Annotated in this window: 56 protein-coding genes (1 of these 56 only partly in view); 21 read left to right on the top strand and 35 right to left on the bottom strand. The window is 62.5% G+C overall.

The annotated features are described in order from the left end of the window. The 3 genes in view from HNP33_RS16265 to HNP33_RS16255 are tightly spaced (at most 10 nt apart) and all read left to right on the top strand, a layout consistent with a single transcriptional unit that may run on beyond the window. Positions 1-94 carry the 3' end of a LacI family DNA-binding transcriptional regulator gene (locus tag HNP33_RS16265; protein ID WP_221452099.1) on the top strand. It extends 1025 nt beyond the left edge of the window, so only the last 94 of its 1119 coding nucleotides appear in the window; its start codon lies off the left edge, out of view; it ends in the stop codon at positions 92-94. Positions 95-104: 10 nt separating this feature from the next. After that, entirely contained in the window at positions 105-737 is a 633-nt protein-coding gene (locus HNP33_RS16260; protein ID WP_184710248.1) for a chromate transporter, read from the top strand. Next, the gene (locus tag HNP33_RS16255; protein ID WP_184710250.1) at positions 734-1336 is read left to right on the top strand and encodes a chromate transporter; all 603 of its coding nucleotides are present in this window, start codon (positions 734-736) and stop codon (positions 1334-1336) included. Before HNP33_RS16260 ends, HNP33_RS16255 begins: the two co-directional genes overlap by 4 nt. A gap of 118 nt (positions 1337-1454) precedes the next feature. Here HNP33_RS16255 and HNP33_RS16250 read toward each other — a convergent pair whose 3' ends face one another. From HNP33_RS16250 to scpA, 9 genes are all read right to left on the bottom strand, one after another. Beyond that, positions 1455-2234: a YdcF family protein gene (locus tag HNP33_RS16250; protein ID WP_184710252.1), complete on the bottom strand. Its 780-nt coding sequence runs from the start codon at positions 2232-2234 to the stop codon at positions 1455-1457. A gap of 148 nt (positions 2235-2382) precedes the next feature. Further along, positions 2383-4431, bottom strand: coding sequence for an acetyl-CoA carboxylase biotin carboxylase subunit (locus HNP33_RS16245; RefSeq protein WP_184710254.1), 2049 nt, complete (start codon positions 4429-4431; stop codon positions 2383-2385). Positions 4432-4628: 197 nt separating this feature from the next. Further along, complete coding sequence (locus HNP33_RS16240) at positions 4629-5603, bottom strand: hypothetical protein (protein ID WP_184710256.1); 975 nt, start codon at positions 5601-5603, stop codon at positions 4629-4631. A gap of 24 nt (positions 5604-5627) precedes the next feature. Continuing rightward, positions 5628-6284, bottom strand: a complete 657-nt coding sequence (locus tag HNP33_RS16235) for a hypothetical protein (protein ID WP_184710258.1) — start codon at positions 6282-6284, stop codon at positions 5628-5630. Positions 6285-6302: 18 nt separating this feature from the next. Next, positions 6303-7835: an acyl-CoA carboxylase subunit beta gene (locus HNP33_RS16230; RefSeq protein WP_184710260.1), complete on the bottom strand. Its 1533-nt coding sequence runs from the start codon at positions 7833-7835 to the stop codon at positions 6303-6305. Positions 7836-7909: 74 nt separating this feature from the next. Beyond that, positions 7910-8947: a methylmalonyl Co-A mutase-associated GTPase MeaB gene (gene meaB / locus HNP33_RS16225; protein WP_184710262.1), complete on the bottom strand. Its 1038-nt coding sequence runs from the start codon at positions 8945-8947 to the stop codon at positions 7910-7912. 92 nt (positions 8948-9039) lie between these two features. Further along, positions 9040-9498: a GNAT family N-acetyltransferase gene (locus HNP33_RS16220; protein ID WP_184710264.1), complete on the bottom strand. Its 459-nt coding sequence runs from the start codon at positions 9496-9498 to the stop codon at positions 9040-9042. After that, positions 9495-9722, bottom strand: a complete 228-nt coding sequence (locus HNP33_RS16215; RefSeq protein ID WP_184710266.1) for a hypothetical protein — start codon at positions 9720-9722, stop codon at positions 9495-9497. The genes HNP33_RS16220 and HNP33_RS16215 overlap by 4 nt, the downstream gene beginning before the upstream one ends. Before the next feature lie 6 nt (positions 9723-9728). Further along, positions 9729-11903, bottom strand: coding sequence for a methylmalonyl-CoA mutase (gene scpA / locus HNP33_RS16210; protein WP_184710268.1), 2175 nt, complete (start codon positions 11901-11903; stop codon positions 9729-9731). A 203-nt stretch (positions 11904-12106) separates the two neighbouring features. On the opposite strand from scpA, the gene HNP33_RS16205 reads away from it, so the two are divergent. After that, on the top strand, positions 12107-12742 hold the full coding sequence (locus HNP33_RS16205) for a GntR family transcriptional regulator (RefSeq protein WP_184710269.1): 636 nt from the start codon (positions 12107-12109) through the stop codon (positions 12740-12742). 108 nt (positions 12743-12850) lie between these two features. On the opposite strand, the gene HNP33_RS16200 is transcribed toward HNP33_RS16205, so the two are convergent. The 4 genes from HNP33_RS16200 to HNP33_RS16185 all read right to left on the bottom strand — a co-directional run bounded on the left by HNP33_RS16200 (position 12851) and on the right by HNP33_RS16185 (position 15687). Then, complete coding sequence (locus HNP33_RS16200; protein WP_184710272.1) at positions 12851-13315, bottom strand: acetyltransferase; 465 nt, start codon at positions 13313-13315, stop codon at positions 12851-12853. 2 nt (positions 13316-13317) lie between these two features. Beyond that, positions 13318-14601, bottom strand: coding sequence for a TIGR03862 family flavoprotein (locus HNP33_RS16195; protein WP_221452098.1), 1284 nt, complete (start codon positions 14599-14601; stop codon positions 13318-13320). Between the two features lie 141 nt (positions 14602-14742). Beyond that, positions 14743-15246, bottom strand: coding sequence for an MgtC/SapB family protein (locus HNP33_RS16190; RefSeq protein ID WP_184710276.1), 504 nt, complete (start codon positions 15244-15246; stop codon positions 14743-14745). Between the two features lie 144 nt (positions 15247-15390). Then, complete coding sequence (locus HNP33_RS16185) at positions 15391-15687, bottom strand: hypothetical protein (protein ID WP_184710278.1); 297 nt, start codon at positions 15685-15687, stop codon at positions 15391-15393. Positions 15688-15981: 294 nt separating this feature from the next. Here HNP33_RS16185 and HNP33_RS16180 point away from each other — a divergent pair, with 294 nt between their 5' ends. The 5 genes from HNP33_RS16180 (at position 15982) to HNP33_RS16160 (ending at position 19682) form a co-directional block, all read left to right on the top strand. Beyond that, on the top strand, positions 15982-16356 hold the full coding sequence (locus HNP33_RS16180) for a hypothetical protein (RefSeq protein ID WP_184710280.1): 375 nt from the start codon (positions 15982-15984) through the stop codon (positions 16354-16356). 47 nt (positions 16357-16403) lie between these two features. Next, positions 16404-16940, top strand: a complete 537-nt coding sequence (locus HNP33_RS16175; RefSeq protein WP_184710282.1) for an RNA polymerase sigma factor — start codon at positions 16404-16406, stop codon at positions 16938-16940. 2 nt (positions 16941-16942) lie between these two features. Then, positions 16943-17782 (top strand): anti-sigma factor family protein, encoded by an 840-nt coding sequence (locus tag HNP33_RS16170; protein WP_184710284.1) that lies wholly within the window; start codon positions 16943-16945, stop codon positions 17780-17782. A gap of 285 nt (positions 17783-18067) precedes the next feature. Beyond that, positions 18068-18871 carry a substrate-binding domain-containing protein gene (locus HNP33_RS16165; RefSeq protein WP_184710286.1) on the top strand — a complete coding sequence of 268 codons (804 nt, stop codon included), beginning with the start codon at positions 18068-18070 and terminating at the stop codon, positions 18869-18871. A gap of 583 nt (positions 18872-19454) precedes the next feature. Continuing rightward, positions 19455-19682, top strand: a complete 228-nt coding sequence (locus HNP33_RS16160; RefSeq protein ID WP_184710288.1) for a hypothetical protein — start codon at positions 19455-19457, stop codon at positions 19680-19682. A gap of 129 nt (positions 19683-19811) precedes the next feature. Here HNP33_RS16160 and HNP33_RS16155 read toward each other — a convergent pair whose 3' ends face one another. Beyond that, positions 19812-20855 carry a DMT family transporter gene (locus tag HNP33_RS16155; RefSeq protein WP_184710290.1) on the bottom strand — a complete coding sequence of 348 codons (1044 nt, stop codon included), beginning with the start codon at positions 20853-20855 and terminating at the stop codon, positions 19812-19814. Between the two features lie 300 nt (positions 20856-21155). Here HNP33_RS16155 and HNP33_RS16150 point away from each other — a divergent pair, with 300 nt between their 5' ends. Next, the gene (locus HNP33_RS16150) at positions 21156-22271 is read left to right on the top strand and encodes a chromate transporter (protein ID WP_184710357.1); all 1116 of its coding nucleotides are present in this window, start codon (positions 21156-21158) and stop codon (positions 22269-22271) included. Positions 22272-22427: 156 nt separating this feature from the next. Here HNP33_RS16150 and HNP33_RS16145 read toward each other — a convergent pair whose 3' ends face one another. The 10 genes from HNP33_RS16145 to ppa form a co-directional block, all read right to left on the bottom strand. Continuing rightward, complete coding sequence (locus HNP33_RS16145) at positions 22428-23702, bottom strand: amidohydrolase family protein (RefSeq protein WP_184710292.1); 1275 nt, start codon at positions 23700-23702, stop codon at positions 22428-22430. 83 nt (positions 23703-23785) lie between these two features. After that, on the bottom strand, positions 23786-24709 hold the full coding sequence (locus tag HNP33_RS16140; RefSeq protein ID WP_184710294.1) for an ABC transporter permease: 924 nt from the start codon (positions 24707-24709) through the stop codon (positions 23786-23788). 94 nt (positions 24710-24803) lie between these two features. Continuing rightward, positions 24804-25865, bottom strand: a complete 1062-nt coding sequence (locus HNP33_RS16135) for an ABC transporter permease (RefSeq protein WP_184710296.1) — start codon at positions 25863-25865, stop codon at positions 24804-24806. A 9-nt stretch (positions 25866-25874) separates the two neighbouring features. Beyond that, on the bottom strand, positions 25875-27473 hold the full coding sequence (locus tag HNP33_RS16130) for an ABC transporter ATP-binding protein (RefSeq protein WP_184710359.1): 1599 nt from the start codon (positions 27471-27473) through the stop codon (positions 25875-25877). A 253-nt stretch (positions 27474-27726) separates the two neighbouring features. Beyond that, complete coding sequence (locus HNP33_RS16125) at positions 27727-28731, bottom strand: BMP family protein (RefSeq protein ID WP_184710298.1); 1005 nt, start codon at positions 28729-28731, stop codon at positions 27727-27729. Between the two features lie 470 nt (positions 28732-29201). After that, a complete protein-coding gene (locus HNP33_RS16120) occupies positions 29202-29528 on the bottom strand; it encodes a hypothetical protein (protein ID WP_184710300.1) in 327 nt (108 codons plus the stop codon). Between the two features lie 116 nt (positions 29529-29644). After that, positions 29645-30040 (bottom strand): phage holin family protein, encoded by a 396-nt coding sequence (locus HNP33_RS16115; RefSeq protein WP_184710302.1) that lies wholly within the window; start codon positions 30038-30040, stop codon positions 29645-29647. Positions 30041-30161: 121 nt separating this feature from the next. Next, complete coding sequence (locus HNP33_RS16110; protein WP_184710304.1) at positions 30162-30479, bottom strand: DUF883 family protein; 318 nt, start codon at positions 30477-30479, stop codon at positions 30162-30164. A gap of 259 nt (positions 30480-30738) precedes the next feature. Next, positions 30739-31854 (bottom strand): NAD(P)/FAD-dependent oxidoreductase, encoded by a 1116-nt coding sequence (locus tag HNP33_RS16105; protein WP_184710305.1) that lies wholly within the window; start codon positions 31852-31854, stop codon positions 30739-30741. Between the two features lie 231 nt (positions 31855-32085). After that, complete coding sequence (gene ppa, locus HNP33_RS16100; protein WP_184710307.1) at positions 32086-32616, bottom strand: inorganic diphosphatase; 531 nt, start codon at positions 32614-32616, stop codon at positions 32086-32088. A gap of 295 nt (positions 32617-32911) precedes the next feature. Between ppa and HNP33_RS16095 the strand changes: the two genes are divergently transcribed. The 3 genes from HNP33_RS16095 to moaA all read left to right on the top strand — a co-directional run bounded on the left by HNP33_RS16095 (position 32912) and on the right by moaA (position 36560). Continuing rightward, positions 32912-34345 (top strand): aldehyde dehydrogenase family protein, encoded by a 1434-nt coding sequence (locus HNP33_RS16095; protein ID WP_184710309.1) that lies wholly within the window; start codon positions 32912-32914, stop codon positions 34343-34345. A 307-nt stretch (positions 34346-34652) separates the two neighbouring features. Next, positions 34653-35285, top strand: coding sequence for a DUF2889 domain-containing protein (locus tag HNP33_RS16090; RefSeq protein ID WP_184710311.1), 633 nt, complete (start codon positions 34653-34655; stop codon positions 35283-35285). 120 nt (positions 35286-35405) lie between these two features. Next, positions 35406-36560: a GTP 3',8-cyclase MoaA gene (moaA, locus tag HNP33_RS16085; RefSeq protein WP_184710313.1), complete on the top strand. Its 1155-nt coding sequence runs from the start codon at positions 35406-35408 to the stop codon at positions 36558-36560. A gap of 27 nt (positions 36561-36587) precedes the next feature. Here the strand turns inward: moaA and ppk2 are convergent, their stop codons facing one another. Beyond that, positions 36588-37796, bottom strand: coding sequence for a polyphosphate kinase 2 (gene ppk2, locus HNP33_RS16080; protein ID WP_184710315.1), 1209 nt, complete (start codon positions 37794-37796; stop codon positions 36588-36590). A 520-nt stretch (positions 37797-38316) separates the two neighbouring features. On the opposite strand from ppk2, the gene mobA reads away from it, so the two are divergent. Together mobA and HNP33_RS16065 are read left to right on the top strand one after the other, a co-directional pair. Continuing rightward, positions 38317-38991, top strand: coding sequence for a molybdenum cofactor guanylyltransferase MobA (mobA, locus tag HNP33_RS16070; RefSeq protein ID WP_184710317.1), 675 nt, complete (start codon positions 38317-38319; stop codon positions 38989-38991). A gap of 75 nt (positions 38992-39066) precedes the next feature. Beyond that, complete coding sequence (locus tag HNP33_RS16065; RefSeq protein ID WP_184710319.1) at positions 39067-39399, top strand: thioredoxin family protein; 333 nt, start codon at positions 39067-39069, stop codon at positions 39397-39399. A 60-nt stretch (positions 39400-39459) separates the two neighbouring features. Here the strand turns inward: HNP33_RS16065 and HNP33_RS16060 are convergent, their stop codons facing one another. The 3 genes from HNP33_RS16060 to HNP33_RS16050 all read right to left on the bottom strand — a co-directional run bounded on the left by HNP33_RS16060 (position 39460) and on the right by HNP33_RS16050 (position 42407). After that, complete coding sequence (locus tag HNP33_RS16060; protein ID WP_184710321.1) at positions 39460-40365, bottom strand: adenylate/guanylate cyclase domain-containing protein; 906 nt, start codon at positions 40363-40365, stop codon at positions 39460-39462. Positions 40366-40573: 208 nt separating this feature from the next. Further along, positions 40574-41590, bottom strand: coding sequence for an LD-carboxypeptidase (locus HNP33_RS16055; protein ID WP_184710323.1), 1017 nt, complete (start codon positions 41588-41590; stop codon positions 40574-40576). 430 nt (positions 41591-42020) lie between these two features. Further along, the gene (locus tag HNP33_RS16050) at positions 42021-42407 is read right to left on the bottom strand and encodes a BON domain-containing protein (protein ID WP_184710325.1); all 387 of its coding nucleotides are present in this window, start codon (positions 42405-42407) and stop codon (positions 42021-42023) included. A 642-nt stretch (positions 42408-43049) separates the two neighbouring features. Here HNP33_RS16050 and HNP33_RS16045 point away from each other — a divergent pair. Together HNP33_RS16045 and HNP33_RS16040 are read left to right on the top strand one after the other, a co-directional pair. Then, positions 43050-44744: a SulP family inorganic anion transporter gene (locus tag HNP33_RS16045; protein ID WP_184710327.1), complete on the top strand. Its 1695-nt coding sequence runs from the start codon at positions 43050-43052 to the stop codon at positions 44742-44744. 65 nt (positions 44745-44809) lie between these two features. Next, on the top strand, positions 44810-45559 hold the full coding sequence (locus HNP33_RS16040) for a sulfurtransferase (RefSeq protein ID WP_184710329.1): 750 nt from the start codon (positions 44810-44812) through the stop codon (positions 45557-45559). 113 nt (positions 45560-45672) lie between these two features. Here HNP33_RS16040 and HNP33_RS16035 read toward each other — a convergent pair whose 3' ends face one another. Both HNP33_RS16035 and HNP33_RS16030 read right to left on the bottom strand, forming a co-directional pair. Continuing rightward, positions 45673-46083, bottom strand: a complete 411-nt coding sequence (locus HNP33_RS16035; RefSeq protein ID WP_184710331.1) for a DoxX family protein — start codon at positions 46081-46083, stop codon at positions 45673-45675. A gap of 73 nt (positions 46084-46156) precedes the next feature. Beyond that, complete coding sequence (locus tag HNP33_RS16030) at positions 46157-46858, bottom strand: pirin family protein (RefSeq protein ID WP_184710333.1); 702 nt, start codon at positions 46856-46858, stop codon at positions 46157-46159. Between the two features lie 167 nt (positions 46859-47025). Between HNP33_RS16030 and HNP33_RS16025 the strand changes: the two genes are divergently transcribed. Then, the gene (locus tag HNP33_RS16025; RefSeq protein WP_184710335.1) at positions 47026-47964 is read left to right on the top strand and encodes a LysR family transcriptional regulator; all 939 of its coding nucleotides are present in this window, start codon (positions 47026-47028) and stop codon (positions 47962-47964) included. Positions 47965-48097: 133 nt separating this feature from the next. Then, positions 48098-49225, top strand: a complete 1128-nt coding sequence (locus HNP33_RS16020; RefSeq protein WP_184710337.1) for an NAD(P)/FAD-dependent oxidoreductase — start codon at positions 48098-48100, stop codon at positions 49223-49225. Positions 49226-49364: 139 nt separating this feature from the next. Here the strand turns inward: HNP33_RS16020 and HNP33_RS16015 are convergent, their stop codons facing one another. The 4 genes from HNP33_RS16015 to HNP33_RS16000 form a co-directional block, all read right to left on the bottom strand. Continuing rightward, the gene (locus HNP33_RS16015) at positions 49365-49991 is read right to left on the bottom strand and encodes a 2'-5' RNA ligase family protein (protein WP_184710339.1); all 627 of its coding nucleotides are present in this window, start codon (positions 49989-49991) and stop codon (positions 49365-49367) included. 219 nt (positions 49992-50210) lie between these two features. Then, entirely contained in the window at positions 50211-51107 is an 897-nt protein-coding gene (locus HNP33_RS16010) for an ABC transporter permease (RefSeq protein WP_184710342.1), read from the bottom strand. Positions 51108-51127: 20 nt separating this feature from the next. Continuing rightward, entirely contained in the window at positions 51128-51988 is an 861-nt protein-coding gene (locus HNP33_RS16005; RefSeq protein ID WP_184710344.1) for an ABC transporter ATP-binding protein, read from the bottom strand. Between the two features lie 77 nt (positions 51989-52065). Then, complete coding sequence (locus HNP33_RS16000; RefSeq protein WP_184710346.1) at positions 52066-53091, bottom strand: ABC transporter substrate-binding protein; 1026 nt, start codon at positions 53089-53091, stop codon at positions 52066-52068. Between the two features lie 195 nt (positions 53092-53286). Here HNP33_RS16000 and HNP33_RS15995 point away from each other — a divergent pair, with 195 nt between their 5' ends. Both HNP33_RS15995 and HNP33_RS15990 read left to right on the top strand, forming a co-directional pair. Beyond that, positions 53287-53967: a response regulator transcription factor gene (locus HNP33_RS15995; protein WP_184710348.1), complete on the top strand. Its 681-nt coding sequence runs from the start codon at positions 53287-53289 to the stop codon at positions 53965-53967. Further along, on the top strand, positions 53968-55470 hold the full coding sequence (locus HNP33_RS15990) for a sensor histidine kinase (RefSeq protein ID WP_184710350.1): 1503 nt from the start codon (positions 53968-53970) through the stop codon (positions 55468-55470). Here HNP33_RS15990 and HNP33_RS15985 read toward each other — a convergent pair. Continuing rightward, positions 55430-55998, bottom strand: a 569-nt coding sequence (locus tag HNP33_RS15985; protein WP_221452097.1) for a hypothetical protein, incomplete at its 5' end; no start/stop codon positions are given. The two genes, HNP33_RS15990 and HNP33_RS15985, sit on opposite strands and share 41 nt — an antisense overlap.

The following is a 55998-nucleotide window of genomic DNA, read 5'->3' as shown; positions in this document are numbered from 1 at the left end:
CGCTATCATGCTGCTGCAACTGATACGCGGGCAGACCGTACCCCAGCCCCGGCTGGACCTGGGCTATACCCTTGTGCAGCGGCAAAGCAGCTGATCCCATCGCCATGCCAACCTCCCCCCAGACCGCGTCGCCCGCCACGCCGCAGCGCCATGCGCCACGCAACCTGTGGCATTTGTTTACCACCTTCACGGTCATTGCACTGCAGGGCTTTGGCGGGGTACTGGCCATCGTGCAGCGCGAGCTCGTCGAAAAGCGTGGCTGGCTCACCAACCAGGAATTCATCGAAGACTGGTCGGTCGCGCAGATCATGCCCGGCCCCAATGTCGTCAACCTCTCCATCACACTGGGCGACCGCTACTTTGGCTGGCGTGGTGCACTGGCCGCCTCGCTGGGCATGCTGCTGGTGCCCATGCTGCTGGTGATTGCACTGGCGGTGCTCTACAACCACTGGTCGGCCTCGCCTGCCGTGGCCGGTGCCGTGCGCGGCATGGCAGCGGTGGCAGCCGGGCTAGTGGCGGGCACGGCCTGCAAGCTGGCCGCATCGCTGCGCAGCAACCCTCTGGGGCTGTGGGCGGGCCTGGCCTTTGCCGCAGCCGCCATGCTGGCCCTGGCCTGGCTGCACTGGCCGCTGGCCTGGGTGCTGCTGGGCCTGGGGGGCGCCAGCTATGCACTGGTGTATGCGCGCCTGGCCCCCGCTCGCGCAGCGGCTGCGCCTGTGCACAAGGAGGAGGCATGAACCCGTCATTGGCTGCCATGCATGCCGCCGACTGGCTGCACCTGCTTGGTTATTTCCTGTCGGTGTCGCTGCTGACGGTGGGCGGCGCGATTGCCACCTCGCCCGACATGTACCGCGTGCTGGTGGGCCAGCAAGCCTGGCTGACACCCGCGCAGTTCAACAACTCGGTGGCCATTGCGCAGGCAGCGCCCGGCCCCAATGTGCTGTTCATTGCACTGCTGGGCCTGCAGATCGGCATCAACGCCAGTGCGGGCCAGCCCGCATGGGTGGTGTGGGCGCATTGCACGCTGGCCGTGGCCTGCACCATGCTGGGCGTGCTGCTGCCCAGCTCGCTGCTGATGCTGGGTACTGCGCGCTGGATCTTCAAGCGCCGGGATCACCGTGCGCTCCGGGCGTTCAAGCAAGGCCTCGCACCCATTGTGATCGGCATGATGCTGGCCACCGCCCTGGTGCTAGCCAGCAACCATGGCAGCCCGACGCAGGCCCCCGGCCTGTGGCTGCTAAGCGTGGCGACAATGCTGCTCGTATGGCGCACCCGTTGGCACCTGCTGTGGTGGCTGGGGATTGGCGCAGTGCTTGGGGCGCTGGGCTGGGTGTAGGCCAGTTTTTTCAATATTTCTGGCCTGCAGCGCCTTCAGGCAAAGTGCCAAAAGCTATTCAAACAATAGCATTTGATGAGTATCAAGTAGCGAGTCGCAAGTGGCAAGCGCCGTTGCGCTACCACTCCGCAAGTGCCCAACTGCTGGCCATGGCAAAGTACTCTCGCAGCCACACATTGAATCGGGTGAGCGGCGGCGTAGGAGCTGCCACGCCCAGCGGCTGCGCAAAGCCCTGGCGGTGGGCAATCCGCAGCGCGCGCCGCAGGTGGAAATCGCTGCTGACGATGGCGATCGGCTGGCTCAGATCCACACCGCGCGCCTGCAGCAAGGGTTTGGTCAGCGCCAGGTTCAGCTCGGTGCTGGTGCTGACCTCTTCTATCACCAAGGCGGTCAGGGGCATGCCGTGCTGGGCGGCGAGGTAGCGTGCCATGACGATGCCTTCGCTCTCGGTCTCGCCAAAATCCACCCCGCCAGTGACCGCCACCACGGCCTGTGGTTGCAGCCGTGCGAGCTCGGCAGCGGTATCGAGCCGCATGGCCAGCGCCGGGCGCGGTTGCCCGTCCTGCGTGCCGCTGCCCAGCACCACGATGGCCGCCACGGGCGGCACCGCCTGGGGGGCGAGCCCCACGCCAGCCAGCAGGCTCCAGAGCCAGCCCACGCTCACCACCCAGACTGCCAGCCCAATCCAGCCCAGCCGCCACACCGTGGCATGCCAGGGCCGGGCCACGCGCCAGCGTTGCACCGCCAACCACCGCCAGGCCAGCAGCAAGCCGGCTGCGCCCAGCAATACCGGCACCACCACCCCCAGGTGAAAATGCCCCGACACCAGCGGCACTACGCCCAGTGCCAGCAGCACCGTGGCCACGACGGCCATCACCGCCCTTGGTAAGAAAGTCATCGCATCCTTCGTCAAAAACAGGCCATCAACGCTCGTCCACTGTGCGCCAATGCACCAAAAATCATAGCATCAAGGTGCAATGGAGCATGGCAAAAAACACCCGCTGGCGTGCAGCGGGTGTTGTCTTTAGTCGGAGGGTAGATGCGGATTATTCAAATTCCAGAATGATGTCGTCCACCGCCAGCGAATCGCCCTTGCCTACGCTGATCTTGCTGACCACGCCATCCTGCGTGGCAAACAGAATGTTCTCCATCTTCATCGCTTCGATGACGGCCAGCTTCTCGCCCGCCTGCACCTTCTGGCCGGGCTGCACCGCCACATCGACCAAGAGGCCCGGCATGGGCGAGAGCAGGAACTTGGACAGATCGGGCGGCGCCTTGTAGGGCATGAGCTTGTACAGATCAGCGCCCAGCTCGGACAGCACGAGAATGTCGAGCTGGGTGCCGTTGTGGATCACCCGCAGCGCCAGCGGGTTCTTGGGCGTGCCGCGCTCGATCTGGCAGGTGAAGGGCTGGCCGTTGCAACTGCCGCGCACCACCAGATCGCGGATTTCGGCATTGCTGCGCATTTCATAGGTCTTGCCGTCGATGACCACCTTGCACACGCGAGCCTCGGCGTCAAAATCGGTCACCTCGCCGCTCAAATAGCGGTGCTGCCCCTCCGCGCCCAGCACTACGGCCGTGTAACGGTGCCCCACCTGTACGTTGTGGCCCTGCATCTGACCCGAGATGGTGGAGGCACGCGCACGGTAGCGGCGGTTGCGGAACATGGCCAGCGCCACCAGGAAATTGGGGTCGTCATGCGGCACGTCTTCGGCATGGAAGCCATGGCTATAGTGCTCGGCAATGAAGCCGGTGTTGAACTGGCCCGAAACGAATTTGGGGTGCGCCAGCAGTGCGGCCTGGAACGGGATGTTGCTGCTGATGCCGCGGATGGCAAAGCCATTGAGGGCCTCGCGCATCTTGGCGATGGCGTCGTTGCGATCCTTGCCGTGCACGATGAGCTTGGCGATCATCGAGTCATAGAACATCGGGATCTCGCCGCCTTCGTACACGCCCGTATCCACGCGCACGCCGTGCAGATGCTCAGTGTCTGCCTGCCACATGGATTGCTCGGGCGGCGCAAAGCGCACGAGGCGCCCGGTAGACGGCAAAAAGTTGCGGAACGGGTCTTCGGCATTGATGCGGCACTCGATGGCCCAGCCGTCGCGCTTCACATCCGCCTGGGTGACGGCGAGCTTTTCGCCCGCTGCCACGCGGATCATCTGCTCGACCAGATCGAGCCCGGTGATGCACTCGGTCACTGGATGCTCCACCTGCAGGCGGGTGTTCATCTCCAGAAAGTAGAAATCCTGGTCTTTTCCGACGACAAACTCCACCGTGCCGGCCGACTGGTACTTGACCGCCTTGGCCAGCGCCACGGCCTGCTCGCCCATGGCCTTGCGGGTGGCGTCGCTGATGAAGGGCGATGGCGCCTCTTCGATCACCTTCTGGTGGCGGCGCTGGATGGAGCACTCGCGCTCGTTCAGGTACACCACATTGCCATGGCTGTCGCCCAGAATCTGGATTTCGATATGGCGCGGCTCCTGCACAAACTTCTCGATGAAGATGCGGTCATCGCCAAAGCTGTTGCGCGCTTCGTTCTGGCACGCGGTAAAGCCTTCGAGCGCCTCCTTGTCGTTGTAGGCCACACGCAGGCCCTTGCCGCCGCCACCGGCAGAGGCCTTGATCATCACCGGGTAGCCGATGCCCTTGGCGATTTCTACCGCGTGCTCGGCGGTGTCGATGGCGTCGTTGTAGCCGGGAATGGTGTTGACCTGGGCCTCGCCCGCCAGCTTCTTGGAGGCGATCTTGTCGCCCATGGCGGCAATCGAATGCGCCTTGGGGCCGATGAAGGCAATGCCTTCATCCTCGCAGCGCTTGGCAAAGGCCTCGTTCTCGCTCAGAAAGCCGTAGCCCGGGTGCACGGCCTGCGCGCCGGTCTGCTTGCAGGCTGCAATGATGCGGTCCGCCACCAGGTACGACTCGCGGCTGGGCGCTGCGCCAATGTGAACGGCCTCGTCGGCCAGCTTCACATGGCGGGCATCCTTGTCGGCATCGGAGTAGACGGCAACCGTCTTGATACCCATTTTGCGAGCCGTCGCAATGACTCGGCACGCAATCTCTCCGCGATTCGCGATCAGGATTTTTGTAAACATGCTTGTATTCCTTTAAACCTTTAAACGATAGGGCGTGCAGAAGCCAGCTTCGCTGGCTGCGTCAAGCAATTTACACAAACGTCTTTTGCTGAAACGTCTGCTGCGCAGCCGTTTTCACCGCAGTTGGCAATGAGGATTTTGGTAAACATGGTGCTTCGTCTCTCTGATGAATTTGGAATCAATGTCTTCTGCCCGTCTCAGGGCAGCGCCTTGTCGTGTGCCCATTGCCCGCCGGGCATGAGCAGATAGTCTTCACAATCCAGATCGCTGCAGACCTGGCTGCCCAGCACCTGCAGAATCACGCGGTCCTGCGTGCGCACATCGGTAGAGCGGCCCTTGACCTTGACGGCCAGCATGCGGCTGTCCTTGCCCCACTTGGCAATCTCGGCGCCTTCGGCCAGCGCTTCGGTCACATCCCAGCCCTCACGGTGCGCCGAGCGCACGGTGGCAGCTCTGCGCGAGAGCACGCGCTCGGGCCGCACCCCCACCAGCAACACATGGCCCAGCCAGCGCGTGCCGCTCTTGTCAATGGCCTGCAGATCTGCCACGCGCCGCGCGTCGTACTTGCGCACCATGGCCTGCAGGCGAGCCGCGTTGGCGCTGTATTCCTTGCGCTGGTCGGGCTGGCCCGCGTTTTGCCGCTGCAGGCTGGTGGCATTGTTGCTGTACTGCTGGAACAGCAGTTCCCTGCCCTGCAGCGATGCCGTGGCGCGCACCGTGGGCACAGGCAGATTGCCATCGGCATCCGGCACCAGCTCAAAGCCCTGGTACACCATCAGTCGCACCAGGCCCACACCCTGCGCTGCGGGGCACAGCTTTTGCCAATGGTGGTGTGCAGCCTGAAGCCATTGCCGGGCAACCACTTCCGACGCCAGCGACTCGTGCACATCCACCAGCACATGCAAGGCCTTGGGGCGGCAGGCGTTGGCGGCCTGGTTGCCCTGCGCGGCGGCCTCCGCCCACAACCGCCCGCCCTTGCCTTCGTTGTTGGCAAGCGGCCCCAGATCCAGCAGCACGCCCTCTGCCAAAGGCTGGCTGCGCAGGGCTCCTGGCCGCGGCTGTGCATGCGCAAGCAGGCCCCCAAAGGCCAGCGCGCATACCAGCAGTGCAGGTGCAAGGCTGCATCTGAAGCTGCATTTGCGTACGGTATGGGAACGTTGGAGATATGGCATGGTGGCGGTGCGGGCTTGCTGGCGTCAGTGCTGCGCGGCGGTTGGCTGTGCGTTCATTGATGGCCAGGCGCCGCTCAGGCACTGCTCCTTGGCGCCGCCGCTGATGCGTGTGGCGCCTTGCGGCTGTGCATAGGCATCAACCGGGAACTGGTAGAAATAATCCACCAATTCTCTCGCCAGCGCTTCGCCGACAGGCGCCACCTTCTGCGCGGTCTGCAAGGCCTGCGCGGGCACCATGTCACGCCGCCGGCTGTTGGCAACCGCAGCACCGGCGAGATTGGCCTTGGCACAGGCCTCCACCCGCGGCGCACTCGCATCGGCAAACCATGCCTGTGCGCAGGCGCGCAAGGCACGGTCCACGTACAAGCCCACAGCGGCTGTATAGGCCTCGGCCCCGTTGTCGTAGGCATCGCTGCCCCGGTAGCCCTTGGCCAGCGATTCGTACAGGCGCAAGGTTTCGGGCTGCATGGCAGCGCGCAGCCGCTGTGCGCTTTGCACGGAGAGCGAATTGGGCCCATCCCGTGGGCCGATCTGCGCCAGCGCAAACAAGGCCTCTTCCACCAGCTGGCACTGCACGCCGCGCCCTGCCATGTCCGGCAAGGCAGGCGCTTGCGCATGGCTGAGCCCCTGGCCCAAAGCCAGAGCGGCAGCCACAGTGACAGGGGCCCAGGAAATATGCATGCTCGCCCGCCCAGTGCCTTACAGCGGGATATTGCCGTGCTTGCGCCACGGATTTTCGAGCTGCTTGTTCTTGAGCATCTCCAGGCTGCGGCAGATGCGCTTGCGCGTCTCGTGCGGCTGGATCACATCGTCGATGAAGCCACGCGCACCCGCCACGAACGGGTTGGCAAAGCGGGCCTTGTACTCGGCTTCGCGGGCAGCCAGTTTTGCCGGGTCGTTCTTGTCTTCGCGGAAGATGATCTCCACCGCCCCCTTGGCCCCCATCACGGCGATCTCGGCGTGCGGCCAGGCCAGGTTCACGTCGCCGCGCAGGTGCTTGGAGGCCATCACGTCGTAGGCGCCGCCATAGGCCTTGCGGGTGATCACGGTGATCTTGGGCACCGTGCACTCGGCATAGGCATACAGCAGCTTGGCACCGTGTTTGATGATGCCGCCGTATTCCTGCGAGGTGCCGGGCATGAAGCCGGGCACGTCCACAAAGGTGACGACCGGGATGTTGAAGGCATCGCAGAAGCGCACAAAGCGCGCCGCCTTGATGGAGCTCTTGATGTCCAGGCAGCCCGCCAGCACCAGCGGCTGGTTGGCGACGATGCCCACGGTCTGCCCTGCCATGCGGGCAAAGCCGATCAGGATGTTCTTGGCGTATTCGGGCTGCAGCTCAAAGAAGTCGCCATCGTCCACGGTCTTGAGGATCAGCTCCTTCATGTCGTAGGGCTTGTTCGGGTTCTCGGGCACCAGGGTGTCGAGCGACATCTCGGCGCGGCCCACCGGATCGGTGCTGGCACGCACCGGCGCCTTTTCGCGGTTGTTGAGCGGCAGGTAGTTGTAGAGGCGCCGCAGCATCATCAGCGCTTCCACGTCGTTGTCGAACGCCATGTCGGCCACGCCACTCTTGGTGGTATGGGTGATGGCGCCGCCCAACTCCTCGGCGGTCACCTCTTCGTGCGTCACGGTCTTGACCACTTCGGGGCCGGTCACGAACATGTAGGAGCTGTCCTTGACCATGAAGATGAAGTCCGTCATGGCGGGCGAGTACACCGCACCACCCGCGCTGGGGCCCATGATCATGCTGATCTGCGGCACCACGCCCGAGGCCAGCACATTCTTCTGGAACACATCCGCATAGCCGCCCAGCGATGCCACGCCTTCCTGAATGCGCGCACCGCCCGAATCGTTGAGACCGATCACCGGCGCGCCCACCTTCATGGCCTGGTCCATCACCTTGCAGATCTTCTCCGCATGGGTTTCAGACAGCGCGCCGCCGAACACCGTGAAATCCTGGCTGAAAACGAAGACCAAGCGGCCATTGATCATGCCGTAGCCGGTGACCACGCCATCGCCGGGGATCTTCTGCTCGGCCATGCCGAAGTCGGTGCAGCGGTGCTCCACAAACATGTCCCACTCTTCAAAGGTGCCGTCGTCCAGCAGCAGCTCGATGCGCTCACGCGCCGTGAGCTTGCCTTTCTTGTGCTGCGCGTCGATGCGCTTCTGGCCCCCGCCCAGGCGGGCGAGTTCGCGCTTTTTCTCCAGTTGTACCAAGATGTCTTGCATGTTCAATCCTCTGAAGCTTGCTGGGTTGTCTCTGTGTCTTGATGAAGGCCTGGGCCTCGTTCAATCGGTTTTACTCATGTTTTGATAGCCTCCTGCGCAATACCACTCTGCGCAGAAAGCAGATTTCTTGCCGCAGTCGAAGCGGCCAGCCGCCCCTGCGCCACCTCCTGCTGCACCTGGGGCAGCATATCTCGCACGGCAGGGTGTTCGCGGAAGGCGAGCTTGAGCCCATGGTCGATGCGCTCCCACATCCAGGCCAAGGCCTGCTTTTCGCGGCGCAGTTGCAGGCGGCCGTTGCCGGTCTGCAGGCTGCGGTAGGTTTCGACGGCCTCCCAGAAGCCTTCCACGCCCTGGCCCAGCAAGGCGCTGATCTGCACCACGCGGGGCTGCCACAGCGCGCCGCTGTTGGCATGGTCCGGATTGCCATGCATCCCCAGAAGGCGCAGGCTGGAGGTAATCTGAGCCTGCGCGCGCGTTGCGGCATTCGGGTCGATATCGGCCTTGTTGATGACCACCAGGTCCGCCAGCTCCATCACGCCTTTCTTGATGGCCTGCAGATCGTCGCCCGCATTGGGCAATTGCAGCACGCAGAACATATCCGTCATGCCGTGCACGGCAATCTCGCTCTGGCCCACACCCACGGTCTCGACAATCACCACGTCATAGCCCGCTGCCTCGCACACCAGCATGGCTTCGCGCGTCTTCTCGGCCACACCGCCCAGGGTGCCGCTCGACGGGCTGGGGCGAATATAGGCTTCGGGTCGCATCGACAGCTGCTCCATGCGCGTCTTGTCACCCAGAATGGAGCCGCCCGATACCGTGGATGACGGATCGATGGCCAGCACGGCCACGCGCAGCCCTTTGCCGATGAGGTACAGCCCCAGGGTTTCGATGAAGGTGGATTTGCCCACACCCGGCACGCCGCTGATGCCCAGGCGGAACGACTGGCCCGTAAAGGGCAGCAAGGCCGTCAGCAGCTCATCGCCCTGCGCGCGGTGGTCGGCGCGTGTCGATTCCAGCAAGGTGATCGCCTTGGCCATGGCGCGGCGCTGCAGCGCAGGGTTGGCGCCTTGCGTGATGGCGGCGACGCGCTCGGTCACGTCCGCGCTCATGCGGTCACCTTTGTGCAAATTTGGCCATCAGCGCTTACCTGCAAAGCGCAATCAGCGATCATTTTTATAGCAAACACCATGTTCAACTGTCCCTACACCGGGCTCCACTGGTACAGCAGATCGATGGAATCGCCCCCCGTCTGCACAAAGCCATGGCGCTCGTAAAACCGGACGGCGTCGCTTTGGTTCAGCACTTCCAGCCACACGGTTTTTCCTGCATGGCGCGCCTGGCTTTGCACCTGCTGCATCGCCCAATCGCCAATCCTGCGGTTTTGATAGGCGGGCAGCAAATACAGATGCTGGAGCTTGGTGCGGCCATCGTCACAGGGAACCACCGTCAGCAGGCCAGCACGCTGCGGGCCTTGACCATCGTCATCATCTGCGCAGATATGCTGCATGTACTGCGGATCAAACTGGCCGGCAAAGCGCTTGCGGGCATTGTCCAGATTGAAGATACCCAACCGCTCCAGGCTCTCGCGCATGGCGGCAATGCGCAGGTCAAACAGCGCTTCGAAATCGTCTGCGGAGACGGGAGCGAGAGTGAGATTCATGGCTTTTCCAGGCCTTTTTTCATCTTTTGATGCAGTCGGTAACCGCCATAGCCCAGCGCAGTCCAAACCACCAGTCCGGCAGCTACCTGACCCCAGGCTGGCAAGATCAAGACCCGATACAGCGCATACATAAACAGGATGCCTACTACTGGCTCCACAAACACCATGACCAAAGTCAGCAGGAAGCTCTTCCCAAAGGGCTGCCGCTTACTCGCTTTCGTCATACTAATTTATGCCGCTACCGCTTTCTTGATCTGCTCCAGCACATCCTTGGCGCTGGCCGGGATGGGGGTGCCGGGGCCGTAGACGCCCTTGACGCCCGCGTTGTACAGGTAGTCGTAATCCTGCGCAGGGATCACGCCGCCGACGAAGACGATGATGTCGTCTGCGCCCTGCTTTCTCAACTCTTCGATGATGGCGGGCACCAGCGTCTTGTGACCCGCAGCCAGGGTCGAGACACCCACGGCGTGCACATCGTTCTCGATGGCCTGGCGCGCGCACTCTTCGGGAGTCTGGAACAGCGGGCCCATGTCCACGTCGTAACCCAGGTCGGCAAAGGCGGTGGCTACCACCTTGGCGCCACGGTCGTGGCCGTCCTGGCCGAGCTTGGCGATCATGACGCGCGGGCGGCGGCCTTCGGCCTCGGCAAAGGCGGCGATTTCGCCCTTGAGCTTGTCCCAGCCTTCTGCGGAGTCGTAGGCGGCGGCGTACACACCCGTCACCTTTTGCGTGTCGGCGCGGTGGCGGCCAAAGGATTTTTCCATCGCGTCAGATACTTCACCCACCGTAGCGCGCAGGCGCACGGCCTCAATGGCCAGGCCCAGCAGGTTGCCCTGGCCGGATTCGGCTGCTGCGCTCAGTGCATCCAGCGCCTGCTGCACGGCGGCGGCATCGCGCTTTTCCTTGATGCTTTTGAGGCGCGCGATCTGGCTGTCGCGCACCTTGACGTTGTCCACTTCCAGGATGTCGACCGGGTCTTCCTTGGCCAGCTTGTACTTGTTGACGCCCACGATGATTTCCTTGCCCGAATCGATGCGCGCCTGCTTTTCGGCGGCTGCCGCCTCGATCTTGAGCTTGGCCCAGCCGCTGTCCACGGCCTGGGTCATGCCGCCCATGGCGTCCACTTCTTCGATGATCTTCCAGGCGGCATCTGCCATCTCCTGGGTCAGCTTCTCCATCATGTAGCTGCCAGCCCAGGGGTCGATCACATTGGTGATGTGGGTCTCTTCCTGGATGATGAGCTGGGTGTTGCGCGCGATGCGGGCGCTGAACTCGGTGGGCAGCGCAATGGCTTCGTCCAGCGCATTGGTGTGCAGCGACTGCGTGCCGCCAAACACGGCAGCCATGGCCTCGATGGTGGTGCGCACCACGTTGTTGTACGGGTCCTGCTCGGTCAGGCTCCAGCCGCTGGTCTGGCTGTGCGTGCGCAGCATCAGGCTCTTGGGGTTCTTGGCGTCAAAGCCCTTCATGATGCGGCACCACAGAAGGCGCGCGGCACGCATCTTGGCGATTTCCAGGTAGAAGTTCATGCCCACCGCCCAGAAGAACGAGAGGCGGCCCGCGAAGGCGTCCACATCCATGCCCTTGGCAATGGCGGTCTTCACATATTCCTTGCCGTCTGCCAGCGTGAAAGCCAGCTCAAGCGCCTGGTTGGCGCCCGCTTCCTGCATGTGGTAGCCGCTGATCGAGATCGAGTTGAACTTGGGCATGTTCTGGCTCGTGTACTCGATGATGTCGCCGATGATGCGCATGCTCGGCTTGGGCGGGTAGATGTAGGTGTTGCGCACCATGAACTCTTTCAGAATGTCGTTCTGAATGGTTCCGGAGAGTTGGTCCTGCGGCACGCCCTGCTCCTCGGCAGCCACCACGTAGCCTGCCAGCACCGGCAGCACGGCGCCGTTCATGGTCATCGAGACGGAGACCTTGTCGAGCGGAATGCCATCGAACAGGATCTTCATGTCTTCCACGCTGTCGATCGCAACGCCTGCCTTGCCCACATCGCCGGTCACGCGCGGGTGGTCGCTGTCGTAGCCGCGGTGCGTGGCCAGATCAAACGCCACCGATACACCCTGCCCGCCAGCGGCCAGCGCCTTGCGGTAGAACGCGTTGGATTCCTCGGCCGTAGAGAAGCCCGCGTACTGGCGGATCGTCCAGGGACGCACGGCGTACATCGTGGCCTGCGGGCCGCGCATGTAGGGCGCAAAGCCGGGCAAGGTGTCGGCAAAGGGCAAATCGGCGGTATCGGCCGCCGTGTAAAGCGGCTTGACGGTGATTCCATCCGGCGTCACCCAGTTGAGCGCTCCCACGTCGCCCCCCGGGGCAGATTTGGCGGCCGCCTTTTCCCAGGCGGCAAGGTCGGCCTGGGCAAACTCGGATGCGGTGTTTTGCTTTGCGGAATCAGTCATGTCTCAAGCTTTGTATCCGTTGTTCAATCAATTCAGACCTGCAAGCAAGGCCCGTAACGGGATTCGCTGCTGCTGCACTCTTGTCTGCGCAAGTCTCGCCCGAAATGGTGGCCCATCCCGCGCCATCCTGCAAGTGTACATTATTCATAATTATGAATGCAGAATTTTGAATTTCGGAGACCTTCTGTACAATCCTCGTACCGATGAACACCCCCACCTTTGCGCCCCGCGCCCTGTACCAAGACGTTGCCGAGCTCCTGCGGCAGCGCATTTTCGCCAACCAGCTCCCGCCGGGCAGCTGGATTGACGAGCTGAAGATTGCCGAGGAAATCGGCATCAGCCGCACCCCTTTGCGCGAAGCTTTGAAGGTATTGGCGACGGAAGGCCTGGTCACGATGAAGCTGCGCCGTGGCGCCTATGTGACTGAGGTCTCGCAAAAGGACCTGCTGCAGGTCTACCACCTGCTGGCTTTGCTGGAGAGCGACGCCTCCGCCGAACTGGCCCGGAACGCGAGCGATGCCCAGATTGCAGAGCTGCAAGCCCTGCACGACGCGCTGGAAGCGGCGGTGAATGACCGCGATGGGTTCTTCAACGCCAACGAGCGCTTTCACATGCGCGTGCTGGAGATGCTCGACAACAAGTGGCTCAGCCAGATGGTGGCCGACTTGCGCAAGGTGATGAAGCTCAACCGCCACAACTCGCTGTTCAAGTCAGGCCGCATTGAGGAATCGCTGCAAGAGCACCGGGAACTGATGCAGGCGCTGGCCGCACGCGACCCCGGCGCCGCCCAGGCCTGTGTGAAGCTGCATTTCAAGAATGGGTTGGCGGCAGCGGTGTAACTGCAGGCGCTTTCGCTATCATTCAATGAGCATTCAGCGCTTGCCCATCGCGCGCAAAAGGCTGATTCTTTCCCCAATCGCTGTCGCTGTGGCTGCCAAATCCCCTGGCTAGCCCTGGTAGCGCAGGTGCACCAAGGGATAGGCCCGGCCCTGGCCATCCAGCGGGGAACGGCCCGTTTCCACAAAACCCAGCGCGCGGTAAAAGGCCATGGCCCGCGGATTTTGCGCGTTCACATCGGTCGTCAGCCGCGGATGCACACCCAGCGCCCAGCGCACCAGGAGCGTGCCAACGCCCTGCCCCTTGCTGGCAGGATCGACGAACAATGCTTCCATATGGCCCCCGGTAGGGCCGCTGGACAGCAGCATGAAGCCAAGCGGCCAGTCTGCCGCGTCCACCGCCAGTACGAGCGGCGCCTGCGGCAGAAAACCCGCCACCTCCCGCGCGATGGCCTCGCGGTCTGCCTGTGCCAGAAAATCGTGGCTGTCATCCACCGCGCGCTGCCAGATCTGTAGCGCACGGGCGCCCTCGGCAGCGGTAGAGGCGCGTATCTTCAGTACGGGGTTGCCTGCCATGTTCAACGCCCTTCCAGGAACCGCTCCACGCCCTGCGCGGCACGCACGCCGCTGGCAAGCGCTGCCGTCAGCAGATAGCCGCCCGTGGGCGCTTCCCAGTCCAGCATCTCACCTGCGCAGAACAGGCCCGGCATGGCGCGGCACATCAGATCGGGCGTCAAACCCGCAAACGCCACGCCACCTGCGGTACTGATGGCCTCGTCCATGGGGCGCGTGGCAACCACGGTGATGGGCGCAGCCTTGATGGTAGCGGCCAGGCGCTCGGCATCCTGCATCCCATCCTTGCCCAGCACCTCGAACAAGAGCGCTGCCTTGATGCCGTCCAGGCCCAGACGGCCTTTCAAGTGGCTGGCGAGGCTGCGCGAGCCGCGCGGGTGGCGCACTTCGGCCAGCACACGTTCGGTGCTGTGGTCCGGCAGCAGATCGACAGTGAACGTGGCGCCGCCATTGCCCTTGATGGCTTCGCGCAGCGCACTGGAGACCGCGTACACCAGGCTGCCTTCAACCCCATGCTCCGTGGCCACAAACTCGCCTTTTCGCACGAACGGTCTACCGCTTCCGCTATCAAATGTGATAGCCACCGACTTGAAAGGCTGGCCCGCATACTTGTCGCTGAAAAATGGCGACCACCCGGCCTGAGCTGAGCCATCCGCGCCGCGCTGCATGCGCACCTCGAATCCACAGTTGGCCGCCTGCAGTGGCGCCACCTCAATACCCGCCTGCTGCAGCACCGGCGCCCAGGCACCGTCCGAGCCCAGGCGTGCCCAGCTGCCGCCGCCCAGGGCCAGCACCGTGGCGCGGGCCTGCATCGTCACCTCCCCTTGCGGCGTGGCAAAGCGCAGTGCGTTGTTCTCGCCAAAGCCCAGCCATCGGTGCCGCATCGCAAAGCGCACGCCTGCTGCGCGCATCGCCACCAGCCAGCTGCGAAGCAGTGGGGCCGCTTTCATATCGGTGGGAAAGACGCGGCCCGACGTGCCCACAAAGGTCTCGATACCCAGGCCATGTGCCCAGTCCTGCACGTGCTGCGGGCCAAAATCGTGGAGCCAGTCACCCACCACGCCCTGCTGCGGGCCGTAGCGGCCGACAAAGGGCTCGGCGGGTTCCGAGTGGGTCAAGTTGAGTCCTCCGCGCCCCGCCAGCAGGAATTTACGACCCACCGATGCACTGCCATCAAACAGCGTCACCTGCCAGCCCTGCAGTGCCAGCCGGTGCGCCGCCATCAACCCCGCAGGCCCGCCACCGATGACGGCCACATCCGGGGAGGCAGAGGAAGAAGGGTCGGACATGGGCACAGTCATGGCAAGGCACAATCAAAAACAGCAAGGGGGCGAACCTTACACCAACTGCAATGCCCTCGGAGCGAAATTCAGTACGAAGTGCATGGCGCGGTGTTCAGAGCCACCGACCCTCCACCCACATAGCGGGCCCTATTTTTTCGACCAACGGTCCTTGGTCAGCCAAGGTCCCACCATCAGCACGACAAGCGCAATCACCGTGCAGAAGATGGCTGCGGACTCCTCGCCCACGCCCACGGCTACGCCAATGGCTGCAGTGAACCAGATGCCGGCAGCGGTAGTCAGCCCCTTGATGTCTTCCTCACCATCTTTGGAAGATTTCAGAATGGCGCCAGCCCCGAGAAAGCCCACACCCGCAATCACCCCCTGGATCACCCGGCTGGATTCCTGCGCACTCACGCCCAGCAGCTGGGCAATTGCCAGGAACATTGCAGCCCCCATGGCCACCAGCATGTGCGTACGCAGACCTGCGGCTTTTCCGCTGGCTTCGCGCTCAAAGCCAAGCAAGCCACCCAGCAGCGCGGCAAGCACCAGCTTGAAAACAATGCGCGTGGCCTGCTCCAGATCGGGCAGATCGGATAGTTCCTGGGCAATGGTGTTCCAGATAATGGCGACGGCTGAATCGGATGGGTTCATGGTACAGCGCTCTCCAGTGTGAGATCCCCCCCATCCTAGCGTTGAGCCCGCGGCGCCCACGTAGGACACCCAAGCACTTTCGCCCCGCGCCGCTGTAGATGACAACGCGCGCAGCCGCAGCGCGCCGGCCGGTCACCCGGATCGCTATTCCTGCCGAACCAGCTGAAAGTATTTCAGGCATCCCCAGACCGCACCCACGACCAGGCCGATGCCGATTCCCCAGGCCACTGGCACATTGAAGGCAAAAATCAAGACAAACATCAGGCCGACACTGACCAATGCAATCCATACCAGCGTCACATAGTCGAAGTGCGCAACTGCCATGGCGTCATCGGCCACGCTGCGAGGTGCATGGCCTGCCTTGCCACGCAGGTGTCTGAGCAACAGGACATCCACGATGAAATCAAAAATACCGAGTATCAGATCGATCACGAAGCCCATAGCAAAATATCCTCCTCGTTCTGCAAAGCCCAGCTCGTTATTTTTTGAAAAGGCTGGCTGGTGCGCTTGCCCCAACGCCCGAATGTACTGCAGCGAAGCATACCTGCAGCCATGGACAGGCCAATTTTCCCGATTGCATACGGCTTGCACACTCCAACCCCCAAAGTCCGCAAATCCGGAGTGCCGAGGCACGTCTGTGAAGGCTCAAAAAAATAAATGCAGGCGCTTGGGAATATAGAAAGCCTGGCTTGCGTCTACCTCAGTACCTTCACTTCAACTTGAAAGACATACGCCATGAAATTCCCTTATCTGCCGGTCCTCGCCTTCTCCTTTGCTGCTGCCTTGACCTCTTTGGCGCAGGCTGAACCCGTTGCCAAGATGGCTGGCGGCATGCTTGTCAACGCCAGCGGAATGACGCTCTACACCTTCGACAAGGATGTGGCTGGCAGCAACAAAAGCATGTGCAACGGCCCCTGCATCGAGTTGTGGCCCGCAGTCTCTGCCTCGGCCGATGCCAAGCCCGAAGGCGATTTCACGGTGATCACCCGTGACGATGGCAGCAAGCAGTGGGCCCACAAAGGCAAGCCGCTGTATACCTATGCTGCCGACAAGAAAGCGGGCGATGCCACAGGCGACAATTTCAAGGGCGTGTGGCACGTCATCAAATAAGCGGCAGCGCTTGCTGCCCATAGCGACCCAGACCTTCTAGAACTTGTATGCGCGCACAGGACGAAGCTGAAATCGTGGCCTGCATTCCCAGCCTGCGGCGGTACGCACGCGGGCTGATGTCCGACCCCGATCGCGCTGATGATCTGGTGCAAGACACCCTGGAGCGCGCCTGGTCGCGCTTTTCGATGTGGCAGAAGCGCAGCGAGCTGCGGGCCTGGATGTTCGGCATCATGCACAATCACTTCATCGATCGCATCCGCGCCCAGCGCAGTCGGCCGGAAGACAGTGCGGGTGACGAGCTTCCAGAACTCCCCCAGCGGCCGCAGCAGGCCGATGCGCTGGAACTGCGCGACCTTGATCGCCTGCTGCAGCGGCTACCGCCCGAGCAGCGCGAAGTGCTGCTGCTGGTCGGCGTTGAAGAACTCAGCTACCAGGAGGTAGCCTCTGTGACCGGCGTGCCGATTGGCACGGTCATGTCTCGCCTCTCCCGTGCCCGGGCCCGTTTGCGCGATGAGATGGCTGGCAGCGGCAAAAGCCAGGACAAGGTCACCGCCGCAACCCAAAGAATTCAACGTGTGAAGTGATCATGGACACCCCACAGACCAAGGCCATCGACTCCCACTCTGTGCCCCCCGTCACAGAAGCCGATCTGCATGCCTATGTGGACCGGCAATTGGCGAGCGCGCGGCACGCCCAGGTAGAGCAATACCTGGCCGAGCACCCGGAGGAGCAGGCGCGTGTTCAGGCCTGGCAGCAGCAAAATGCGCGCCTGCGCGAAATGCTGGCACCCGTGATGGATGAACCCTTGCCCCTGGGTCTGCCATTGCGGCCAGCGGCTGCAGGGTTTCCGTGGCGCAGCCTGGCCGCAGCGGTGTTGATTGCGGTGGTGAGCGCAGGGTCGGCATGGTCGATCCGAGGAGCCGTGGATGCCCAGGCGGCACGGCTTGCCGCGGCCCAACGCTCCCAGACCGTGGCTACCAGCCATGGCGCCTTGGCCGGGTTTGCGCAACGCGCCGCCATTGCGCACGTCGTGTACAGCCCGGATGTGCGGCGGCCCGTGGAAATTGGTGCCGACCAGGAACAGGCACTTGTCACCTGGCTTACCAAGCGCATGGGAACGGAGGTGCGCCCTCCCCAACTGGCGGGTCTTGGCTACGAACTGATCGGAGGCCGCCTGCTGCCAGGAGGCGATGGCCCGGTGGCGCAGTTCATGTACGGCACGGCTGGCGGGCAGCGCCTGACGCTCTATGTGACGCGAGAAGTCCCCGGCCAAGGCGATGCCCAGTTCAAGTTTGGCCAGGATGGCCCGGTGAACGTGTTCTATTGGGTGGAAGACCATCTCGGCTATGCCATATCGGCCGGGGCCGACAAGGCGGAGCTGATGCGGGTGTCCCAGGAAGTCTATCGTCAACTCAAGCACGGTTGAATGGGCCCGGCGCGCGCCCTCAAAAAAGGGGGCTCTTTGCCCAACACGGCTGGTGTAATCGCCAAGCCCGCCCACCGCCCGAAGATGGAATAAACGGCATCGCTCAAACGTCCATCGGCTGTGACACATCCCCTCCTTTCCTTCCGTCCATGGCCAGACTGCGCATTCGTGCGCAGTGCCAAACCATCCATGGCCTCGTTCGGCCCCCTTCGGCCCCCTTCTGCCCTCCTCCTGTCCTCTTTCCTGCCTACGCTCTCGCCACCTTCCTTTGATGGAATCCACACCATGAAAAAACTCCGAGATTTCCGCCACTCTCTCCAGCCACTGCTCGCCTCGCTGCGTTCATTGACAGCTTGCGTTTGCCTGGTCGTTTCCAGCAGCGCCCAGGCTGCTCCCGTGATCAACGTGTATGGCCCTGGTGGCCCCGCCCCCGCCATGAAACAGGCTGCCAAGGAGTTTGGCGACGCCAGGCAGGTCACGGTCAACGTCGTCGCCGGGCCCACGCCGCAGTGGATCGACAAGGCCAAAAATGACGCCCACGTCGTATTCAGCGGAGCCGAAAACATGATGAGCGACTTTGCCAAGGCCATGCCCGGCATCTTCGATCTGCGCGACGCAGAGCCCATGTACCTGCGCCCCGTGGCCATCCTGGTGAGGCCCGGAAATCCCAAGGGAATCAAAGGCTTCCGCGATGTGCTCGCCCCTGGCACCAAGGTTCTTGCGGTAGCAGGCGCGGGCCAGAACGGCCTGTGGGAAGACGTTGCCGGCCGAACCGGCGATATCCAAATGCTGCGCGCATTCAGAAAGAATCTGCTCCTGCCCGAAGCTGCCAACAGCGCCGAAGCTCGCAAACGCTGGATCGAGCAACCAGACATCGATGTCTGGCTCATCTGGAACATCTGGCAAGTCGCCAACCCGGAACTGGCAGAACTCGTTGAAATGGATGAACCTTTCCGCATCTACCGCGACACCGGTGTTGTGCTCACCCACCGAGGCGAAGAGGTTTCCGAGGCAAAGGAATTTGTCAAATACCTGCAGTCGCCCGCAGGGCAAGCCATTTTTGCCAAATGGGGCTGGAAGACGCCCTAAGAACCTGTTCAAGGTCTCCTCGCGCCGCGACAGTACCTTGGCGCGATGAGATGCAAGGGGTGCGCCAGGCGACCCAGTACCGCAGCAATAGCACTGCTATTGCGAGGATCTGCAAAGACGTAGATCGTCCCTAGCCGGGCGTCCCTAACCGGGCATCCGCCAAGGTGTTGTCCCTGGGGGTTGGCAAAACGCTTCAAAGCCCGGCTCAAGAGCCAATCCTTACGGCAAACTTACATTTGTTAAAACAATCGAATTCATTTATTGATTTATTTGATCTATGATTAAGGCACTCCAGAGAGGGAGTGAAGAGAAGCACATAAGAGCTAGCCCAAGCTTGAGCCCGCGGAAGCGGGCTCTTTTTTTACCTATTGGTAGCGAATAAGATACAACCAAAACTATCATATTGATAGATTCAGGCTAATATTGCCACAGAGATTTGTGCCGAGTTCGTGCCTCTCCCTCTCCCAATCGCTTCTGCACGACATTCTGGAACCACCAGGATCGGCCTTTTTATAGTGAACTTCTGCCACCTTAGGGTGGCATTTTTTTAAGCCCACGGCTCTGGCTGCGGGCTGGAGGGGTCATGGGTCAACAGCAGTTCAAGCCATTTATCGAGCTTTTCAAACGCACAGCCGAAGCATTGGACGCTCGGGGCGAGCCTGTCGAACTGGATACCCCGCTGGCCCTGCTATCGCGTCTGATGAGCGATGTCGAAGGCTACCTGTCAGAGACCGAAATGCTTGTTCTTGCGGAAATTGGTGGATATATCTACCGAGAAGGCAAGCGCAGCAAAACCTTGCAGCGTGACTGAAGGCGCGTGTTTTGGCACGGATCACCGAGGAGTGGGTTGCGTGCAGGCCGCACAGACGGCGGCGCGGGAGCATTAGATATGCGGCCCACAGCAGTCTGACGACGGACAAGGTCGAGCCTGCGCTTTCTTTCAATGCTGGTGTTGATGGTGCACGTCTGGAAAGTGTTCATGGCTGTGCGTCAGCGGCTCATGGCGATGCCAGTGCACGTGTTTTCCCATAGGGTTCACACCATCGGCGTGCACATGCTGATGGTGCGCATCATGTTCGTGTTCATGGCTGTGCTCCAGAACTTCGTGCGTATGTTCATGCCCGTGCGCCTCGGTCAGGTGCAGCCAGACGCCAATAGCCATGAGCAGGCCGGCTACCAGCAACCGCAGCGAGGTTGCCTCGCCCAGAAAAAGGATGGCAAGCAGCGCACCAAAAAATGGGGCAACCGAGAAATAGGCCCCCGTACGTGCAGTGCCCAGGTTGCGCAAAGCGACAACGAACAGCACCAAGCTGCTGCCATAGCTTAAAAATCCGATGACAGCGCCGATGGAGATGACCGCGGGCGATGGCCATTCGATACCAGTGGCAAGAGCCAGAACAAGATTGGTCGCGCCTGCGGCCAGGCCCTTTACCATGGCGACAAAGGATGCATCAGCAACGGAGACCTTGCGCGTCAGGTTGTTGTCAATTGCCCAGCAAAGACATGCGCCAATGATCGCAAGCGATGGCCAGAGCGATGTTGTTCCTGTACTGCTGGGCCAGCTGAGGACGATGGCGCCAGCCACGATGGCAACCATTCCGAGAGCTATGCGGCGGTCGAAGTTCTCCTTGAAAACAAACCATGCCAGCACGGCAGTGAGCACGCCTTCGGCATTCAACAGCAACGAAGCATCGGAGGCGGTCATACCGCTCAAACCAGTCATCAGCAGCAGCGGCCCCACCATGCCGCCCGATATGACAGCGCCTGCAAGCCACCCCAGTTCGCTGCGTCTGAGCGCCACGGATGGCGCTCGGGTCACCAGTCGGTAAGCCAGCAATCCAATACCCGAGCCAAGATAGAGAATGCCCGCCAGCAGCCACGGACTCGCATGCTCCAGCAGCAGCTTGACAGCAGGTGTTCCTGCACCAAATAACACTGCGGCGCCCAGCGCTGCCAGTACTCCGCGATTTGTCAGCGCATTCATGGTTACCTTTCAACGAACATGCTCCAGACAGCATTGCCAGCTGGATGGCCCCATCATCTCAATCCTCAGCGAATAATATTTGCTTCGCAAAGTCCATGGTTGGACGTTAGAATTTTGTCGTTGGGGACTTGAGCAGTCTCCCCGCATCGAAGGGCCCCCCTGCCCCAAGTGCTGCTCCTAATTACGGGCCATGCGCCCGGGTAGGAGCTCATCTTGACATTGCCAACCCATTCTGAGTCGTCTTCACAGCAATTGGCGGAAAACGCTGCCCCGTACACGTTGTGGCAGCTCGCCCTCTATATGCTCGGCCTTGGCGCCTGGGGATTCGGCGGTCCCGTCGCGCTTGTAGGCTATATGTACCGTGACCTGGTGGAGCGACGCAACTGGTTCACCGAGGCTGACTACAAAGAAGGGCTCGCGCTCGCCCAATTGATGCCTGGCCCACTTGCGGCGCAACTGGCCATCTATCTGGGATTTGTCCGGTATCGCTTGCCTGGTGCAACGCTCATTGGCCTTGCCTTTGTACTGCCGTCGTTTGTCATGGTCGTTGCGCTTGGAGCTGCGTACAAAGCATTCGGTGGTCTCGCATGGATGCAGGCAGTGTTCTATGGCGTAGGAGCCTGTGCCATCGGCATCATCAGCATCAGCGCTTACAAACTCACCGTCAAGAATGTGGGCAAAGACAAGCTTCTCTGGGGCATTTGTGCCGTGAGCGCGACTGTCACTTTCGTCACCCAATCCGAAGAGCTGTGGCTGTTCATTGGCTCAGGGGTTCTGGTGTGGCTGCTGCGCGCTCCCCCAAAGTGGGCAACCGGGGGAAAGCTTCGCTCGGTTGCAGCGCCGGTTGTCGGCTTTTTTGCCTTGAACGGCCTCGACTGGGAGCGGTTGGCGCAGATTGGCCGCTATTTCGCCTATGCCGGTACCTTCGTCTTCGGCAGCGGACTGGCGATCGTGCCATTCCTGTACTCCGGCGTGGTCAAGGAATATGCGTGGCTAACAGACCTCCAGTTCGTTGATGCGGTTGCGGTCGCCATGATTACGCCTGGCCCGGTGGTCATCACAACCGGGTTTATCGGTTTCCTGGTGTCCGGCTTCTGGGGTGCCGTGGTCGCGGCCATTGCAACATTCCTTCCGTGCTTCCTGCTCACGGTGATTCCTGCGCCTTATTTCAAAAAATATGGGAAAGCCCCTGCATTGGTGGCCTTCGTTGACGGAGTCACCGCTGCCGCCATTGGCGCCATCATCGGAGCAGTGGCTGTCATCGGACAACGCTCGATCAGCGATGGGGTGACCGCATGCATGGCTGTGGGAACGGCTGCAGTGCTGCTGCGGTTCAAAAAGCTCCCGGAGCCGGTGGTGGTGTTTGTGGCTGCGCTCTCCGGGCTGGCGATATATCCCTGGGTACAAGCCAGGTAGCACTCATACCGGCTTCGATGCGCGTCAAAGCAAGGTTCGAGGTGGCCATTCAGCTGCCTCGTTCAAGTCGCAGCTTATGGCAGTAACAAGAGCGCGGCCTTTGCCGCAATCCGCAAAAAGCCACTGTCGCGGCGCGAGAAGATCGTAAACACGTTCTTAATCGTGCAGCATCGACACAAACCCCGGCCTGCCCGCCACATGCAGCGTCGCCACGGGCGCTGGCGTGCTTGCAATCCGTACGCCGCGGCGCCATACACCCAGGCGGGTGGCCTTCAGGCGCAGGGCTTCGATGGGGTTGCGGGCGTGCAGCAGCACAAAGTCTGCATTGCAGCCCGCTTCCAGCCCATAGCCTTGCAGACCCAGCATTTGGGCTGGGTTACGGGTGATCGCATCAAAGGCCTGCTGCATGCCGGTGCGGCTTGTCATCTGCGCCACATGCAGGCCCATGTGGGCCACATCAAGGGCATCGCCACTGCCCAGGCTGTACCAGGGGTCCATCACGCAGTCGTGGCCAAAGGCGACGGTCAGGCCCGCTGCCATCAGCTCGGGCACCCGCGTCATGCCCCGGCGCTTGGGATAGGTGTCGTGGCGGCCCTGCAAGGTGATGTTGATCATCGGATTGCTGACCACGCCCAGTTGGGCCTCTGCCATCAGCGCGATGAGTTTGCTGACGTAGTAGTTGTCCATGCTGTGCATGGAGGTGAGGTGCGAGCCGGTGACACGGCCGTGCAGGCCCAGGCGCTGCGTATGGTAGGCCAGGGTTTCGACATGGCGGGAGTGCGGATCGTCCGATTCGTCGCAGTGCATGTCCACGCGCCTGCCCTGCTCGGCTGCCAGCTCGCACAGAATGCGCACGCTCTCGGCACCGTCGGCCATGGTGCGTTCAAAATGCGGAATGCCGCCCACCACATCCACGCCCATCGCCAGAGCGCGTTTGAGGTTATCGAGCCCGCCGGGCGTGCGCAGCACGCCATCCTGCGGAAAGGCGACCAGTTGCAGATCGATATAGGGAGCCACGCGCTTTTGCACATCGAGCATGGCCTCCACGGGCAGCAGGCTCGGGTCGCTGGTGTCCACATGGCTACGGATGGCCAGCAGGCCGCGCGCCACGGCCCAGTCGCAGTAGGCCAGGGCACGCTCCACCAGTGCCTCGTGCGTGAGTTGGGGTTTGAGCTCGCCCCACAGCGCAATGCCTTCGAGCAAGGTGCCGCTTTCGTTCACGCGCGGCATGCCGTAGCTGAGCGTGGCGTCCATGTGAAAGTGCGGGTCGACAAAGGGAGGGGTCAGCAGCAGGCCCTGCGCGTCCACCACCTCATGTGCAGGCGCCTGCAGGCCTTCGGTCACTTCGGTGATCTTGCCGCCTTGCACGGCAACGGACATGCGTTGCCGACCATCGGGCAGCGTGGCATTGGTGATGAGGAGATCGAGCATTTTTTTGTCCTTTTTAGATGCGCCTTGGTGCCAAACTGGCTTCTGGCGAACAACCGGCAAGCGCTGATTGCTATAAAAATAGCTCAGCGTTCGCCCTTGCGGTAGGGTTTCATCAGCGCCTGCGGGTAGGCTGCCTTGCGGGCCACCAGCACCAGGGCCAGGATGGACAGCAGGTACGGCAGCATCAGGTAAAACTGGTACGGCAACAGCCCGTCGCCCGACTGTTGCAGGCGCAGCTGCAGCGCATCAAAGAATGCAAACAGCAGCGCACCCAATAGCGCCTTGCCCGGCCGCCACGATGCAAACACGACCAGCGCTACGCAGATCCAGCCACGGCCATTGATCATGTTGAAGAAGAAGGCATTGAAGGCCGAGAGGGTGAGGAAGGCGCCCGCCACCCCCATCAACGCCGAGCCCGCGATGATGGCGCCGCTGCGCACCGCCATCACCGGAATGCCCTGCCCTTCGGCAGCCTGCGGGTTTTCTCCCACCATGCGCACGGCAAGGCCCAGCGGCGTGCGCATCAGCACCCAGGCAAGCACCGGCACCAGCAGCAGCGCCAGCAAGGTGAGCGCCGTCTGCTCACCCAGAATCGGTATCGGCAGCCAATCCATGGCTTCGAAAGGCGTGATGGTGGGCGGCGTGTTCACCTTCGGAAAGCTCACGCGGTAACCGTAGTACGACAAGGCCGTGGCCAGCATGGTGATGCCCAGCCCGGATACATGCTGCGACAGCGCCAGGCCCACCGTCAGCCAGGCATGCAGCGCGCCAAACACCGCGCCGGCAAGCGCCGCCACCAGCACGCCGGTCCACAGGCCATGGCCCGCATAGACCGTGAGCCAGCCGGTGAAGGCCCCCGCCACCATGATGCCTTCGATCCCCAGGTTGAGCACACCAGCGCGCTCGCACAGCAGCACACCCAGAGTACCCAGCAGCAGCGGTGTGGCGGTGCGCAGCACGGCCACCCAGAAGGCACCGTTGGCCAGAATGTCCATCAACTCGCTCATGCCGCACCTCGCACTGCAAAACTCTCTTTTTGATAGCCAATAGTGCTTATCAGATGGGCACCGGAAGCCATTTTTTCTGTAACCATGGCGCTTCTCACTTTCTGCGCAGGCGGTATTGGGTCAGCAGGCTGGCCACCAGCACCGACAGCAGCGACGCCGCCACGATCACATCGGCAATCGCATTGGGCACGCCCACAGCGCGGCTCATGCTGTCGGCCCCCACCAGCATTCCGGCCACAAAGATGGCAGACGCCACCACGCCCAGCGGGTGCAGCCCGGCCAGCATGGCAATCACGATGCCGCTGTAGCCGTAGCCGGGCGACATATCGAGCGTGAGATAGCTCGTGCGGCCCGCCACCTCGATGGCACCGGCCAGGCCCGCGAGCCCGCCCGACAGCAATGCCACCAGCACCACGGTGCGGGTCACCGGCACACCGGCAAACGCTGCAGCACGCGGGTTGGCTCCCGCGGCTCGAATATCAAACCCTGCCACCGTGCGCTTCAGCAGCAGCCACAGCGCCACCGCCAGCCCCACGGCTATGGCCAAGCCGGTGTGCAGGCGGGTCTGCGGGATGAGCTTGCCCAGCTCCAGATCGCCCTGCAGCGCCACGCTTTGCGGCCAGCCCATGGCCATCGGGTCTTTCATCGGGCCGTCGAGCAGATAGGCCACGAGCAGCAGCATCACAAAATTGAGCAGCAAGGTCGTCACCACCTCGTCCACGCCCAGGCGTGTTTTCATCAGGGCCGGGCCCAGCAGCAAGGCCGCACCGGCCAGGGCGGCTGCCAGCAGCATCAGTGGAAAGAGCAGGTACATCGGCAGCTCGAACCCGGTGCCGCCATGCATGCCGCCCACAGCCACCGCCGCCACCGCACCGGCATACAACTGCCCTTCGGCTCCAATATTGAACAGCCTGGCACGAAAGGCCACGGCAGCGGCCAGCCCCGTCAGAATCAGCGGCACGGCGCGGGTCAGGGTTTCTGACAGCGCAAACAGCGAGCCAAACGCGCCCTTGAACAGCGCCGCGTACGTGGCCCCCACGGGCGCCCCCGCCCACAGCACCAAAAGGCCGCTGACCAGCAGGGTAAACAACACAGCGCCCAGCGGCGCAGCCACCATGGCGGCTTTGGAAGGGGTGGGTCTTTTTTCTAATCGCATGGCAATCTCTCACACCTCACGGGCAGCAGGCACACCGGCCCCCGCCATCGCCAGGCCAATGGTTTCGCGGCTCCACTCGGCGTGTGGCAGCGCGGGCGACAGGTGGCCTTCGTGCATCACGCCAATGCGGTCTCCCAGGGCCAGCACTTCGTCCAGGTCGTCCGATATCAGCAGCACGGCGGCCCCTGCATCGCGCGCGGCCAGCAGCTGCTGGTGCACAAAGCGCACGGCGCCGATGTCGAGCCCCCAGGTGGGCTGGTGCGCCACGATGAGGCGTGGAGAAGCGCCCTCCCCGCCTAGGCCTTGCGCCTGTGGCGCCAGCAAGGCCCGGCCCAGAATCAGCTTTTGCATGTTGCCGCCCGACAGTGAGCGTGCCGGCGCATCAAGCCCGCCGCCGCGCACATCAAACTGCGCGGATACATGCTGGGCCTGGCTGCGTGCTGCGGCGCGCCTCACCCAGCCCAGGCGCGAGAACCAGCGGCTGCGCAGGCGTTCGGAGACGGCGTTTTCCCATACCGGCAGATCGCCCACCACGCCCGTGCTGTGGCGGTCTTCCGGAATGCGCGCCACGCCCTGCGCCACCAGCGCGACGGGCGACGCGGGCATGGGCTGGCCCTGGTAGCGCACCGTGCCACTGCCCACACGGCGCATACCACACAGCACATCGGCCAGCGCCACCTGGCCGTTGCCCGAGACTCCGGCAATGGCGACGATCTCGCCCGCCCGCAGATCAAGCGAGACATCGACGAGGCGGTCACGCGCAGTGCTTTTCTTGCTGAGCAGCGTGTGGACATGGCCCAGCTGGCACACGCTGGCACCTACGCTCTGCGCAGGGCGGCGCTCGGGCAGGGCCACGGCCTCGCCCACCATCCATTGCGCGAGCTGCGCCTGTGTCGTGCCAGCCGTGGGGGCCTCGGCCACCAGCTTGCCGTGGCGCAGCACGGCCACTCGGTCGGCCACACGCAGCACTTCGCCCAATTTGTGGCTGATGAAGATGATCGACAGGCCCTGCGCCACCATCTGCGCCAGGGTGGCAAACAAGGCCTCGCTCTCCTGGGGTGTGAGCACGGCAGTGGGTTCATCCAGAATCAGAATGCGCGCCCCTCGGTACAAGGCTTTCAGGATTTCCACCCGTTGGCGCTCGCCAACCGTCAGGCCCGCCACCCGCGCATCGGGCTGCACCGGCAGCCCGAACTGCGCGGCCACCTGCACCAGTTTGGCGCGCGCCTGTGCGGTGGCCGATGCAGGGCGCAGCAGCGATTCGCTGCCCACCATGATGTTGTCGAGCACGCTCAGGTTGTCTGCCAGTGCAAAGTGCTGGTGCACCATGCCGATGCCCGCGGCCAGCGAGGCACGCGGCTGGCCGGGCGGCAGGGGCTGCCCATGCACATCGATATGGCCCTCATCGGCCACATAGTGGCCGAACAGGATCGACATCAGGGTGGATTTGCCCGCTCCGTTTTCGCCCAGCAGTGCCACCACCTCGCCCCGGTGCAGGGAAAGCGAGATGGCATCGTTGGCGACCAGCGGGCCAAAGCGTTTGGTGATGCCGTGCAGTTGCAATACAGGCAATTGGGGCTGCACGGCGGAGGATGATGAAGGCGGCATGGTTTGGGGCACGGGGGCGCCGGTTGCGCACCGCTGTGGTGCTAAGGTGCAGCTGTCTGGTGTCGGTTCACCAGAAGGGATAACTGACCAAGTGAAAAAAGAATAGCTGGCAGCGTTTGCTGCTATTGGGTTTTCAATAGAAAAATCATAAAAACCCAATACAGAAAGGCGCTACACGCTATGCTTTTGATACCTAAGCGTGCGCAGGCCATGCCGGAGATTGTCCATCACGCCCTGCGCACCGCATGCCGCCTTATTTGGCGGTGGATTTGGGCTGGGAGTCATCCACCTTCACGGTGAACTTGCCAGCCAGGATGTCGGCTTCCCTCGCCTTGACCTTGGCCACCAGATCAGCAGGCACCTTCTTCTCGAAGGTTCCGAGCGGCGCGAGCGACGAGCCCTTGTACTTCATCATCGAGTACGGGCCATAGTCTTCCGCCTTGTAGCTGCCGTCCTTGACGGCCTTGATCGCGCGGTCCACGCTCGGCTCCATGTGCCACAGGGCGGACGCAACCACGGTGTCGGGATACTTGTCCTGCGTGTTGATCACGTTGCCGATGGCGAGCTTGCCCTTTTCCTTGGCTGCATCGCTCACGCCAAAGCGCTCTGCGTAGAGCACGTCGGCGCCCTTGTCGATCATGGCAAAGGTGGCCTCCTTGGCCTTGGGGGGATCAAACCAGCTGTTGATGAAGGTGACGGTGAATTCCACCTTGGGGTTGGTCTCTCTGGCGCCCGCCATGAAGGCATGCATCAGCCGGTTCACCTCAGGGATCGGAAAGCCCCCGACCATGCCGATCTTGCCGGTCTTGGTCATGCCGCCCGCGATCATGCCGGTGAGGTAGGCAGGCTCCTGGATATAGTTGTCAAACACGCTGAAGTTGGGCGCCTGGATCTTGCCGGACGAGCCAGCCACGATGGCCATCTTGGGGAAATCCTTGGCCACCTTGCGGGCAGCGGCTTCCACACCGAACACTTCGCCAAACATCAGCTGCGCGCCGCCGGTGGCGTATTCGCGCATCACGCGCTCGTAATCGGCATTGGCCACGTTTTCGCTGGATTTGTATTCGATCTCGCCACGCGCCTCAGCCGCCTTGAGCGCGTTGTGGATGCGGCTGACCCATTGCTGCTCGTAGGGCACGGTGTAGACCGCTGCCACCTTGAGCTTGGCCTGCGCCTGCGCCGCCACGGGGCTGCCAACCACGATGGCCACAGGAATGGCTGCCAGACACGCTTGAACAATACGACGCCTTGTACTCATACCGAAAACTCCTTGTTGTGTAGAACGTCCACATGGTCGGAACCAGTGGTCAGGCGGTTTGCAGCAAATTCCGTACCGGATGGAAACAGGGGCCCTCAAGCTCGCGCATTTCATGCGGCGGCACCTTCCAGGAGAGGCACCCTTTGCCGCAAGATCTGCGCTGCCAGATCAACAGCCTTTTCAGCAGACTTTTTTCAGCCGCCTTTTTGCGGGCGAAAAAAAAGCCGCGCATCTCTCGATTGCTGCGACTTGGATTGTGAATGCTTGGCCCCGGGTAGTACCGAGGGGAAACGACAGCTTGCACGCCAAAATGCGCCAACGCATTGCGCATATACGCAAAGCGCTGGCATTCTAACCAGAGAAAACGGCAGGCAGTTTATTTTTTGCCTAGGTGCAGGGGCCGGGCCATGGCCTGTGGCTATTCAGGCTGCACGTGAGCCTGCGGCAAATGGTGCCGCAGATGCTTTGGCTCAACGCCGCAGCTTCATCACCAGCGGCAGCACCACGCCAGCCATGCGCAGCAGCTTGCGCGGGCCCAGCAGCAGGCCCAGGCCCACAGCTCCCACACACACCACCGGGTGCTGGCGGCCAAAGCCGATGACCCGCTCCATGATGGAGCCATGGTTCAAGGCGTAATCAGGGCCTGCATCGCGCCGCAAGGCCAGCGCCTGTTCGCGCGCAAGGCGGCGACCGTACAGGCGTTCGCGCTGGCCCTGGATGCGTTCCAGCACAGCACGGGCCTCAGGGTCGGCATCCTGCAATAGCACCAGGTCGATGTCTTTGGTTTGTTCTTTCATCCATTGCTCCAGGCTTGTTCCATTTCTCCGCCATCCGGTTGCGCCAGGCGCCCACCGCATGGCGATGCAGCAGCACTGCCCGCCTCTGCTGCGGACCGCGAAGGCCCGCCAGCACATCAGATGCGGCGCTTGGCAGCCTGCCAGTCCTTTTTCAGCACGGCCTTGGTCAGCTGGAAGGGGTTGGTAGCCTTTTTGGCCGTCACCACCAGAAAGACCAATACACCCATCCACAGCACCAGCCAGACTGCTGCCACGAGCCAGGTCACCAGCATGCGGCTTGAGGTATCCCAGAACGAGATGATGATGGCGCCCGAGAGTACCGTCAGCGCCACGATGGTGAGGCCGGCGACCACCAGGCCCATCACCACCATCCAGAGCATGTTCCGTTTCTGCTCCTGCCATTCGATGGACAGCAGGTCCAGGCGGTCTTCTGCTGCAATGGCCCCTTCGGCCAGCAGCGTACGCCCCCTCGCGAGGGTGTCTTCGAGCCCCAGCAAAGACAACCAGTTCATTGATGCTCCTCGATGGAAACAGGGCGTATGCGCCCTGCTTTTCTTATTGGATGACACCGGTGGATCAAGCCTCCGCGCCCGTAGCCCGGCCAGTTGCCGGGCAGGCACGCGGCTCCATCCATCAGCGGCGAGAGAAGATGAAACCGATCAGCGCACCAACCGCCAGGGCAGCGCCTGCCACACGCCATGGCTCATCGTGCGCGTAGCGGTCGGCAGCCAAAGCGGCTTCCTTGGCCTGGCGGGCAGCATCCTGCGCGGCGCGCACAGCGCTGTCGCGGGCATTGCCGGCAGTGTCTTCCAAGCGGGCACGCAGGGCGCGGATCTCCGGCACGCCGTCCAGATCCTTGCTGGACAGCACGCTACGCACGTCGCCCACCAGCTTTTCCAGATCGGCCTGGGCGCTTTCTACGGTGTCGGAAAACAGATTCGATTTACGCATATTCATCATCCTTTTCTTGATCAGGCTTGGGAAACCATAGCTTACGTCAATCAGGCACGGGCTCCAATATGGGTCATACTTTTTGCCCCCCTGCTGCGCAAATCCATGAGAGATGCACCTTCGCCGCGCAAGCCCCACAGCAAGCATATGCGGCGTCAGCTGGATTACATGTTACCGGAGAACACAGGCTCCACTCGCCCTGCATGCACCCGCATAGATGTCAGACAAAGCCTACCGGCCCTGCGCCGGGGTGCGCGCACTACTGCAGCCGCTGCGCCACCGCTTTTCCGATGGCCATGCAACTGGTCAGGCCCGGCGACTCAATGCCAAACAGGTGCACGAGCCCGGCTACACCGTGCGTGCTGGCATCCTGAATCACGAAATCAGCCGCTGGCTCTCCCGGGCCACTGATCTTGGGGCGGATGCCTGCATAGCCCGCAGCCAATGCTCCACTCTGCAGGCCCGGCCAGTAGCGGCGCACTTCGTCATAGAACACTTCGCTACGCAAAGGGTCCACCAGCAGGTCGTCTGCGCTCTGCACCCACTGCACATCGGGGCCGAACTTGGCCTGGCCGCCCAAGTCCAGCGTCAGGTGCACGCCCAGGCCTGCTGCCTCGGGCACCGGATAGATCAGGTGCGAAAAAGGCGCCTTGCCACTCAGCGTGAAGTAATTGCCCTTGGCGTAGTGCGCCACAGGAATGTGCTCGGGCGCCAGCCCCTCAAACCGCCGCGCGAGATCAGGCGCCCACAGGCCCGCAGCGTTGACCACGGTCTGCGCGAGCAACTGCGTGCCATCCTGCGCGGTGAGCAGGATGCCTTTGTGGCCGTCCACCAGCGCATCGCACTGCGCATGGGCCAATGGGCTGTTGAACACCACCATGCCGCCTGCGTTTTCCAGATCACCCTGCAGCGCCAGCATCAGGCCATGGCTGTCGACGATGCCGGTGCTGGGCGAGTACAGCGCTGCCACGCACTCCAGGGCAGGCTCCATGGCGCGGGCCTCGTCACGAGTGAGCAGCACCAGGTCATTGACGCCATTGGCGGCGGCATGCTGCGCAATGCTGCCCAGCTTGGCGCGCTGGCCCTCGGAAGTGGCCACGATCAGTTTGCCGCAGCGCTGGTGGGCAATGCCGCGCTCTGCGCAGTACTGGTAGAGCATTTCCTTGCCCTGTACGCACAGCTGGGCCTTGAGCGAGCCTTGCGGGTAGTAGATGCCTGCGTGAATCACCTCGCTGTTGCGCGAACTGGTGCCGGTACCAATGGCATCCTGCGCCTCCAGCACCAACACCTCGCGCCCTGCGAACGCCAGCTCACGCGCCACAGCAAGCCCCACCACGCCTGCGCCAATCACGACGCAATCGACAACATCCACCACAATGCACTCCTGAATTCTTTTGATGCAGGGAGCTTACAGGCAGTTGGGCCGCGCGCATGCAAAAAAGGGCCGTCCGACGCTGAAAATTGCCTGCCCCGCTCGCCGCTGCGTGGGACTGCCCCATCACCCGCAGCGGGCCATGGCAAAGAAAAAGCCGGTAAGAACCGGCTTTTGCTATCCATTTTGATGCCATGGCGCCCACCGTGCGGGCGCCAGCGGCTCCAATAGATATTACTTCTTGTTGTAGTTGGCGATGCCGTCCACGACTTCCTTGTGCGCTTCGTCCACGCCCTTCCAGCCCAGCACCTTGACCCACTTGCCCTTCTCCAGATCCTTGTAGTGTTCAAAGAAGTGGGAGATCTGCTGCAGCACCAGATCGTGGATATCGCTCAGGTGGTTGATCTTGTCGTAGCTGGGCAGCAGCTTTTGGGTTGGCACAGCCAGCACCTTGCCGTCCACGCCCGATTCGTCTTCCATGTGCAGGATGCCGATGGCTCGGCATGGCACGACCACACCAGTAGGCAGCGGGAATGGCGTCATCACCAGCACGTCCACGGGGTCGCCGTCGCCAGACAGCGTCTGGGGCACATAGCCATAGTTGACAGGGTAGTGCATGGCGGTGCCCAGGAAGCGGTCCACAAACACGCAGCCCGAATCCTTGTCCACTTCATACTTGACAGGAGCGGAGTTGGCCGAGATTTCGATCACGACGTTGAAGACTTCAGGTGCCTTGGCGCCAGGGGTCAGTTTTTCGAAGGACATGCGGTTCCTTAAGAGTCAAATGGTTGGGTGTCTGGAGCACGCCATCGCCGATCGAACTACAGGCTTCCAACCCGCAGGCCACTGGCCGCAGCGTGCAAAACCCGATGATTTTAGGTGCATTGGCTGACAGCTTGCTGAAAAAAGCCCGAACACGGGGGTCTGTGCTTCGTCAAACCCGTGACAGCCCCGGGCCATTCCCGGTAGGCGCCCTACCCATCCTGCGCTAAGGTGACGGGGTAGAACGTGTTCACGTCCCTGCGCTGTGCTGCAGCGCCACCCCTGTACTGATAACGCCATGCAACTGCATTACATCGCCAACGCCTCCGTGCCCTCCCTCTCGGGCAAGACCATTGCCGTCATCGACCCTTCCGATGGCCAGCAATACGACGAAATCCAGCGCGGCAATGCCGAGGACATCGACCATGCCGTGCAGGCCGCCCGCCTGTGCTACCAGAACGTGTGGAGCAAGCTACCCCCGGTCGAGCGCAGCCGCCTGCTGACGAAGCTGTCGGCCAAGGTGCTGGAACACGCTGACGAGCTGGCCGCCATCGAGCAGCGCGACTGCGGCAAGCCCACCAAGCAGGCCAGGGCCGATGCTGCGGCCCTGGCACGCTACTTCGAGTTCTACGCTGGCGCCTGCGACAAGCTCCATGGTGAAACCATTCCTTACCCGCAGGAATTCAGCGTGCTGACCTGGCGCGAACCCCATGGCGTGACCGGCCACATCGTGCCCTGGAACTACCCGATGCAGATTTTTGGCCGCTGCGTGGGCGGCGCGCTGGCCGCAGGCAATGTCTGCGTGGTCAAACCCTCGGAAGACGCATGCCTGAGCCTGATCCGCGTCGCCCAGCTGGCGGCTGACGTGGGCTTTCCGGCAGGCGCCATCAATATCGTCACCGGCTACGGCCATGAAGTGGGCGATGCGCTGGCCCGCCACCCCGGCGTAGACCACATCAGCTTTACCGGAAGCCCCCGCATTGGCACCCTGATCGAACAGGCAGCTGCCGAGCGCCACTGCCCCTGCACCATGGAGCTGGGCGGCAAAAGCCCCCAGATCGTGTTTGCCGATGCAGACCTGGATGCAGCCATTCCCACCATCATCAACGCCATCATCCAAAACTCGGGCCAGACCTGCTCTGCCGGATCGCGCCTGCTGGTTGAGCGCAGCATCTACGAAACCCTGCTGGCACGCCTGGCCTCTGCCTTTGAGGCCTTGCGCGTAGGCCCTGCCACGATGGATCTGGACCTGGGCCCGCTGATCCGCCAGACCCAGCAGCAGCGCGTATGGGATTTTTTGAGCGATGCACACAACGATGGCATCTCCATCGTCGCCCAGGGCCAGATCGTGGACGACGCCCCAGAAGGCGGCTACTACCAGGTGCCCACCCTGCTGCGTGATGTGCCGGTTGGCCATCGCCTGGCGCAGGAAGAAGTGTTTGGCCCGGTGCTCAGTTCCATGGCATTCGACACCGAAGAAGAAGCCATCGAGATGGCCAATGCTACCGAGTTCGGCCTGGTTGCCGGGGTCTGGACGCGCGATGGCGGCCGCCAGTTCCGCGTAGCAAAACGGCTGCGCAGCGGCCAGGTCTTCATCAACAACTATGGCGCCGCAGGCGGCGTGGAACTGCCGTTTGGCGGCGTCAAATCCAGCGGTCATGGCCGTGAAAAGGGGTTTGAGGCACTGTATGGCTTTACCACCTTGAAGACAGTGGCCATTCGCCACGGCTGATTGACTCGGCTTTATCGCTATCCATTCTGACTGCCTGGCGCTCATACCATGGGCGCCAGCAGCCGAAAAACGCCTCACCCGACGCCTTGACGCGCCGCCAAATGCCGCAATGCAACATGGCGGCGTGATTGTTTTTACAATAGCAGCATCACCCGGCGGCGCTTGCTTGTAGCCTGTTGTCTGCTCCTTGCATCGCCATGCCCTCTGCGCCCCTGTCACTTGCTGCACAGACAAAGCGCAGCAGCCGGGCGCATAGTGTCTTCATCGGCGACAGCCCCACTGCAACGCCACCCACATCGACAAGAACATGCCGCTTTCCCCCGTAGCCAACCGTATTCCCAAGCATTTGCGCGACGTGCGCTTTCGCAGTTTCGAGCGCGAGGACGGGTTGTGGGACGTGGAAGGCGAATTGCTCGACACCAAGGCCTATGACCTGGTGCTTTCGGGCGAGCGCAAACGCAAGGCAGGTGATGCCATTCACCACATGTGGATCCGCTGCACCATCAATACGGACCTGGTGGTGCAGGCCATCGAAGTGGCCATGGACGCGCACCCCCTGGGCGACTGCCCCCAGGCCTTGCCTGCCATGCAAAAAATGGTGGGCTGCAGCATGGCGCGCGGCTGGCGCAAGGCCATCGAAGCCAATCTGGGCGATATTGCCGGCTGCACCCATATGCGCGAGCTGCTCTTCAACATGGCCACCGCCGCCTTCCAGAGCGTACACAAGGCCTTTGTATCGGCCGACCCGAGCCAGCCGCCACGCCACCTGGGCCAGTGCGCAGGTTGGGATTTCAACGGCGCCGGTGTGGCCGCCATCTACCCGCAGTTTGTCGGCTGGCAACCACTGGTGCGCCAGCCCTCCCCCGCCGAGGCCACCAAAGCCACCAAAGCGCCTGTTGCGGCCGAGTCGCCATCTGTAACCAGCAAGGCCGAAACCTGAAGAGGCGCCCAACGCCCAGCGGCTCCTGGTCGCTCCTTGGCGCTATTCATTTCCAGCCATAGCGCCTGTCCATGCGGGTTTGCGGCTCCTTTGCTCTGTGGCCTGCGGTACCATTACCGCATGTCCCACCCCATCATTCCGCTGCGCGACGAGCGCGAACTGCCCCACCCTGCCACCCGCCCCATGGTGGTGACAGGAGGCCCGGCAGCCGGAGCAGTGGGAGCCCAAGGGCCGCTCGACCAGCGCCAGCGCCCGTTGCGGGATTTGCGCATCAGCGTGACGGACCGCTGCAACTTCCGCTGCAGCTACTGCATGCCCAAGGACGTATTTGGCAAGGACTACCAGTACCTGCCCCACAGCGCCCTGCTCAGCTTTGAGGAAATCACCCGGGCTGCGCGCATCTTCGTGGGCCAGGGCGTGGGCAAGCTGCGCATCACTGGGGGCGAGCCCCTGCTGCGCAAGAACCTGGAGTCGCTGATCGAGCAGCTGGCGGCACTCAACACGCCGGAAGGCGAGCCGGTAGACCTGACCCTGACGACCAACGGCTCCATCCTGGCGCGCAAGGCCCGGGCACTGAAGGATGCGGGCTTGAAGCGCCTGACCGTGAGCCTCGACAGCCTGGACGACGCGCTCTTTCGCCGCATGAACGACATGGATTTTCCCGTCGCCACCGTGCTGCAAGGCATTGAAGCAGCGCAGGCCGTGGGCTTTGCCAACATCAAGGTGAACATGGTGGTCAAGCGCGGCGTCAACGACCACGAAGTGACCTCCATGGCGCGCCACTTCCGCGGCAGCGGCGTCACCCTGCGGTTCATCGAGTTCATGGATGTGGGCGCCACCAACGGCTGGCGCATGGAAGAAGTGCTGCCGTCTGACGAGCTGCTGGAGCGCCTGCAGGGCGAATTCGACCTGCTGCCGCTCCATGCCACCGCCCCAGGCGAAACCGCCGTGCGGTGGGGCTATGCCGATGCCAACGGCCAGCACGATGCCCGTCTGGGAGAAATCGGCCTCATCAGCAGCGTGACGCACGCCTTCTGCCATGCCTGCAACCGCGCCCGCCTGTCCACCGAGGGGCGGCTCTTTCTCTGCCTGTTTGCCAGTGAAGGTTGGGATCTGCGCAGCCTGCTGCGCGGCGGCGCCAGCGACGAGGATATCGCCGCCGCCATCGCCCACATCTGGGGCCAGCGCAACGACAACTACAGCGAGCAACGCAGCCAGCACCCCGAAATTGCCCAGCTGCGCAAGCGGGTGGAGATGAGCTATATCGGGGGCTGAAGACGCTGCGGCAGGCAAATCTGCCGGTTACATCAGTGATTCCGGCTTTTCCCCGCGCTCATAGACCACATGGGCGCGGCCCACGATCAGTGGGTCGAGCTTGCCGATCTGTCCGGCGTCCTTTTGGGCATAGGGCAACTTGTGCAGCACGTAGCGCAGGGCATTGAGCCGTGCGCGCTTCTTGCAATTGCTCTTGATCACCGTCCAGGGGCTGTCGGCGGTGTCCGTCTCAAAAAACATCGCCTCCTTGGCTCGGGTGTAGTCGTCCCATTTGTCGAGACTGGCTTTGTCGATGGGGCTGAGCTTCCATTGCTTGAGAGGATGCGACTCGCGCTCCTTGAAGCGGCGGCGCTGCTCTTCACGGCTGACGCTGAACCAGAATTTGATGAGGTGCACCCCCGACTGCACCAGATGGCGTTCGAACTCGGGCGCCTGGCGCACGAAATCCTGGTACTCACGGTCGGAGCAAAAGCCCATCACGCGCTCCACACCTGCACGGTTGTACCAGCTGCGATCGAACAGCACGATCTCGCCTGCCGTGGGCAGATGCTGCACATAGCGCTGGAAATACCACTGCCCCCGCTCGGATTCGGACGGCTTCTCCAAAGCCACCACACGCGCGCCACGCGGGTTCAGATGCTCCATGAATCGCTTGATGGCGCCGCCCTTGCCAGCGGCGTCACGCCCTTCAAACAGGATCACCACGCGCTCACCCGTGGTCTTGACCCAGCCTTGCAGCTTGAGCAGTTCCACCTGCAGGTTGAATTTTTCCTTTTCGTAGACGGAGCGGCGCAGCAGGTTTTTATAGGGGTAGCCGCCATCGCGCCAACCAGGGGCCAGCTCTTCATCGGGGTTGCTTTTGCCTGCATCTCGCGTATCAGAGCTGCTGAACACACGCAACAAAGCTTCACGGTCGTCAGGCGAAGCGCCATCAAGCAAGGTGCGCAGGCTCTTTGCACGCTCTGCCGCAGATTGCCCGGACTTGTTGTCCGCAATGTGCAATACAGCCGATACCAACTCCTGCCGCGCCCCCGAAGTAGCCTTGCTTTCGACGTGGGCTGCAATGGCCTCTCGGGTCAGGCCGGGCGGTGTATCACCGGCTGCTGCGGCCCGTACCTCGCCAGAGGTGCGGCGGGATGCACGGGTTGAGGTGGATCTGCTGGATGCCCCGGCATTGGCCCGGCCAGATGCGGTTTGACGGACGGAGGACGGTGTTCGTGTTTTGCGCGCAGTCATGAAAAGACGCCTTTTGATGTATATCTTCTATTCAAAGGCCGTGTCTGCACGCTGCAGTGCAGCAACAGCCACCCGATCAAACATCATGCTTGGCGGCAAAGGCTTGCCTTTGATTTGCGTCAAACGTCACTGAGCGCTGCCGCGCATGATCCTCCGCAACTTCGCATCTTGTTGAGGCATCGCCTTTGCCACCGTTACGCAACCTGCTATCAAAACAAAAGCGATTGAATGAATTTATACACGCCGACAGGTCCGGGCGAATTGCCACAGCCTGGCTGTCTGCCCAATGCGGGCCTGCAGCGCGAAATTCTCTACCGGCAATGGCTGATAGGCACAGAAAGGCTGATGGCAGTAACGGCAGCACGTACACTGAGCCAACATGCGATAGTCCGTGATTGCATGGCTTGCCCGATTATTTCCTGCGTATTCTTCTACAGCAAAGGCCCGGCACTGCTTTCAAAGAAAATATCAGCTCTGTTGTGCCTCTATCTACGCCTTTAGCTCCCTTATCAATAGCAAAATGCCCCCAAACCCCTTGTCCATTCCCCGTGAACAGATTACCGGCCTCGTGCTTTCAGGTGGCCAGGGCTCGCGCATGGGCGGGGTGGACAAAGGCCTGCAGTTGCTGGCGGGCAAGCCATTGGCCGCATGGGCGGCAGAGCGGTTGGCAGCGCAGACGGGCGAGGTACTGGTCAATGCCAACCGCCACCTGCAAGCCTATGCGGCACTGGGCCATGCGGTAGTTACCGATCTGGCGCCTGCGGCCTTGGCGGCCGCAAAAGCACCCGCAGAGCCCTACCCCGGGCCGCTTGCCGGTTTTGCGGCCGGGCTGGCCGCATGCCGCACGCCCTGGCTGTTGACGGTTGCATGCGACACGCCGTTTTTCCCCGCCGATCTGGCCGAGCAACTTGCCCATGCTGCGGTGCGTGACCAGGCGCTGGTTGCCATGGCCTGCACCCGCAGCCCCGGCGGCGAACGCCTGGCGCAGCCCACGTTCTGCCTGCTGCACGCGAGCCTGGCAGGCAATGTGCGAGAGTTTGTGGAATCGGGCGGCCGCAAGGTTCGCCAATGGGTTGCCCAGCATCCATTGGCGCTGGCCGAGTTTTCCCACAGCGCCGCCTTCTACAACGCCAATACGAACGAAGAGTTGGCAACCCTGGCCCGCCAATTGCCGGCACACCGTGCCGAGGTTTGATCAAACACGACCTCGGGCGCGCTGCAAAAGGACGCAACACGCTATGAATTTGATAGTTTTGAATCTGGAGACCGTATGACTTTCAGCCACCAGCATCTGGCGCAGGAACCCAGCCGCGCCGAAGTGGACGCCTTGCCCGCCTACACCGTCATTGAATTTGGTACGCCCTGGTGCCCGCATTGCCTGGGCGCGCAGCCGCTGATTGAAGCGGCGCTCTCGCCGCGGGCCGATATCCGCCACATCAAGGTGGAAGATGGGCCTGGCAAGCCGCTGGGGCGCAGCTACCGCATCAAGCTCTGGCCTACGCTGGTGGTGCTCAAAGATGGTCAGGAAGTGGCTCGCGTGGTGCGCCCAACCAATGCCGCTGCCATTGCAACTGCCTTGGAGCCCTTGAGCGCTGCGCACTGAGTGCACCCAAAAGCCTGCTGCCGGTCTCCTCACAACACAAGGAGAGGCCACCACCCTCTGCTACACAGGCTTGATCGAGAATGCGGCGCTCGGCGCCGTCGGGTCTTCGGGCGACACGCCAAAGTACATGACCCCGGCACCATGCAACTGCACGGTTTCGCGCCGCACCACGGTGGCAGGGCTGGCACCGAAGGCAAGCCAGGTGCCGTAGCGGCTCAAGTCTGTGAAGATAAGGTTGCCGCCGCGCCAATCAATACGGCCATGCTGGCGGGAGACACGGCGATCCAGAACCACCCATTCGGAATCGGACGAACGTCCGATAAAGATCGGCATCTCATGGGTCTCGAATGTCTTCTCCACCCCGCTGCTGGCCAGGCGCAGCCGCACCTGCACTACGGCTTCCTGCCGCATGGGCAGCGACGAGTCGTAGGCGGTGATCACCTCATGCGCTTCGGGCTCGCTCCATTGCACCTGGTAGAGCATGTGCTGCTCGGATTTGCCGCGCACTTCCATCCAGCCCATGGGCACAAAGTTGGTGTCGGCGCGGGCACCCGACTCCATCGTGGATGCACTGGCCCAGATTTCACGATGGCTCGCCTTTTCGCACAGGCGTGAGGCCATGTTGACCGAGTCCCCATAGCAGTCGCCTTCCATGAGCACCACTTCTCCGGTGCTCATGCCAACCCGAACATGGAACTTCTGCGTTGGCGGCAGCGAATCCCACTGCCCATAATGGCGGCGCATCAGCATGGTCATGGCACTCACGGCCAGTGCGCTGCTGTTGAAAATGGCCAAAACCCCGTCACCCAGGGTTTTGACGACCCGCCCGCCCGCTTGCACGACGACTTGCTTGAATGCATCCGTCATGCCTGCGACCGCCCGTGCAGCCCGCTCGTTGCCCAAGGTTTCGAACAAAGCAGTACTGCCCGAGATATCGATAAATACCACGGTGGCGACAGTTGTCATGGATAGTTCGCACGGATGCAGCCACCTCCTCCCACGGAGCGACTACACCCTCAAAGAATTGTTATTACACATATTACACCGCAAACCGGGGTCCATAACCAAGCGGATTCGCTCGCAACAGCATCAACAAATCTATGCCACTGGCTGTGCCGTGCGGCAAATCCACTGCCGCCGCCGCATGGCGCGTTGCAGCAATGCTGCAATACCGCTACATATGCCCCCAGTAGATCAATGCATCGCGCCCTTCCACACTGAGCGAGACCTGGGCGCCGACCGGCAGCACCACCTTGGTTGGAACATGGCCGAACGGCAGGTTGGTGAAGACGGGAATGGTCAGCTGGTTGCGTAGCCATTGCACCACGGTGGCCAGCTTGTAGCCTTTGTCGTGCGCATTGAGCTTGTAGTCGCTGAACTGGCCAAATACCACTGCCTTTTGCTGGGCCAGAACACCGGCATGCAGCAAGGTGATCAGCATGCGTTCGATCTTGTAGGGCGTCTCGCCCACGTCTTCGATGAACAGCACCCCGTTTTTGACCTTGGGCAGGTACGGCGTACCAGCCAGCGAGGCCAGCATCGCCAGGTTGCCGCCCCACAAGGTAGCTTTGGGAATGTAGGTTTCCGCATCGGCAGATGGGCCCTGTACAGTACCCGGGCGCTCTGCCAGCGTGCGCCAGCCAGCACCTTCGCCATGGCCCATCAGCAGGTCTTCAAAGCAATCGAGCATGATGTCGTCCATGCCCTCTTCCGCGCCGATGTCGGCCACCAGCGACGGCCCCGCCCAGGTCACCGCCCTGGTCCTGGCATACAGCGCCATCTGCAGCGCCGTGAAATCGCTCAGGCCCATCCACTGCGTGCCGCCCTCGATGGAGCGCGCAATCTGCTCATAGTCGATGCGGTGCAGCAGGCGCGAGATGCCGTAGCCGCCGCGTGTCATCATCGTCACATCAGCGCCACTGGCTGCCGCGCGGGCAATGGCAGCAAGGCGGGTGTCGTCATCTCCGGCAAAACGCGTCCAGGAATCGAGGGCCGCCGGGTCCACCTCTACCGTATGGCCCAGCTCCTTGAGCCTTGCAACGCCACGGCGAAAGCCCTTTTTGTCGCGTACCGCGCCCGACGGGGAGTAGATATAGATGCTGCGCGGGCCAGTATGGTGGTGGTCGCAATGGGCATGGTCGCATGGGCCGTCATGGCCATGGTCATGCGGGTGGTTGTCGTGCTGGTGCATGGTGCGCAGTCGATAAAAGCATGGCAGACAGGTCTGCCCGAATCATGGAAAGAAGATCGCGGCGCACAGTTGCGCCGCGCTGCCGCAGGAACCTGCCTTCAGGGCAATCGCAACAGGCTGGTTTCAAGAATGGCTCGCATTATGCGCTCAGAACGTGTTTACGATCTCTACGCAGCCGCGTTGGAGCACAATCGGGATGGGTTCGAAGCGATGGGCCGCAGCTTGCACCGGGGTGCAAGCAAGGGCCAGCGCACAGAAATCGCCCGATTTCACGCCAACCCGTTGGGGCAGTGGGTTTGGGGGCGCCCGGCTAGGGAGGCCCGGTCAGGGGAGCCCGCAAAATTACTGTCGCGGCGCGAGGAGATCGTAGACACGTTCTTAGGCCGTCTGGCCCGGCGGCCTGTAAGGCAACTGCTGCACCCAGCGGGCGTCATCGAGTCTGGATCTGGATCAGGCTGAAGACGCCGTGTACGCCGCTTACGCCCTCCGTGATGGCGATGGCGCGATCCCGCAGGTCAGACGAAGGAAGGGTGCCTTGCAGCGTCACCATGGCATTGCCGGTTTCCACCTGCAGCATGCGCAGATCGTCGTTCTGGGTGGCGGCCAGGGCATCACTCACTGCGGCAGATATCGCATCGTCCTCGGCCAGCGCACGTTGGCGGGAGGCCGTCTGCTCAACCGTCGCATTCACGCGGGCCCCAGAGTTGCGCAGCCGCTGGTGCAGGCTGTGCACCCATTGCGCCACCTGCTGGCCAGTGCCCATGGCATCCGCCTCGACAAGCCACCATGGCGCAGAAATGCCCAAGACGATGGCCACACACAAGCCAACCCCAGCTACCCACAGGCGGATACGCCCGGATTGCAGGGCCGGGCCTGTTCGCGGGCAGCCAGGCGGGTGACAAGGCCTGCGATCAGACGGGTGATCAGGTCGGCTCAAGGGATGCAAAGACATGCGGAGTGCGCGAATCGGAGGTCGGAGTCGGTTGGAGTTTTCAGATTGTTGGCGATCTTCATGCATTTGCCCAGGCCTGTGCGCAAAAACGCAAACTGAAACCTGCGCGATACATTTGTCCGGGATTTCTTCATGCGGGGTGGGCGAGCTTCACTAAAAAAGACGCTATCGCATGCCGCGCACCTAAGAACGTGTTTACGATCTCCTCGCGCCGCGACAGTGGCTTTGCGGGGCGCCCCTGACCGGGCGTTCCTAGCCGGGCGCCCCTAGCCGGGCGCCCCAAACCCACTGTCCCTCCGGGTTGGAGTGAAATCGGGCGATTTCTGCGCGCTGGCCCTTGCTTGCACCCCGGTGCAACCTGCGGCCCATCGCTTCGAACTCATCCCGATTGCACTCCAACGCGGCTGCGTAGAGATCGTAAACACGTTCTTAGGCAAATCCGTGGAACGCTGTCGCATAAGTCCATGCCCGCATGCGGGCCTGCTCATCATAAGGCGACAATGCGCCATGCTTGCGCCGCTGTTCTACCGACTTTTCCCGTTCCTCTCCTGGCCCCGCCCTACCCTGCAACTGCTGCGGGGCGAAGCCATGGCCGGCATCACCGTGGGCCTGATGCTGCTGCCCCAGGGCGTGGCCTATGCGCACCTGGCGGGCATGCCGCTGATCACGGGGATCTATGCCTCGATCATTCCGGCGGCGGTGGCCATCCTCTTCAGCCCGTCGCCGCGCCTGGGCGTGGGGCCCACGGCGCTGTCGGCCCTGCTAATTGGCGCTTCGCTCACCGGCATGGCCGAGCCGGGCTCCGCCCAATGGGTGGTACTGGCGGCATGGATGGCGATTCTGTCGGGCCTGGTGCAACTGTCGCTCGGGCTGGTGCGCGCCGGGTGGCTGCTCAATCTGGTGACCTCGCCGGTATTGGCCGGTTTTACCCAGGCGGCGGCCATTTTGATTCTCGCTTCGCAGCTGCCCAGCCTGCTGGGCATGAAAAGTGATTGGGCCACCGTGTGGGACAACCCGTCACTGGGGCTGTTCGACTGGCGCTCGATCCTGTTTGGCGTGCTGAGCATTGCAGGCCTGGTGCTGGCTAAAAAATGGCGGCCCGCGTTTCCGTCAGCCATTTTCGTCATCGGCATCACCGGCGTCATCAGTTGGGCGGGCGGTTTTGCGGACAAAGGCGGCGCCGTGGTGGGACATCTGCCATCCGGGCTGCCGCAATTCGTCTGGCCGGGCCTGCTGGGCTGGGACGAGTTTGGCCTTCTGGTGATGCCGGTACTGGTGATATCGCTGGTGAGCGCGCTGGAGACCGCCTCCAGCGCCCAGGTGGAGCACCAGCAGGCCGGAACCCGTTGGGACAGCAGCCAGGAGCTGATTGCGCAAGGCATGTCCAAGATGAGCGCCGGCCTGTTTGGCAGCTTTGCCACCAGCGCCTCCTTCTCGCGCTCGGCGGTCAACCTGCTGGCAGGCGCCAAAACGGGCTACTCCAACCTGTTCTCCATCCTGCTGGTGGTGATCGTGGTGCTGTGGTTCATTCCCGCGCTCTACCATGTGCCGCAGGCGGCGCTGGCCGCGATCGTGATGACGGCCGTCGCCAATCTGGTCAAGCCACGGGCAATTCTGCGGCTCTTTGCGATCTCGCGCATCGAAGGCGGCATTGCCGTAGCCACCTTTGCCATCACCATCCTCACGGCGCCGCGCATCTACTGGGGGGTGCTGGCAGGCATTCTGCTGAGTTCCTGCTACTTTCTGTACAACCGGCTGCATCCGCGCATTGTGGAAGTCGGTCTGCACCCCGACGGCAGCCTGCGCGATCGCCACTTGTGGCATCTGCCAACGCTGGCGCCCGACGTACTGGCCCTGCGCATGGATTCGGAGCTGGATTTCGCATCTGCCGCTGCGCTGGAAACCCGCGCCGCCAATGACTGGGCCCGTCATCCCCAATACAAGCAGCTGGCCCTGCTGGCCCAGCCCATGAACCAGATCGACATCACCGGTGTGGAAGCCTTTGTACGGCTGGAGCGCATGGCCGCCAAGCGCGGCGGCCTGCTGCACATCGTGGGCATGAAGCTGCCCGTGGAGCAGCGCTTGAAGCGCGCCGGTCTGCTGCAGGACAACCCCCACCTGCGCCTGTACCGCACCGACGCCGAGTTTCTGCAGGCCCTGGCGCAACATTCGGCCAATGCCACGATTGAGTATTCGATTTAAGTAGAATAGGCCTGTTGCGCCCAACTGGTGGGCGCCATCTGCTATTAATTTGGTAGACCTCCGCCGTGTCCGACATTCTGAACATCTCCTGCTACAAGTTCGTTCCGCTGCCCGATGCACAGCAGCTGCGCGAACTGTTGGCCGAACGCGCTGCGCAATGGGCGCTCAAAGGCACGGTATTGCTGGCGGAAGAAGGCATCAACTTCTTTCTGGCTGGCCCGGCCGATGCCGTGCGTGGCTGGGTGGATGCCCTGCGCACCGATGCCCGCTTTGCCGATGTGGCCCCCAAGGAGAGCTGGTCGAGCACCGTACCGTTTCGCAAGATGCGGGTAGTGGTCAGGCCCGAAATCATCCGCATGGACTATCCGGCAATTCGCCCGGCCAATGGCCGCGCGCCCGCAGTCAAGCCCGCAGACCTGCAGCGCTGGCTGGCGCAGGGGCACGATGATGCGGGCCGCCCGGTAGTGACGCTCGACACACGCAACGACTACGAAGTGGATGAAGGCGCGTTTGCAGGTGCGATTGACTGGCGCATCCGCAAGTTCACCGAGTTTCCGGCACAGTTGCGCGCGCACAAGGCCGATCTGGCAGGCAAGACCGTGGTGAGCTATTGCACCGGCGGCATACGTTGCGAGAAAGCTGCGATCCTGATGCAGGAAGAAGGCATCGAAAACGTCTACCAGCTCGAAGGCGGCATCCTGAAATACTTCGAAGAAACCGATGGCTCTGGTTACCAGGGCAGCTGCTTTGTGTTCGACGAACGCCGTGTCGTGAATGATTCACTACAAAAAACAGAGCTTAAAACGCAATTCTGACAGGCACCGCAAGCCACTTCATGCACCATACATCACAAAAAGCCCTTTGCATGGTGCAAAGGGCTTTTTTGTGAAGCCGCCTCAAGCCGCAGGCGGCCAAGCGGTTGCGTCCATCAAGCGGCTCTGCGTTTGGCGTCCATGCTCCAGCCGCCCGCCCCAAAGGCTGCAAAGGCCAGCAAGCCGCCCACGATGGCGATGTTCTTGTTGAACAGCAGCTGCGTCACCATGCGTGCCTCGGCCGGTACTGACCAGTAGGCATGAAAGAAAAAACTGGCCACCAGGGTGAAAAACGCCAGCAGCAGCGCGGCATAGCGCGTACCCCAACCCAGCAAAATGGCCAGGCCGCCAAGAATCTCGACACACAGGCCGATGCCCACGGCAATCTCGGGCATGGGCATGCCGGCAGAGGCCGCATAACCAACGGCACCGGCAAAGCCGGTGAGCTTGCCAAAGCCTGGAATCACAAAGAACCAGGCCACCAGGATACGGCCCAGCAAGGCCAGCGGGTTTTGTAATGCATTCATATGACACTCCTCTAGCCTTGCCCACCCGCAGGCTGCGGGCGGGGTCTGGCCTCATTCCAAGGTTGTAGATGGATCAAGCTTCCAGGTCAAACACCAGCACTTCGGCATTGCTCGCCTGGTCCAGCTTGACGGCCGTTTCCTGGTCCATAAAGGCCGCGTCGCCAGTGTGCAGCGGCGTGCCGTTGACGGCAACCTCGCCCTTGACCACATACACATAGGACTTGCGCCCCGGAGCAATGGCCACCTCGGCGGTTTCCGCGCCATCGAGCAGGCCAGCGTACATACGGGCATCGGCGGTCATGGACAGCGAGCCGTCTGCGCCGTCGGGTGACACCACCAGGCGCAGCTTGCCGCGTTTTTCAGCGTCGGTGAACGTCTTTTGCTCATAGCTCGGAGCAATACCCCTCCTGCTCGGCTCGATCCAGATCTGCAGAAAGTGCGTTTCCGCGCCCTCGGCATGGTTGAACTCGCTGTGCTGCACGCCGGTGCCCGCGCTCATGCGCTGCACATCGCCTGGGGGCAGCCCTTCGATGTGGCCCATGCTGTCCTTGTGCGCCAGATTGCCTTCGAGCACATAGCTGATGATCTCCATGTCGCGGTGACCATGGGTGCCAAAGCCGGTACCGGGGGCAACGCGGTCTTCATTGATCACGCGCAGATTGCCCCAGCCCATGAAGCGGGGATCGTAGTAGCCCGCAAACGAAAAGCTGTGGTTGGAGCGGAGCCATCCATGGTCGGCATGGCCACGATCAGCAGATTTACGAACCATCAACATTTTTGATCTCCTTCTTGTGAAACAAGGCCGGAATGCCGTGTTCATCACCATGTCCGTTACTGTAAAACTCTCCCATCCTCCTGTGGAACTGCCGGTTTGATGGCATCATTCAAAAAAACTGATGGCGCTTTCGCCATCAACCCTCGAACACGCCCAAGGACCCCGACATGGCTGTACTGCGCGACCGCGATGTACTCACCCCCGACACCCTGGCCCTGCTTCAGTTGGTGGCAGACACCGGCAGCTTTGCTGCCGCTGCGCGCAAACTGGGCCTGGTGCCCAGCGCCCTCACCTACCGCATCCGCCAGGTGGAGGACGCACTCGATGTGCTGCTGTTTGACCGCAGCGCACGCCAGGCACGCCCCACCGAAGCGGGCGAAGAGCTGCTGCGCGAAGGCGCGCGCCTGCTGCAGGAAGTGGATGCCGTGGCCAACCGCGTGCGCCGCGTGGCCACCGGCTGGGAGCCGGAGCTGCGCATTGCGGTGGATGGCGTCATCTCACGCACCACCTTGCTGGAGCTGGTCGAGGCCTTCTACGCCATTGCCCCGCCCACGCGCCTCAAGATCATCGACAGCATCCTGGCGGGCACGCTCGAATCGCTGACCAGTGGACGGGCCGATCTGGCCATTGGCGTTGCAGTCGATGCGTCGAACGTTTCAGGCCTGCAACAGCTCGATCTGGGCGAGATCACCTTCCGCTACGTGGTGGCGCCACACCATCCGCTGGCCGACGAGATCCAGCCGATCAGCGACGACGTGCTGCGCCGCCACCGCATCATTGCGGTAGCAGATTCATCGCGCAGCGGCCAGGGCCAGACCATCGGCGTGATGGGCGGCCAGGACGTGCTCACCGTCGACACCATGCAAGCCAAGCTCCAGGCACAGCTGCGCGGCATAGGCGCGGGTTTTCTGCCCGACAACATGACCCTGCCCTACCTGCGCAGCGGCCAATTGGTGGAGCGTGAGCTGATGCGCCCATTGCGCAAGATCAAGCTGCGCTACGCATGGTGCAGCAATGCGCCAGGCAAGGCCCTGCAGTGGTGGCTGGACAAGCTGCAGTCGCCCGCCACGCGCGAATCACTCCTCACCAACCACTACGTGGGATAAATCCCGACCAGAACTGTCTTCCACAGCGTGTAGAGTGGATTGCCGGAAGCTAAGCTTTCGACTGCCATTGGAGTTTTTTGGAAACACTGATTCTTCCTTGTCCCGCTTGCCGAACCAGAACAGAAAGTCTCGCATGCCTTCTCGCATCCCTCCCAAACCCAAACGATCCAAACAAACCCCAAAATCCGGCGCACAGCCCACCAGCGCACCCCGTCACTTTGCCGTCGTCGGCGCCGGCATGGCCGGTATTGCCTGCGCGCGCACACTACAGCAAGCTGGCCACCAGGTGACCGTGATCGAAGCGCAGACCCAAGTGGGTGGCCGTATGGCCAGCCGCGATGGCAGCCATGGCAGTTTTGACCTGGGCGCGCAGTTCTTCACCGTGCGTGATCCCCGCTTTCAACGGGCGCTGGACACCGTGCCCGGCACCACCCGTCCCTGGAGCGTGAACGCCATCCGAACGCTGGATGCATCCGGTAAAGCCGTAGTAAGCCGCGCTGCGATGGAGCCACACCTGCTGGGCGTACCCACCATGGATAGCCTGCTGCAGGCCTGGGCCGCACCGCTGACCGTGCGCCTGGGCGAGGAAGCCGTGGCTTTCGAGCGCGATGCGCTCAACCCTGCGCAGTGGCAGATCCGTACCGAAGACGCCGAAGGCGGCGTGCATGTCTACGCCGGGCTCGATGGCGTGGTGCTGGCCGTACCCGCCCCCGAAGCCGAGGTGCTGCTGGAGGCGAGCGACCTCACCCCGCCTGCAGATTGGAGTCTGGGCGATGTATACATTGCCCCCAGCTGGACCCTGCTGCTGAGCTTTGCCCACGCCGTGGATCCCACCGTGACCAGCATGGGCCCGCAGTGGAATGCCGCCCGCACCGAACACCCGCGCATCACCTGGCTGGCGCGCGAATCATCCAAGCCCGGGCGCGGCAAGATGGAGCGCTGGACCGTGCAGGCCAGCCCCGACTGGGCCCGCAAACATGAAAACGACGAGCCCCAGCGCGTGGCCGCCAAGATGCTGCAGGCCTTCGCCGAACTCACCCGCATCCGTGCCACGCCTACGGAGATGCGCGTGGTGCAATGGGGTTACGCCAAAACCATCAACCCGCTGCCCAAGGACGCAAAAGGCAAGCCGCGCAGCCACCTGTGGGATGCATCGCAATGCGTGGGCCTGGCGGGCGACTGGTGTCTGGGCTACCGTGTTGAAGACGCCTTCGTCTCCGGGCTGGAGCTGGCCCTGGCCGTGCTCGGCGAAAAGGCCTGATACCTCGCCCGATACCTTGCATACCTTGCCTGTTATCTCCGCCTGCTAGCGCCTCTCATAGCGAAATCAGGCCGGTACCAGTGGCACCTGTGGCCGCTGGTACCTTTTTTTCGCCTGAACAGTCCATGCGCCAAGGCGGTCAGGACCCGCTGGAGCCCAACGCCAAATTGCCCACCGTGCGGCTTGCCAGCAACGGATACGCCGTCTCCTGCCCCAGCTCCATCTGGTCTATCAACCAGGCCTGCTGCCATGGCGGCAGTGGGGCGCAGCTTTGGGCCAGTGGCTCCAATGGAATCGCCTGCTGGTACCGAAACAGCGTGATGTGCTGAATCTGCGGCCGGTGTCTGCCGGGAAAGCCGTCTCTGGCATGGTGCTCGATCTCGTCACGCAGGCGATCCATCGCAGCGGATGGCGAAAACCGCAGATAAATGGCCTTCTCGCCCACCTGAACCTGCCCCTGGTGCAGTACGAACGGATCGTGCTTTGAGGCCAGCGCCTGCAAGGCCGCGAATGTTTCAGTTTCCAGCTCTTGCCATTGCCGGGGCCCGATGGCGACATGGGTCGTTCTCGCCCAGACGAGCTGAAAAATACTCAGGTGCAGCGTTGGCGCGGGTACGCGGTGAAAGGCGCCTGCAGGCGCCAGCGCTTCAATCCGGTCCTGCAGCGCAACCAGCGCCTGCATCACATCCGGCGCGGGCCTGACCACGATATTGATCGCAAAAGTGGGATTGCCTATCTGGTGGTCGGGTACGGTCAAGCGGGTCATGAAAGGGGCACTGCAGCCAACGCGGTTGAAAACGCGCCATTCTAGCCAGCCTCCTTGTGACTTGCGCCCTGCGCCACGGGTTGCAGCTGCTCCCTGCACAGCAGGCAAAAAAATGCCACCTCGGTTGGCAGAGGTGGCACAAGGCCGGTAGAGCATGGAGTGCTTGGACTACCGACGAGGAGGTAATGAAATGGGTGTGTTTCCCCTGTTCGCGCAGTGTCAGAAGGCTGCAGGGCGCCACTTGAGCAAACGCTTTTCCAGACGGGTGAGCAGAAAGTCTGCCCCCAGTGCAACGACGGCCAGCACGATCATGGCGGCAAACACACCACTGGCATTGAAGGCGCCCTGCGCGGTGGAAATCAGCAGGCCAATGCCTTCCTTGGCGCCGAGAAACTCGCCCACCACAGCGCCCACCAGCGCAAAGCCAAAGCTCACATGCAGGCTGGCCAGAATCCACGACATGGCAGACGGAATGACGACCGACATCGTCACCTGGCGCGGCGATGCGCCCAGAATCTGGGCATTGGCGATCATGTACTTGTCTGCCTCGCGCACCCCCTGGAATGCGTTGGCAAACACCACAAAGAACACCATCACCACGGCCAGCGCCACCTTGGACGCCATGCCCAGGCCCAGCGCAATCACGAACACCGAACCCAGCACCACGCGGGGAATGGAGTTGGCGATCTGGATATAGATGGAGAACACATCAGAGAGCAGCTTGTTGCGACCCAGCACAATGCCGCAGATCACACCGGCAATAGAGCCAATCAAAAAGCCGATCACCGTCTCTTCCAGCGTCACCAGCACCTGCTGCCACAGCGGGCCTTGCGATGTACCGTCGCGCATCCACTCCACGATCTGGTTCCAGATCATGGAAGGCATCGAGTAGAAGAAGGGATCGATCCACTTCATGCGGGCAGATACCTCCCAGCCGCCCAGCACGGCGACGAGCACCAGCAGGCGCAGGCCGATGATGACGGCCTTGCGGCGCTTGATGGCCGCCTGTGCAGCGATGGACTCCTGTGCCAGCGCAGCGTCGCTCACGGCAGCGGGGGTCTGGTCGGGCGCCGCCTGCACGGGAGGAATGCCCGGGTTTATGGTGAGTTCAGACATGGTGTATTCCTTCCCTCGTATTACTGGATATGGACTTCTTCGCGCAGGTCGTCCCAGATGCGCTTGGACAGGTCGATGAACTGCGGGTCATAACGCACTTCGCTCATGATGCGGGGGCGCGGCAGATCGATCTCGTACACACGCTTCAAGGTAGCGGGGCGGGCCGTCAGCACAAACACGCGGTCGGCCAGGGCAATCGCCTCTTCCAGATCGTGCGTCACAAACACCACCGAGCCGCCGGAAGCCGACCACAGCCGCAGCAGCTCATCTTGCATCAGGGTGCGGGTCTGCATGTCCAGCGCCGAAAACGGCTCGTCCATCAGCAAAATCTCGGGCTGGTTGATGAAAGTCTGGGCCAGCGCCACACGCTTGCGCATGCCGCCCGAGAGCTGGTGCGGGTAATGGTTGCCAAAATTGGCCAGACCCACGCGGTGAATCCACTCATCGGCCAGCTTGAGCGCCTGCTCGCGCGGCGTACCGCGGAAGATGGGGCCGGCAGCCACGTTATCGCGCACCGATTTCCAGGGAAACACGGCATCGGCCTGAAAAACGAAACCAATGCGCGGATCGATCTGCTCCACCTTCTTGCCCATCACCCGCACCTCACCTACCGTGGGTTGCAGCAAACTGGTGATCAGGTTGAGCGTGGTGGATTTGCCGCTGCCCGTGGGGCCGACGATGGCGATGAACTCCCCCTTGGCCACGCGCATCGAAAAATTGCGCAGCGCCAGGGTGGCCGTGCCGTCTGGCGCAATGAAGCGCAGCGACACCTTGTCAAATTCAATCGCTGCATCCGCTGGGTGGGCGGGCGCTGCAGCGCCTTGGGGCTGCAGAATGTTGGACGGCCGCTGGCTGGCAACCGCCTCGGTGGCGTAGGACATGGGAGTCTCCTGAATGTAATCGGGTAGGCGCGCTGCGCTTTGGCTTTGAGTACGCTATTGGCGCTTGTTGCTATTGCTTATTTCGCGCTCAGGTAGGCGTTGGAATAGGTCTTGGCCAGATCGATGTGCGCGCTCTTCACATTCGGCTTGTAGGCCGACAGCACCTTGAGCACCGTTTCCGGGCCGCCCTCGGGCATCTTGCCGTCCTTGGTATACATGGGCAGCGAGGCCTTGAGCGCCGCCACATACAGCTCCTTGTCGTTGCCGTAGTAATCCTTGGGCATCTTCTCGGCAATCTCCTCGGCGCTGTGGCTGCTGATGTACTGCATCGTCTTGCCAAAGGCGCGGGCCAGCTTGGCGGCCTGCTCCTTGTGGCTTGCGGCCCACTCGTTGCGCACATACAGGCTGGCGGCGGGGTAGAGCCCACCCAGCGCGGCCTTGGTGCCCTCTTCGCTGCGCATATCCACCAGCACCTGCGCGTCGCCGGTCTTGAGCATCTGCGACACGGTGGGCTCGGTCGTCATGCCAGCCTGGATGCGATCCTGCTTCATGCCTGCGATGAAGGAATTGCCAGCGCCCACGGGCAGCAGCGAATAATCCTTGCTCGCCACGCCCTGCTTGTCGACCAGATAGCGGGTCAGAAACTCGGTGGACGAGCCCAGGCCCGTGACACCCAGCGTCTTGCCCTTGGCATCGGCCATGGACTTGAAGCCCGCTGCCGCCGCCTTCGCAGAGACCAGCTCCACCTCGCCGGGCACCTTGCAGAACACTGCAATCGCCTCGATCTCCTTGCCCTTGGCCTGCAGATCAATGGTGTGATCGTAAAACCCCACCACGCCCTGTACGGCTCCTGCGATCAGCTGGTTCTCAGCATCCACACCTGCGGGCTGCGACTGCAGCTCCACCTTCAGGCCCTCGTCCTTGAAGTAACCCAGCGATTCGGCCAGCTTGGCCGGCAGATAGATGATCTTGTTGATACCGCCCACCATGATGGTGACAGTATCGCTGTCTGCAGCCTGGGCAGCAGGGCTTGCCATGCAGCAGACAGCGGCAGCCGCAATGGCTGCCAGCGTGGCGCGGCGTGAAGCGTGGATGGTGGTCATGGTGCATCTCCTTGGGTTGTTGTCCGTGGTGCACCTTTGTCGGCTTGAGCGCCCGCCTGGGCCACCGCATAATGCACCGGATAGGAACAAAGTCTAAAAACGGCACCCTTTCAGTGCGCTTTCGCTGCACCGCAGCATTTTTAGTGGTTATCCCTGATCTCTTTTAATCTGGCGCCTTGGGTGCCGCCCCATCTGATGAAGATTCTTCTGGTCGAAGACAACTTGGAACTCGCCCAATCCCTGGCAGACCTGCTGCGCCAGCACGCCTTCGTAGTGGACCATGTGGATCGCGGCGACGCAGCCGACCAATTGCTCACCCAATCGCACTACGACCTGCTGCTGCTCGACCTGAACCTGCCGCAACTCACCGGCAAGGCCTTGCTGCGCCGGCTGCGCGAGCGCGGCGACAGCCTGCCGGTGATCGTGCTGACGGCCAGCGATTCGCTCGACCAGAAGGTACTGTGCCTCGAAATTGGCGCGGACGACTACCTTGTCAAGCCGGTCGAAATACGCGAGCTTCTGGCGCGCATGCAGGCCATTGCCCGGCGACAGATGCCTGCGCGTGACAACCATGTGCGCTGCGGCAACCTGCAGCTTGATCTGCGCACGCGCCTGTTCAGCGTGGCGGGCGAAGAACTCGCCCTGCCGCCGCGCGAGCGCAGCGTGCTCGAAGCACTGATGCTGCAAAACGGCAGTGCGCTCTCCAAACAACGGCTCATGGATGTGATCTACGGCATGGACGAAGACGCCAGCGCTGACGCCGTCGATCTGTATGTACACCGCCTGCGCAAAAAGCTGCAGGCCAGCGACACCACCATCATGACCCTGCGCGGCGTGGGCTACCTGCTCAAGCAAAAGCTGCCGGGCGGCGAATAGATGCTGCACAGCCTGCGCGCGCGCCTGGCCCTGTGGCTGCTTCTGCCGCTGGCGGTGCTGGTGGCCCTGTGCGGCTGGTTTGCGCATGAACACGCCGAAGATGCTGCCGACTACGTGCAAGACCACGACCTGCTCTCCTCGGCCAAAATCCTCGCCGACCGCCTGATCTGGGAAGACGGCGACGTGCATGCCAGCGTACCGCCCTCAGCGCTCAGCCTGTTCATGTCGCCCGCGCGCGACCATGTCTACCTGAGCGTGACCGATGCGCAAGGACAGCTGCTGGCAGGACAGCAGGACTTCCCCCGGCCGCAGCAGCTGCTGCTGAGCGGCAGCGACAACGCCCAGTGGTACGACGCGGTATGGCAAGGCCAGCCCATCCGCGCTGTCATCACGCGCCGCGCCATGTACGACGTAGCCGGCGCGCGTGAAATCACCATTGTGGTCGGCAAAACCACCCACAGCCGCAACGACATGGTGCAGACACTGTGGTGGCCCACCATGGAATACCTGCTGTGGGCCTTGGCCGTGGCAGTACTGGTGAGCGCCACTGCGCTGACCCTGGAGCTGCGCCCGCTGCTGCGCATGGCGCGCCAGCTGGCCGCGCGGCCCGCACGGGAAGTGGATTTTCACCTTGATTCACGTCAATTACACCAGGAGCTGCGGCCGCTTACCGACACCGTCAACCAGTTTGCGCGCACCATCCGCGCCCAGGTAGCACGGCAGCGGCAGTTCATCTCCGATGCGGCGCACCAGTTGCGAACGCCATTGGCCATTCAGGCCCATACGCTGGAGCAGGCCCTGGGCCAAACGCCTGCAGCGCTGGCTGAACTCTCCATCGCCCAGCGCCTGGCCATCTTGCAGCGGCTGCAGCGCAGCAACCAGCAATTGGTAAACGTGACCAACCAGCTCCTCACCCTGGCGCAAGCCGAAGCAGGCAGCTCCACCCAGGCGCCCCAGTGGGTAGACCTGCGCGCCCTCTGTCTGCAGTGCCTGGAAACCATGGCCCCCGCGGCCGACCAGAAGCAGATCGACCTGGGATGGGAAGAGAAAGAAGAAGCCGAGGAAAGCGAAGCTGCACGCAATGCCACGCCTGCTAAGGGCACCGCGGCTGCGACGGACGCCCACCCGTTTTCCTTGCTCACCAGCAGCCGCCTGCTGCCTGAACTGATTGCCAACCTGGTGGACAACGCCATCCGCTACACACCGCCCCAAGGCCAGGTCACCCTGGGATTGCATGCACAGCCAGACAGCCTGCTGCTGTTTGTTGAAGACAATGGCCCCGGCATTCCCACCCAAAGCCGTGACCAGGTACTGGAACGCTTTTACCGCCTGACCAACGACACACCAGGTACCGGCCTGGGCCTGGCCATCGTGCAGGAGGTGGCGCAGGCCAGCGGCGGCACCTTGCAACTGGCCGACGCCTGGCACCCCTCCCACCCCCCTTTTGGCCCAGGCCTGCGCATCAGCGTGCGCTTTGCGCGTACGGCTGCTTGTATGCAATGAGTTCATCGGCCAGATCAGGCTCTGCTTCGACTGCTCGCCGCAGTTGAACCAGCGGCGTGAAGCTCCCCGGCTCATACACCGTATGGATCACCTCGGGCTGTGGTGTGTCTGCGCTGCTCTTGGCATTGCCGCTGTTGAACCGCTCGGTGTGCACCAGCCGGTCACCGCCCCAGCCAAAGTAGTCTGCCCCGCTTTCTTCACTCGCTCCCGTATTGCCCCTGTTGCCTGGGTCGTTGTATTTGACCAGGCGCCTGCCAAACGCATCGTATCGGTAGCGTTGCGTGAAGTGTTTGCCTTCTTCCTGCACACGCACTTGCACCAGCTGGTTGCTCGCGTCGTAGGCAAGCTGCATGCGTCTGCCTGTGGCTTCGTCCAGGCTCTCGACCCGGTTACCCCGGCTGTCGTAGCGGTAGCGATGACCTGTGGATGCACTGGGCTTTGTTGCATAAATCGGTTTGAGACTGAGTCTCCCCAAACCCCAGACGTAGTTATGCCACGGCCACCGTTTGGGGCGTGCCCAGCTCGGTG

Source organism: Comamonas odontotermitis, from assembly GCF_014207855.1.
GTDB lineage: Bacteria > Pseudomonadota > Gammaproteobacteria > Burkholderiales > Burkholderiaceae_C > Comamonas > Comamonas odontotermitis_A.
This window is presented reverse-complemented; position numbering and strand designations above follow the sequence as displayed.

Excerpts from the sequence above, each read along its gene's own strand:
- scpA (WP_184710268.1), bottom strand. The coding sequence starts at position 11,903 with ATGACTGATTCCGCAAAGCAAAACACCGCATCCGAGTTTGCCCAGGCC.
- HNP33_RS16260 (WP_184710248.1), top strand. The coding sequence starts at position 105 with ATGCCAACCTCCCCCCAGACCGCGTCGCCCGCCACGCCGCAGCGCCAT.
- mobA (WP_184710317.1), top strand. The coding sequence starts at position 38,317 with ATGCCCCCAAACCCCTTGTCCATTCCCCGTGAACAGATTACCGGCCTC.
- HNP33_RS16230 (WP_184710260.1), bottom strand. The coding sequence starts at position 7,835 with ATGCAAGACATCTTGGTACAACTGGAGAAAAAGCGCGAACTCGCCCGC.
- HNP33_RS16200 (WP_184710272.1), bottom strand. The coding sequence starts at position 13,315 with ATGGCAGGCAACCCCGTACTGAAGATACGCGCCTCTACCGCTGCCGAG.
- HNP33_RS16120 (WP_184710300.1), bottom strand. The coding sequence starts at position 29,528 with ATGAAAGAACAAACCAAAGACATCGACCTGGTGCTATTGCAGGATGCC.
- HNP33_RS15990 (WP_184710350.1), top strand. The coding sequence starts at position 53,968 with ATGCTGCACAGCCTGCGCGCGCGCCTGGCCCTGTGGCTGCTTCTGCCG.
- HNP33_RS16060 (WP_184710321.1), bottom strand. The coding sequence starts at position 40,365 with ATGACAACTGTCGCCACCGTGGTATTTATCGATATCTCGGGCAGTACT.
- HNP33_RS16235 (WP_184710258.1), bottom strand. The coding sequence starts at position 6,284 with ATGCATATTTCCTGGGCCCCTGTCACTGTGGCTGCCGCTCTGGCTTTG.
- HNP33_RS16005 (WP_184710344.1), bottom strand. The coding sequence starts at position 51,988 with ATGTCCTACGCCACCGAGGCGGTTGCCAGCCAGCGGCCGTCCAACATT.
- HNP33_RS16165 (WP_184710286.1), top strand. The coding sequence starts at position 18,068 with ATGAAAAAACTCCGAGATTTCCGCCACTCTCTCCAGCCACTGCTCGCC.
- HNP33_RS16155 (WP_184710290.1), bottom strand. The coding sequence starts at position 20,855 with ATGAATGCGCTGACAAATCGCGGAGTACTGGCAGCGCTGGGCGCCGCA.
- HNP33_RS16140 (WP_184710294.1), bottom strand. The coding sequence starts at position 24,709 with ATGAGCGAGTTGATGGACATTCTGGCCAACGGTGCCTTCTGGGTGGCC.
- HNP33_RS16135 (WP_184710296.1), bottom strand. The coding sequence starts at position 25,865 with ATGCGATTAGAAAAAAGACCCACCCCTTCCAAAGCCGCCATGGTGGCT.
- HNP33_RS16010 (WP_184710342.1), bottom strand. The coding sequence starts at position 51,107 with ATGTCTGAACTCACCATAAACCCGGGCATTCCTCCCGTGCAGGCGGCG.
- HNP33_RS16045 (WP_184710327.1), top strand. The coding sequence starts at position 43,050 with ATGCTTGCGCCGCTGTTCTACCGACTTTTCCCGTTCCTCTCCTGGCCC.
- HNP33_RS16205 (WP_184710269.1), top strand. The coding sequence starts at position 12,107 with ATGAACACCCCCACCTTTGCGCCCCGCGCCCTGTACCAAGACGTTGCC.
- HNP33_RS16025 (WP_184710335.1), top strand. The coding sequence starts at position 47,026 with ATGGCTGTACTGCGCGACCGCGATGTACTCACCCCCGACACCCTGGCC.
- HNP33_RS16190 (WP_184710276.1), bottom strand. The coding sequence starts at position 15,246 with ATGAACCCATCCGATTCAGCCGTCGCCATTATCTGGAACACCATTGCC.
- HNP33_RS16000 (WP_184710346.1), bottom strand. The coding sequence starts at position 53,091 with ATGACCACCATCCACGCTTCACGCCGCGCCACGCTGGCAGCCATTGCG.
- HNP33_RS16035 (WP_184710331.1), bottom strand. The coding sequence starts at position 46,083 with ATGAATGCATTACAAAACCCGCTGGCCTTGCTGGGCCGTATCCTGGTG.
- HNP33_RS15995 (WP_184710348.1), top strand. The coding sequence starts at position 53,287 with ATGAAGATTCTTCTGGTCGAAGACAACTTGGAACTCGCCCAATCCCTG.
- HNP33_RS16160 (WP_184710288.1), top strand. The coding sequence starts at position 19,455 with ATGGGTCAACAGCAGTTCAAGCCATTTATCGAGCTTTTCAAACGCACA.
- HNP33_RS16175 (WP_184710282.1), top strand. The coding sequence starts at position 16,404 with ATGCGCGCACAGGACGAAGCTGAAATCGTGGCCTGCATTCCCAGCCTG.
- HNP33_RS16195 (WP_221452098.1), bottom strand. The coding sequence starts at position 14,601 with ATGTCCGACCCTTCTTCCTCTGCCTCCCCGGATGTGGCCGTCATCGGT.
- HNP33_RS16215 (WP_184710266.1), bottom strand. The coding sequence starts at position 9,722 with ATGACGAAAGCGAGTAAGCGGCAGCCCTTTGGGAAGAGCTTCCTGCTG.
- HNP33_RS16020 (WP_184710337.1), top strand. The coding sequence starts at position 48,098 with ATGCCTTCTCGCATCCCTCCCAAACCCAAACGATCCAAACAAACCCCA.
- meaB (WP_184710262.1), bottom strand. The coding sequence starts at position 8,947 with ATGAGCGCGGACGTGACCGAGCGCGTCGCCGCCATCACGCAAGGCGCC.
- ppa (WP_184710307.1), bottom strand. The coding sequence starts at position 32,616 with ATGTCCTTCGAAAAACTGACCCCTGGCGCCAAGGCACCTGAAGTCTTC.
- HNP33_RS16150 (WP_184710357.1), top strand. The coding sequence starts at position 21,156 with ATGCTCGGCCTTGGCGCCTGGGGATTCGGCGGTCCCGTCGCGCTTGTA.
- ppk2 (WP_184710315.1), bottom strand. The coding sequence starts at position 37,796 with ATGACTGCGCGCAAAACACGAACACCGTCCTCCGTCCGTCAAACCGCA.
- HNP33_RS16220 (WP_184710264.1), bottom strand. The coding sequence starts at position 9,498 with ATGAATCTCACTCTCGCTCCCGTCTCCGCAGACGATTTCGAAGCGCTG.
- HNP33_RS16185 (WP_184710278.1), bottom strand. The coding sequence starts at position 15,687 with ATGGGCTTCGTGATCGATCTGATACTCGGTATTTTTGATTTCATCGTG.
- HNP33_RS16015 (WP_184710339.1), bottom strand. The coding sequence starts at position 49,991 with ATGACCCGCTTGACCGTACCCGACCACCAGATAGGCAATCCCACTTTT.
- HNP33_RS16095 (WP_184710309.1), top strand. The coding sequence starts at position 32,912 with ATGCAACTGCATTACATCGCCAACGCCTCCGTGCCCTCCCTCTCGGGC.
- HNP33_RS16065 (WP_184710319.1), top strand. The coding sequence starts at position 39,067 with ATGACTTTCAGCCACCAGCATCTGGCGCAGGAACCCAGCCGCGCCGAA.
- HNP33_RS16240 (WP_184710256.1), bottom strand. The coding sequence starts at position 5,603 with ATGCCATATCTCCAACGTTCCCATACCGTACGCAAATGCAGCTTCAGA.
- HNP33_RS16255 (WP_184710250.1), top strand. The coding sequence starts at position 734 with ATGAACCCGTCATTGGCTGCCATGCATGCCGCCGACTGGCTGCACCTG.
- HNP33_RS16125 (WP_184710298.1), bottom strand. The coding sequence starts at position 28,731 with ATGAGTACAAGGCGTCGTATTGTTCAAGCGTGTCTGGCAGCCATTCCT.
- moaA (WP_184710313.1), top strand. The coding sequence starts at position 35,406 with ATGTCCCACCCCATCATTCCGCTGCGCGACGAGCGCGAACTGCCCCAC.
- HNP33_RS16170 (WP_184710284.1), top strand. The coding sequence starts at position 16,943 with ATGGACACCCCACAGACCAAGGCCATCGACTCCCACTCTGTGCCCCCC.
- HNP33_RS16145 (WP_184710292.1), bottom strand. The coding sequence starts at position 23,702 with ATGCTCGATCTCCTCATCACCAATGCCACGCTGCCCGATGGTCGGCAA.
- HNP33_RS16055 (WP_184710323.1), bottom strand. The coding sequence starts at position 41,590 with ATGCACCAGCACGACAACCACCCGCATGACCATGGCCATGACGGCCCA.
- HNP33_RS16110 (WP_184710304.1), bottom strand. The coding sequence starts at position 30,479 with ATGCGTAAATCGAATCTGTTTTCCGACACCGTAGAAAGCGCCCAGGCC.
- HNP33_RS16250 (WP_184710252.1), bottom strand. The coding sequence starts at position 2,234 with ATGACTTTCTTACCAAGGGCGGTGATGGCCGTCGTGGCCACGGTGCTG.
- HNP33_RS16245 (WP_184710254.1), bottom strand. The coding sequence starts at position 4,431 with ATGTTTACAAAAATCCTGATCGCGAATCGCGGAGAGATTGCGTGCCGA.
- HNP33_RS16115 (WP_184710302.1), bottom strand. The coding sequence starts at position 30,040 with ATGAACTGGTTGTCTTTGCTGGGGCTCGAAGACACCCTCGCGAGGGGG.
- HNP33_RS16030 (WP_184710333.1), bottom strand. The coding sequence starts at position 46,858 with ATGTTGATGGTTCGTAAATCTGCTGATCGTGGCCATGCCGACCATGGA.
- HNP33_RS16090 (WP_184710311.1), top strand. The coding sequence starts at position 34,653 with ATGCCGCTTTCCCCCGTAGCCAACCGTATTCCCAAGCATTTGCGCGAC.
- HNP33_RS16130 (WP_184710359.1), bottom strand. The coding sequence starts at position 27,473 with ATGCCGCCTTCATCATCCTCCGCCGTGCAGCCCCAATTGCCTGTATTG.
- HNP33_RS16180 (WP_184710280.1), top strand. The coding sequence starts at position 15,982 with ATGAAATTCCCTTATCTGCCGGTCCTCGCCTTCTCCTTTGCTGCTGCC.